51 protein-coding genes and 2 tRNA genes (1 of these 53 only partly in view) are annotated in these 57,426 nt (G+C 67.1%); 33 read left to right on the top strand and 20 right to left on the bottom strand.

From position 1 onward, the window contains the following. Nucleotides 1-397: the end of a maleylpyruvate isomerase family mycothiol-dependent enzyme gene (locus JWN03_RS25045; RefSeq protein WP_297619771.1), read on the top strand. 422 nt of this gene lie to the left of the window's left edge; 397 of the gene's 819 nt are visible here — the last part of the coding sequence; its start codon lies beyond the left edge, outside the window; it ends in the stop codon at nt 395-397. Between the two features lie 6 nt (nt 398-403). Further along, nucleotides 404-1,042, top strand: coding sequence for a Type 1 glutamine amidotransferase-like domain-containing protein (locus tag JWN03_RS25040; protein WP_297619768.1), 639 nt, complete (start codon nt 404-406; stop codon nt 1,040-1,042). Between the two features lie 56 nt (nt 1,043-1,098). Here the strand turns inward: JWN03_RS25040 and JWN03_RS25035 are convergent, their stop codons facing one another. Continuing rightward, nucleotides 1,099-2,532: an MFS transporter gene (locus JWN03_RS25035; protein WP_297619765.1), complete on the bottom strand. Its 1,434-nt coding sequence runs from the start codon at nt 2,530-2,532 to the stop codon at nt 1,099-1,101. A 61-nt stretch (nt 2,533-2,593) separates the two neighbouring features. On the opposite strand from JWN03_RS25035, the gene JWN03_RS25030 reads away from it, so the two are divergent. Beyond that, on the top strand, nt 2,594-3,154 hold the full coding sequence (locus JWN03_RS25030; protein WP_297619762.1) for a MarR family winged helix-turn-helix transcriptional regulator: 561 nt from the start codon (nt 2,594-2,596) through the stop codon (nt 3,152-3,154). Here the strand turns inward: JWN03_RS25030 and JWN03_RS25025 are convergent. Both JWN03_RS25025 and JWN03_RS25020 read right to left on the bottom strand, forming a co-directional pair. Beyond that, nucleotides 3,116-4,501 carry an MFS transporter gene (locus tag JWN03_RS25025; protein ID WP_297619759.1) on the bottom strand — a complete coding sequence of 462 codons (1,386 nt, stop codon included), beginning with the start codon at nt 4,499-4,501 and terminating at the stop codon, nt 3,116-3,118. The genes JWN03_RS25030 and JWN03_RS25025 overlap by 39 nt on opposite strands. Nucleotides 4,502-4,640: 139 nt before the next feature. Next, a complete protein-coding gene (locus JWN03_RS25020; protein ID WP_297619756.1) occupies nt 4,641-5,498 on the bottom strand; it encodes an NAD(P)H-binding protein in 858 nt (285 codons plus the stop codon). A 73-nt stretch (nt 5,499-5,571) separates the two neighbouring features. On the opposite strand from JWN03_RS25020, the gene JWN03_RS25015 reads away from it, so the two are divergent. Then, nucleotides 5,572-6,528 carry an AraC family transcriptional regulator gene (locus JWN03_RS25015; protein WP_297619752.1) on the top strand — a complete coding sequence of 319 codons (957 nt, stop codon included), beginning with the start codon at nt 5,572-5,574 and terminating at the stop codon, nt 6,526-6,528. Between the two features lie 177 nt (nt 6,529-6,705). Continuing rightward, the gene (locus tag JWN03_RS25010; protein WP_297619749.1) at nt 6,706-7,152 is read left to right on the top strand and encodes an acyl-CoA thioesterase; all 447 of its coding nucleotides are present in this window, start codon (nt 6,706-6,708) and stop codon (nt 7,150-7,152) included. Nucleotides 7,153-7,729: 577 nt separating this feature from the next. Here JWN03_RS25010 and JWN03_RS25005 read toward each other — a convergent pair. The 3 genes from JWN03_RS25005 to pdhA are packed head-to-tail and all read right to left on the bottom strand — an operon-like array spanning nt 7,730 to nt 11,124. Then, nucleotides 7,730-9,016: a dihydrolipoamide acetyltransferase family protein gene (locus JWN03_RS25005; protein ID WP_297619783.1), complete on the bottom strand. Its 1,287-nt coding sequence runs from the start codon at nt 9,014-9,016 to the stop codon at nt 7,730-7,732. 48 nt (nt 9,017-9,064) lie between these two features. Beyond that, complete coding sequence (locus tag JWN03_RS25000; RefSeq protein WP_297619747.1) at nt 9,065-10,048, bottom strand: alpha-ketoacid dehydrogenase subunit beta; 984 nt, start codon at nt 10,046-10,048, stop codon at nt 9,065-9,067. Then, nucleotides 10,045-11,124 (bottom strand): pyruvate dehydrogenase (acetyl-transferring) E1 component subunit alpha, encoded by a 1,080-nt coding sequence (pdhA, locus tag JWN03_RS24995; protein ID WP_297619744.1) that lies wholly within the window; start codon nt 11,122-11,124, stop codon nt 10,045-10,047. The genes JWN03_RS25000 and pdhA overlap by 4 nt, the downstream gene beginning before the upstream one ends. A 180-nt stretch (nt 11,125-11,304) precedes the next feature. Between pdhA and JWN03_RS24990 the strand changes: the two genes are divergently transcribed. The 3 genes from JWN03_RS24990 (at nt 11,305) to JWN03_RS24980 (ending at nt 14,200) form a co-directional block, all read left to right on the top strand. Then, nucleotides 11,305-11,814, top strand: a complete 510-nt coding sequence (locus tag JWN03_RS24990) for an Lrp/AsnC family transcriptional regulator (protein WP_297619741.1) — start codon at nt 11,305-11,307, stop codon at nt 11,812-11,814. Nucleotides 11,815-11,884: 70 nt separating this feature from the next. Beyond that, entirely contained in the window at nt 11,885-13,318 is a 1,434-nt protein-coding gene (locus JWN03_RS24985; RefSeq protein ID WP_441343052.1) for a benzoate/H(+) symporter BenE family transporter, read from the top strand. 48 nt (nt 13,319-13,366) lie between these two features. After that, nucleotides 13,367-14,200, top strand: coding sequence for a sulfurtransferase (locus JWN03_RS24980; RefSeq protein WP_297619737.1), 834 nt, complete (start codon nt 13,367-13,369; stop codon nt 14,198-14,200). A gap of 181 nt (nt 14,201-14,381) precedes the next feature. Here JWN03_RS24980 and JWN03_RS24975 read toward each other — a convergent pair whose 3' ends face one another. Then, nucleotides 14,382-15,059 (bottom strand): HNH endonuclease family protein, encoded by a 678-nt coding sequence (locus JWN03_RS24975; protein WP_297619734.1) that lies wholly within the window; start codon nt 15,057-15,059, stop codon nt 14,382-14,384. Between the two features lie 195 nt (nt 15,060-15,254). Beyond that, nucleotides 15,255-15,617: a hypothetical protein gene (locus tag JWN03_RS24970; protein ID WP_297619732.1), complete on the bottom strand. Its 363-nt coding sequence runs from the start codon at nt 15,615-15,617 to the stop codon at nt 15,255-15,257. A gap of 286 nt (nt 15,618-15,903) precedes the next feature. Between JWN03_RS24970 and JWN03_RS24965 the strand changes: the two genes are divergently transcribed. From JWN03_RS24965 to JWN03_RS24940, 6 genes are all read left to right on the top strand, one after another. Further along, nucleotides 15,904-19,053 carry a DEAD/DEAH box helicase gene (locus tag JWN03_RS24965; RefSeq protein WP_297619730.1) on the top strand — a complete coding sequence of 1,050 codons (3,150 nt, stop codon included), beginning with the start codon at nt 15,904-15,906 and terminating at the stop codon, nt 19,051-19,053. Further along, nucleotides 19,050-19,823 carry an SWIM zinc finger family protein gene (locus tag JWN03_RS24960; RefSeq protein ID WP_297619728.1) on the top strand — a complete coding sequence of 258 codons (774 nt, stop codon included), beginning with the start codon at nt 19,050-19,052 and terminating at the stop codon, nt 19,821-19,823. The genes JWN03_RS24965 and JWN03_RS24960 overlap by 4 nt, the downstream gene beginning before the upstream one ends. A gap of 120 nt (nt 19,824-19,943) precedes the next feature. After that, nucleotides 19,944-20,780, top strand: a complete 837-nt coding sequence (locus tag JWN03_RS24955) for an SDR family NAD(P)-dependent oxidoreductase (RefSeq protein ID WP_297619726.1) — start codon at nt 19,944-19,946, stop codon at nt 20,778-20,780. 19 nt (nt 20,781-20,799) lie between these two features. Next, nucleotides 20,800-21,723, top strand: coding sequence for a ferritin-like domain-containing protein (locus JWN03_RS24950; protein WP_297619724.1), 924 nt, complete (start codon nt 20,800-20,802; stop codon nt 21,721-21,723). Next, the gene (locus JWN03_RS24945) at nt 21,720-22,370 is read left to right on the top strand and encodes a hypothetical protein (protein ID WP_297619722.1); all 651 of its coding nucleotides are present in this window, start codon (nt 21,720-21,722) and stop codon (nt 22,368-22,370) included. Before JWN03_RS24950 ends, JWN03_RS24945 begins: the two co-directional genes overlap by 4 nt. An 8-nt stretch (nt 22,371-22,378) precedes the next feature. After that, entirely contained in the window at nt 22,379-23,908 is a 1,530-nt protein-coding gene (locus JWN03_RS24940; RefSeq protein WP_297619781.1) for a flavin-containing monooxygenase, read from the top strand. A 3-nt stretch (nt 23,909-23,911) separates the two neighbouring features. On the opposite strand, the gene JWN03_RS24935 is transcribed toward JWN03_RS24940, so the two are convergent. The 3 genes from JWN03_RS24935 to icmF all read right to left on the bottom strand — a co-directional run bounded on the left by JWN03_RS24935 (nt 23,912) and on the right by icmF (nt 29,068). Then, nucleotides 23,912-24,973, bottom strand: a complete 1,062-nt coding sequence (locus JWN03_RS24935) for an amidohydrolase family protein (RefSeq protein ID WP_297619720.1) — start codon at nt 24,971-24,973, stop codon at nt 23,912-23,914. Nucleotides 24,974-25,265: 292 nt separating this feature from the next. After that, nucleotides 25,266-25,673: a DUF3224 domain-containing protein gene (locus JWN03_RS24930; RefSeq protein ID WP_297619718.1), complete on the bottom strand. Its 408-nt coding sequence runs from the start codon at nt 25,671-25,673 to the stop codon at nt 25,266-25,268. A 47-nt stretch (nt 25,674-25,720) separates the two neighbouring features. Further along, nucleotides 25,721-29,068 carry a fused isobutyryl-CoA mutase/GTPase IcmF gene (gene icmF / locus JWN03_RS24925; RefSeq protein ID WP_297619716.1) on the bottom strand — a complete coding sequence of 1,116 codons (3,348 nt, stop codon included), beginning with the start codon at nt 29,066-29,068 and terminating at the stop codon, nt 25,721-25,723. 146 nt (nt 29,069-29,214) lie between these two features. On the opposite strand from icmF, the gene JWN03_RS24920 reads away from it, so the two are divergent. Genes JWN03_RS24920 through JWN03_RS24900 form a run of 5 tightly spaced genes read left to right on the top strand, consistent with a single transcriptional unit; the run spans nt 29,215 to nt 34,712 of the window. Next, entirely contained in the window at nt 29,215-30,738 is a 1,524-nt protein-coding gene (locus JWN03_RS24920) for a CoA-acylating methylmalonate-semialdehyde dehydrogenase (RefSeq protein WP_297619713.1), read from the top strand. 2 nt (nt 30,739-30,740) lie between these two features. Continuing rightward, nucleotides 30,741-31,880, top strand: a complete 1,140-nt coding sequence (locus JWN03_RS24915; protein ID WP_297619709.1) for an acyl-CoA dehydrogenase family protein — start codon at nt 30,741-30,743, stop codon at nt 31,878-31,880. Further along, the gene (locus tag JWN03_RS24910) at nt 31,877-32,977 is read left to right on the top strand and encodes an enoyl-CoA hydratase/isomerase family protein (RefSeq protein WP_297619706.1); all 1,101 of its coding nucleotides are present in this window, start codon (nt 31,877-31,879) and stop codon (nt 32,975-32,977) included. The genes JWN03_RS24915 and JWN03_RS24910 overlap by 4 nt, the downstream gene beginning before the upstream one ends. 14 nt (nt 32,978-32,991) lie before the next feature. After that, on the top strand, nt 32,992-33,888 hold the full coding sequence (gene mmsB, locus JWN03_RS24905) for a 3-hydroxyisobutyrate dehydrogenase (protein WP_441343054.1): 897 nt from the start codon (nt 32,992-32,994) through the stop codon (nt 33,886-33,888). Next, nucleotides 33,885-34,712, top strand: coding sequence for an enoyl-CoA hydratase (locus JWN03_RS24900; RefSeq protein ID WP_297619702.1), 828 nt, complete (start codon nt 33,885-33,887; stop codon nt 34,710-34,712). The genes mmsB and JWN03_RS24900 overlap by 4 nt, the downstream gene beginning before the upstream one ends. Nucleotides 34,713-34,817: 105 nt before the next feature. Here the strand turns inward: JWN03_RS24900 and JWN03_RS24895 are convergent, their stop codons facing one another. Both JWN03_RS24895 and JWN03_RS24890 read right to left on the bottom strand, forming a co-directional pair. Next, the gene (locus tag JWN03_RS24895; protein ID WP_297619699.1) at nt 34,818-35,864 is read right to left on the bottom strand and encodes a hypothetical protein; all 1,047 of its coding nucleotides are present in this window, start codon (nt 35,862-35,864) and stop codon (nt 34,818-34,820) included. Nucleotides 35,865-35,940: 76 nt separating this feature from the next. Further along, complete coding sequence (locus tag JWN03_RS24890; protein WP_297619696.1) at nt 35,941-36,483, bottom strand: MarR family winged helix-turn-helix transcriptional regulator; 543 nt, start codon at nt 36,481-36,483, stop codon at nt 35,941-35,943. 90 nt (nt 36,484-36,573) lie between these two features. Here JWN03_RS24890 and JWN03_RS24885 point away from each other — a divergent pair, with 90 nt between their 5' ends. Both JWN03_RS24885 and JWN03_RS24880 read left to right on the top strand, forming a co-directional pair. Beyond that, nucleotides 36,574-37,461 (top strand): DUF3105 domain-containing protein, encoded by an 888-nt coding sequence (locus JWN03_RS24885; RefSeq protein ID WP_297619693.1) that lies wholly within the window; start codon nt 36,574-36,576, stop codon nt 37,459-37,461. 68 nt (nt 37,462-37,529) lie between these two features. Further along, nucleotides 37,530-37,603: transfer RNA gene (locus JWN03_RS24880), tRNA-Cys, on the top strand. Nucleotides 37,604-37,644: 41 nt separating this feature from the next. Here the strand turns inward: JWN03_RS24880 and JWN03_RS24875 are convergent. Both JWN03_RS24875 and JWN03_RS24870 read right to left on the bottom strand, forming a co-directional pair. Beyond that, entirely contained in the window at nt 37,645-39,048 is a 1,404-nt protein-coding gene (locus JWN03_RS24875; protein WP_297619690.1) for a metallophosphoesterase, read from the bottom strand. Nucleotides 39,049-39,055: 7 nt separating this feature from the next. Continuing rightward, complete coding sequence (locus JWN03_RS24870; protein ID WP_441343051.1) at nt 39,056-39,571, bottom strand: Rv0361 family membrane protein; 516 nt, start codon at nt 39,569-39,571, stop codon at nt 39,056-39,058. Between the two features lie 153 nt (nt 39,572-39,724). Between JWN03_RS24870 and JWN03_RS24865 the strand changes: the two genes are divergently transcribed. The 5 genes from JWN03_RS24865 (at nt 39,725) to JWN03_RS24845 (ending at nt 45,560) form a co-directional block, all read left to right on the top strand. Then, nucleotides 39,725-40,744, top strand: coding sequence for an iron ABC transporter substrate-binding protein (locus JWN03_RS24865; RefSeq protein WP_297619684.1), 1,020 nt, complete (start codon nt 39,725-39,727; stop codon nt 40,742-40,744). Beyond that, the gene (locus JWN03_RS24860; RefSeq protein WP_441343053.1) at nt 40,744-42,297 is read left to right on the top strand and encodes an ABC transporter permease; all 1,554 of its coding nucleotides are present in this window, start codon (nt 40,744-40,746) and stop codon (nt 42,295-42,297) included. Before JWN03_RS24865 ends, JWN03_RS24860 begins: the two co-directional genes overlap by 1 nt. After that, entirely contained in the window at nt 42,294-43,433 is a 1,140-nt protein-coding gene (locus tag JWN03_RS24855) for an ABC transporter ATP-binding protein (RefSeq protein ID WP_297619678.1), read from the top strand. The genes JWN03_RS24860 and JWN03_RS24855 overlap by 4 nt, the downstream gene beginning before the upstream one ends. A 91-nt stretch (nt 43,434-43,524) precedes the next feature. Further along, nucleotides 43,525-43,881, top strand: a complete 357-nt coding sequence (locus JWN03_RS24850) for a hypothetical protein (RefSeq protein WP_297619675.1) — start codon at nt 43,525-43,527, stop codon at nt 43,879-43,881. 296 nt (nt 43,882-44,177) lie between these two features. Further along, nucleotides 44,178-45,560 carry a hypothetical protein gene (locus tag JWN03_RS24845; RefSeq protein ID WP_297619672.1) on the top strand — a complete coding sequence of 461 codons (1,383 nt, stop codon included), beginning with the start codon at nt 44,178-44,180 and terminating at the stop codon, nt 45,558-45,560. Here JWN03_RS24845 and JWN03_RS24840 read toward each other — a convergent pair. Both JWN03_RS24840 and JWN03_RS24835 read right to left on the bottom strand, forming a co-directional pair. Next, nucleotides 45,515-46,777: an alpha/beta hydrolase family protein gene (locus JWN03_RS24840; RefSeq protein ID WP_297619669.1), complete on the bottom strand. Its 1,263-nt coding sequence runs from the start codon at nt 46,775-46,777 to the stop codon at nt 45,515-45,517. The genes JWN03_RS24845 and JWN03_RS24840 overlap by 46 nt on opposite strands. Nucleotides 46,778-46,853: 76 nt before the next feature. After that, nucleotides 46,854-47,240: a winged helix-turn-helix transcriptional regulator gene (locus tag JWN03_RS24835; RefSeq protein ID WP_297619666.1), complete on the bottom strand. Its 387-nt coding sequence runs from the start codon at nt 47,238-47,240 to the stop codon at nt 46,854-46,856. A gap of 84 nt (nt 47,241-47,324) precedes the next feature. Here JWN03_RS24835 and JWN03_RS24830 point away from each other — a divergent pair, with 84 nt between their 5' ends. Next, nucleotides 47,325-48,251, top strand: a complete 927-nt coding sequence (locus tag JWN03_RS24830; RefSeq protein WP_297619663.1) for a zinc-binding dehydrogenase — start codon at nt 47,325-47,327, stop codon at nt 48,249-48,251. Nucleotides 48,252-48,274: 23 nt separating this feature from the next. Next, entirely contained in the window at nt 48,275-48,688 is a 414-nt protein-coding gene (locus JWN03_RS24825; protein WP_297619660.1) for a nuclear transport factor 2 family protein, read from the top strand. A 53-nt stretch (nt 48,689-48,741) separates the two neighbouring features. Here JWN03_RS24825 and JWN03_RS24820 read toward each other — a convergent pair. The 3 genes from JWN03_RS24820 to JWN03_RS24810 all read right to left on the bottom strand — a co-directional run bounded on the left by JWN03_RS24820 (nt 48,742) and on the right by JWN03_RS24810 (nt 50,630). After that, a tRNA-Arg gene (locus JWN03_RS24820) sits at nt 48,742-48,814 on the bottom strand. 116 nt (nt 48,815-48,930) lie between these two features. Then, on the bottom strand, nt 48,931-49,671 hold the full coding sequence (locus JWN03_RS24815) for a DUF305 domain-containing protein (protein ID WP_297619657.1): 741 nt from the start codon (nt 49,669-49,671) through the stop codon (nt 48,931-48,933). Further along, on the bottom strand, nt 49,671-50,630 hold the full coding sequence (locus JWN03_RS24810; protein ID WP_297619654.1) for a DUF3105 domain-containing protein: 960 nt from the start codon (nt 50,628-50,630) through the stop codon (nt 49,671-49,673). The genes JWN03_RS24815 and JWN03_RS24810 overlap by 1 nt, the downstream gene beginning before the upstream one ends. 124 nt (nt 50,631-50,754) lie before the next feature. Between JWN03_RS24810 and argS the strand changes: the two genes are divergently transcribed. From argS to thrB, 5 genes are read left to right on the top strand one after another with little or no spacing between them, the layout of a single operon-like run. Then, nucleotides 50,755-52,413 carry an arginine--tRNA ligase gene (gene argS / locus JWN03_RS24805; protein ID WP_297619651.1) on the top strand — a complete coding sequence of 553 codons (1,659 nt, stop codon included), beginning with the start codon at nt 50,755-50,757 and terminating at the stop codon, nt 52,411-52,413. Further along, on the top strand, nt 52,414-53,835 hold the full coding sequence (gene lysA / locus JWN03_RS24800) for a diaminopimelate decarboxylase (protein ID WP_297619648.1): 1,422 nt from the start codon (nt 52,414-52,416) through the stop codon (nt 53,833-53,835). Continuing rightward, nucleotides 53,832-55,193, top strand: a complete 1,362-nt coding sequence (locus JWN03_RS24795) for a homoserine dehydrogenase (RefSeq protein WP_297619645.1) — start codon at nt 53,832-53,834, stop codon at nt 55,191-55,193. The genes lysA and JWN03_RS24795 overlap by 4 nt, the downstream gene beginning before the upstream one ends. Continuing rightward, nucleotides 55,190-56,287, top strand: a complete 1,098-nt coding sequence (thrC, locus tag JWN03_RS24790) for a threonine synthase (protein ID WP_297619642.1) — start codon at nt 55,190-55,192, stop codon at nt 56,285-56,287. The genes JWN03_RS24795 and thrC overlap by 4 nt, the downstream gene beginning before the upstream one ends. Nucleotides 56,288-56,315: 28 nt before the next feature. Beyond that, on the top strand, nt 56,316-57,269 hold the full coding sequence (gene thrB, locus JWN03_RS24785) for a homoserine kinase (protein WP_297619778.1): 954 nt from the start codon (nt 56,316-56,318) through the stop codon (nt 57,267-57,269). Nucleotides 57,270-57,426 lie beyond the last annotated feature (157 nt).

Raw genomic sequence — 57,426 nt, 5'->3', positions numbered from 1 at the left:
GTTCGACTGCTGGATGCACGGGCTCGATATCGCCGACGGACTCGGCGTGCGGATCGACGAAGGTGGGTTGCGAGCCGAAACAGCTTTCACCGAGCTGGTTTTCGGTATCGGCCGCGCGGTGGTCAAGGGCGGCGGGGCGCAGGACGGCGCGCGTATCACCTTCGAGATCACCGGGCCGGTGGTGCGGACCCTGCACATCGCGGTGGTCGGCAGCCGGGCCAACCCGGTCGAAAACCTCGACGGCCCCGCCGATGTCGTTCTCACCCTGAGCTCCGGCCTGTTCGCGCGGCTGCGCGGCGGCCGCACGAAGGCCGATGCGCACATGGGGGAATTCACCCTCGCCGGTGATATCGAGCTGGGCAATCGCCTGGTTCGCGGCCTCACGTTCACCATCTGAGACCCCGTGCGACTGTTCCTGTCCAGCTATCGTTTCGGCGCGCACACCGATCGGCTGCTCGCCCTGGTGGGGGAGCCGGGCCGGGTCGCGGTCATCGCGAATGCCTGTGATGCCTGGCCGTCGGCCTGGCAGAGCGCGGTCACCAGTGATCTTTTTCCGCTGCGCCGCTCGGGTTTCCAGCCGGAGGTGGTCGACCTGCGGGATTACATCGGCCGGACCGCCGAACTGGAGCAGACCCTGTCCGAGTATCCGATGGTGTGGGTGCGCGGCGGCAATACCTTCGTGCTGCGCGCCCAATTCGCGCGCAGCGGAGCGGATGTCGTGCTGACCCGGCTGCTCGCGGCAGACGCGCTGGTCTACGCCGGATACAGCGCCGGCGCCTGCGTCATGACACCTGACCTGCACGGTCTGGAATCGACGGATGATCCGGCCGAGGTGCGCACCGCCTGCGGTATCGAACCGCGCTGGGACGGACTGGGATTGGTGAATCGCCGCATCGTCCCGCATCTGGATTCGCCCACCGATCCGGACGGGCATTCCCGGAAGCTGGTGCGCGACTACCTCACCGCGGGAGTTCCGCACTGGGCACTGACCGACGATCACGTGGTCGTCGTCGACGGTGACCGCACCGAGGTGCTGACATAGAAAGAGCCGGTCGACGGGCATCGACCGGCTCTTTCGGATTCGATTGTGCTACCGGGCTACTCGGCTCCGTGCCGCAGGCCGTGCACCACCGCGACGATCGCGGCCAGCAGGGCGGCAATGCCGAGGATGGTGAAGGACAGCACGTAGGCGTGCAGCGTCGGCACATGACTGTGCGCGATGACCTGCGAGGTGAGGATCGACCCGGTGACCGCGCCCGCGATACTGCCGCCCGCGGTACGCACCAGCGAGTTGATGCCGGAGGCGATACCGCTCTCGCTCATCGGCACATGCATGACGGCCAGCGTGCCGAGTGCGGCGTAACCGATACCGAAGCCGGTGCCCTGCAGCACATTCGTGACCACCATCTGCCAGCCGTGCTCGTGGAACCCGGCCGTCCACAGCATGGACGCGGCGGCGAAGGCCGAGCCGATGGCGAGCGTGTAGGCCGCGCCGATGCGGGCGGCGATCTTGCCGGTGCGGAAGGAGAACAGCGTCATCAGCAGTGCGCTGGGGATGCCGTAGAGGCCGACGGCCAGCACCGAACCGGACAGGCCGTAGCCGACCTTGTCGGCCGGGGTCTGCACGAAATTGGAGACCAGCGTGAAGGATCCGAACAGTGCGGCGCCGAGCAGCAGCGAAATCAGGTTGGCGGTCAGCGATTTCGGGCCGACCAGCAGCTGTAGTCGCACCAGCGGCTGGGTCACCTTCAGCTCCACGAACACCCAGATCACGGTCAGCACGATGGCCGCGCCGAACAGGCCCAGCACGCTGGGGGAGGTCCAGTGCCAGCGCGCGCCCTCGCTGATGGCCAGCAGCAGCGTGATCAGCAGACCGGCCAGCAGCGCCGCGCCCACGTAGTCGGGGGAGCCGCCGTGCCGGACGCCGGTGTCCTTGGCGGTGAACTGAATCAGGACGGCGGCGAGCACACCGAGTGCCGCGGTGACCCAGAAGACCGGGTGCGGGTTGGTGGTGTGGTCGGCGATGACACCGGTCATGAGCATGCCGACGGTGCCGCCGACGCCCATGGTGCCGGAGACGACGCCGATGGCGGTGACCATCTTCTCCGGCGGGAAGGTATCGCGCAGAATGCCGATGGCGAGCGGGATCATGGCCGAGGCGGTGCCCTGCAGCGCGCGGCCGATGATGTAGACGCCCAGCGAGGTGGCGAACGCGCAGACCACCGAGCCGAGAATGAGCAGGCCCATGGCGATCAGCACCATGCGCTTCTTGCCGTACATATCGCCGAAGCGGGAGAGCAACGGGGTGGCGACCGCGCCACTGAGCAGGGCGGCGGTGAACAGCCACTGGATGCCCGCGGCATCGGTGCCCAGCTGCACCATCATGTGCGGCAGCAGCGGAATGACCACGGTCTGCTGCAGTGATACGACCAGTCCGGCGGCGCTGAGCGCCAGCAGGGTGAGGGCCAGATGAGTCTTCGAATGGCCGTCGGTGGGGGTTCCGGCGACCGGACCGACAGCGGTCGTAGTCATGTTTGGCAATCCTTCAGATTACTTACCAAAATTAAGTAAATGTGTCTCGTAAGATAACCACATGCCGCCGCCGGAATCCACCTCCGTCCCCCGAGTCGACTCAGCTCACATAGTCGAACTCGAAGGCGCGCTCGCCCGCGTCGCCTACCTGCTCACCCGGGTGCGCCGCCACGATCGCGCCATGATCAAGTGCGGCGTTTCCATGGATCGCGCCAGCGTGCCGCTACTGCGCGTGCTCTGCGACGACGGGGAGCCCATGCGCCTCGGCGAGCTCGCCGTCCGCCTCGATGTGGAAGCGCCACACGTGAGCCGGCAGATCCAGCGCCTCGAAAAAGCGGGGTACATCGAGCGTGTCGCCGACCCGGTCGACGGCCGCGCCCAACTCGTCCGCCCGACCGCCACCGGTCGCCAGGCCGTGGATGTCATTCGCGAGGTGCAGCGCGACTGGATGCAGGAGGCTCTGGCCGACTGGAGTACCGAGGATCTGAAGGCCCTGGCCGTGCTCAACCACCGCATGGTCGACGACTTCCTGGACCACGCCGAAACCATCGGCGACTTCGGTGCGGCCGCGCGCGAACGCCGCCTAGTGCGTGCCGACGACGCGAGCGCCCCAGGCGCATAACAGCAGCGCGATCAGCGGCACCACCATCGCGGTCGTGAGCGGCACCACCGTGGTGAGCCACCCGATGATCGCCGGCCCGGCCAGCAGCCCCACATATCCGAGCCCGAACACCCGCGACATATCCGTCGCCGAATTCGCCGACCCCAAATTCCCCGCGGCCGTGAACACCTGCGGCACCGCACCGGACAATCCGATCCCGCACAGCGCCCACCCCGCCAGCGTCAGCGGCAGCCACCCCGATATCGCGATCAACCCGAACCCGCCCGCCCCCAGCACCGTCCCCCATCGCACCACCGCCACCCGCCCGAACCGCCCACTCACCCGATCCGCCACCAACCGCCCCGCCGTCATAGTCGTAGAAAACGCCCCATAGGCCAGCGCCGCGGTCCCCACCTCCACGCCCAGCCGATCTCGCAACTGCAACGCACTCCAATCCGCCGCCACCCCCTCCGCCATCAATACCGCAAACGCAATAGCCCCCAGCACCAACACCTTCCGTGTCGTGCCCGTGGCGGCACGCCGCTCGGCCGCCAGCCCCTCGGTGCTGTGGCGCAACGCTCGTCGGTCCGGCGCAGCGGGGACCTCTGATTCGCTGCTTGCACCTGTCGCCCCGAGATTGTTGTGCTCACCGATCCGCTGTTGCCCACTCTCGGCCGGTGCGTCGTAGGTGTCGTGGGCGCCGGCTGTCGCTTGCGCGCTGAATCTCTGCTGCGGAGTGCCACTTTCAGCGGTCTGCGGGTCTCGATCCGGGGGCGTGCGGGTCGTCGGCGTGGGCTGGTGCGGGAGTAGTCGGGGCGTGCAGAGCGCTACGAGGGTGAGGCCGAGCGCGGCGGAGAGGAGGAGGGTGGTGTGGATGTTCCAGTGGGCGCGCTGGGTGGCGGCGCCGGCGAGGGAGCCGAGCAGGCCGCCCAGGGAGAAGCAGGCGTGGAAGGCCGACATGATGGGGCGGGGGTAGGCGCGCTCGATGTGGACGGCCTGGGCGTTCATCGAGACATCGAGCATGCCGTTGCCGAAGCCGAAGGCGGCCAGGGCGATTGCCAGTGTCCCAGGCGAGGTGGCCAGGCCGGGGCCGATGAGCGCCACCGACAGGATGGTCGCGGCGGTGGCGGTCAGGGTGCGACTGCCGAGCCGGTCGGCGAGCGGCCCGGCGGCCTGCATGCCGACAATGGCGCAGCCCGCCATGAGCAGGATGAGCACTCCCAGGGCGCTGTGCGACACCCCCGCCCGCTGGGTGACGGCCGGAATGTGCACGATCCAGAGCGCCGAGAGCATCCCGTTCAGGCCGAACACCGCGAACAGTGCGATACGCGCGGTTCGGATAGGAGGAGCGGGCGTCGCAGCGACCATTGGTACGACGCTACCGGCCGAGCCGGCAGCTCCCCTGCACCCACAACCTTCGCGGCCCCGTCGACGCTCCCGGCTGTGATCCGAAACTTCTGTACTGCAATCTGTTTCGTACTCCAGTGTATGCCCGGGCACCGACAGGTTAAGCCTGCGCTGTGACCGACCAGACACCGGAAACCGCCACGTCGCGGGCATACTCGGCGAAGTCCCGGGGCGCGCGGCCCAGAGCGCGGAACACCCCGTCGGAAAGCTGCGAATTGCGCCCGTCCAGCACCGTGCCGAACAGGTAGTCCAGCAGGCTCACCTCGTCGGCGGGCACACCGTAAGAGGTCAGCGCCGCAATGAAATCCGTGCGCGACAGCGGCACGAACGCGATCTCACGCCCGATCGCCTGCCCGATCTCGGCAGCCGCCTCGGCGAAGGTCAGCGCCCGCGGCCCGGTGAGTTCGTACACCTGCCCGGTATGCCCGGCACCGGTCAGGGCCGCTACCGCTACATCGGCGATGTCATCGGCATCCACGAACGGTTCGGGCACCTCTCCGGAGGGCAGTGCCACCTCGCCCGCCAGGATGTAGTCCGCGAATGCGCCCTCGCTGAAGTTCTGCGCGAAGAAGGCGCACCGCACCACGGTCCACTCCAGACCCGAATCCCGCACGATCGCTTCGCATTCCAGCGCCTCGGGCTCCCCGCGCCCGGACAGCAGCACCAGTCGCCGCACGCCCGCCTCGACGGCGAGGGCGCTGAAAGCCTTGATATCGGCGTCGGCCCCGGGCACCGCCAGATCCGGCTGATAAGCGAGGTAGACGGCGTCGATTCCGGCCAGTGCCGGTCCCCAGGTGGCGCGGTCGGTCCAGTCGAAGGGGATTGCCGCCGTGCGGGAACCCGATCGCACCGGGACGCCGAGGGCGGTCAAACGGGCCCCCACCCGGCTGCCGGTTTTACCGGTTCCGCCGAGGACCAGAACGGTGTTTTCGCTGTTCGCAAGCTCTGTGTTCGTCATGAGACAAGTACACCGAGAATCCGTGAGCGTAAACATGGTTGAGAAGCGCGCGGGCATTTGCCATCGTCTACGCATGGATGTTCTGGCCAGCCTGCTCGAAGGACCACGCGCGCGGGCGGCCTTCGTCATGCGTTCCTCGTTCGATCCGCCCTGGTCGCTGCGCATTCAGGACGAGGCGCCGCTGACCCTGGTGGCTGTGGTCCGCGGCGACGGCTGGATCGTGCCGGACCCCAAGGGCGGCAAGCCGATTCCGGCGCGGCAGGTGCACGAGGGCGATATCGCCGTCTTCCGCGGCCCCGATCACTACACCATCGCCGACGACCCGGGCACCGGCCCGCAGGCCATCATTCATCCCGGTCAGATCACCACCACCCCCGACGGCGAAGTGCTCTGCGAGACCCTGAGTCTGGGCGTCCGCAATTGGGGTACCAGCGCCGACGCGCAGACCGTGTTGATAACCGGCACCTATGAGCAGGAGTCCGCCGCCAGCCGCCGCCTGCTCCGGGCCCTCCCGCCCATCGCGGTGCTCACTCGCGGCGAAATCGATTCGCGCGTCCTGGATCTGCTCGTCGACGAGTCCGCCAAGGAGCTGCCCGCCCAGAGCGCCATGCTCGATCGCCTCCTGGATCTGCTGCTGATCGCCACCCTGCGCGCGTGGTTCGCCCGCGCCGACGCCCCCGCCTGGTACCACGCGTACAGCGATCCCCTGGTAGGCAAGGCCCTTCGCCTCATCCAGCACAACCCCGCGCACCCCTGGACCGTCGCCTCGCTGGCCGCCGAGGTGGGCGTCTCCCGCGCCGCCCTCGCCCGCCGCTTCACCGAACTCGTAGGCGAACCCCCGATGTCCTTCCTGACCGACTGGCGACTGGCCCTGGCCGCCGATCTGCTGCACGAATCGGACGCCACCCTGGAGTCCATCGCGCACCGTGTCGGCTACGGCAGCGCCTTCGCCCTCAGCACCGCCTTCAAACGCCATCACGGCATCAGCCCCCGGGACCACCGCAATACCCCCGACCAGCGCACGGCTTAGTCGAGATACCAGCCTGAGGGCAGCAGACTAAAGTTCACGCCCGAGACCATCCACCCAAAGTTCGCGGCCCGTCTCGTTCTGGACTGAGCGGAGCGGGGGAGCGAAGCGGAGGAGCGGAGGGAGGGAAGAACGAGACTTCGGGGCCGCGAACCGCCCGGAGCGAAGCGGAGGGCGAATATGACACAGCAGCAGGATTACCCGGTGCTCTGGCCGGTGCCGACGCGCTGGGCGGACAACGACCACTACGGTCACGTGAACAACGTGACGTATTACAGCTATTTCGATACCGCCGTGAACGCGTGGCTCATCCACGCGACGGGCACCGATATCCGCGACCTACCCGCCATCGGCGTGGTGGCCAAGACGTCCTGCACCTTCATCGGCTCGATCAGCTTCCCCGACCAGCTGCTGGTCGGCATCCGCATTGCCCGCCTTGGCAATTCCAGCATCAGCTACGACCTCGCCATCTTCCGCGATGCGGGCGACTCCCTCCAACTAGCCGCCACCGGCACCTTCGTCCACGTCTACGTAGACGACGAAACCCGCAAACCAGTCCCCATCCCCGACGTAATCCGCGACGCCGCAGAACTTCTCGTAGTAGCAGCCGCCGCCGAAGGCCACTGACCCCCCACCGACCGCACAGCCCATATCTCCGTCGCGCAGCCCCGATATGTGCTGCTCAACAGCGACACAGGCTGTTCCGTCGGAGTACTACACGTCGCGGGTGCGCGGGCCCGCCAGGACGCCGTTTCGACCGCACAGCCCGTGTCTCCGTCGCGCAGCCCCAATAGAGGCTGTTCCATAGGGACACGGGCTGTTCCGTCGCGTGCTACACGCGGCTGAGGAGGGTCAGCGGGTCCGCCAGGACGCCGTTTCGACCGAACAGCCCGTGTCTCCGTCGCGCAGCCCCAATGGAAGCTGTTCGACGGCGACAAGCGCTGTTTCGTCGGAGTGCTTTACGCGGCTGAGGAGGGTGAGCGGGTTCGCGAGGATGCGTATCGACGGAACAGCCCGTATCTGCGTCGCACAGCGTGGATGAGGGCTGTTCGATAGGGACGCGGGCTGTTTCGTCGGAGCGCTGCACGCGGTCGAGGGTGAGCTGGGCTGGCAGGGTGTCGTATCGACGGAACAGCCCGTGTCTGCATCGTGCAGCCCCGATAAGTGCTGTGGGGTAGTGACACGGGCTGTTCGGTGTGGGTGGTCAGACGCGGCCGAGGAGGGTTAGGGGGTCTTCCAGGAGGGCGGCGATGCTGGCGAGGAAGCGGGAGCCTTGTTCGCCGTCGATGAGGCGGTGGTCGAAGCTGAGGCCGAGGGTGGTGACCCAGCGGACTGCCAGTTCGTCGCGGTGTACCCAGGGGCGTTTGCGGATGGAGCCGAGGCAGAGGATGGCCGCTTCGCCTGGATTCACCAGTGGGACACCGGTATCCACGCCGAAGACGCCGACATTGGTGATGGTGAAGGTGCCGCCGGTGAGTTCGGCGGGGGTGGCGCCGCCGCTGCGCGCCAGTTGCGCGACATCGCTGATCTCCTGGGAGAGAGCGCGCAGGCTGTGCGAGTGCGCGTCCTTCAGGTTCGGCACCATCAGTCCGCGTTCGGTGGCGACTGCGATGCCGAGATTCACATAGTGCTTGGTGACGATCTCCTGATTCGCCTCGTCCCAGGCGGCATTGAGGTCCGGGAATTCGCTCAGCGCAACCAGTGTCGCCTTGGCGACCAGAGCCAGCGGTGTGAGCGTCAGCCCCGCGAAGGTGGGTGTCGCCCGCAGGTGATCCAGCAGCTCCATGGAACCGGTGAAATCGGTGGTCACGAAGGTGCTGGCCTGTGGAATGTGCTGGGCGCTCGCCACCATGGCCGCTGCCGTGCGCTTGCGGATTCCGGCGATGGGCGTGCGGGTTTCGCGCTCGGCGGGCACCGGGCGGGCAGTGCTCGCCACCGAACCCATGGGTGTCACCGGCGGGGCGGTGTGGATCGGAATGACATCGGCCGCACGGGCATCCGGCCGCGCGCCGTGCAGATCGTTCAGGGTGACCGCGCCTTCCGGGCCGCTTCCGGCAACGGCCGTCAGATCGACGCCGATCTCGCGGGCCAGCTTGCGCGCGCCGGGGGTGGCGGCGGGCCGGCCCATCGAGTCACCCACCGGTGCACCGCTTCTCGTCCCCGCGGCGGGGGCGGCGGCCGCCCGGGCGCGCCGCGAAACCGGTTCGCTGTCGGGCCCGTACCCCACCAGCACCGCCTGCCGTTCGGCCGGCGCCTCCGCAGCGGTCCCGATGCGAATGAGCGGTGCGCCCACCAGTACCGTATCTCCGGGCCGCGCGAGTAGCGCCAGCACGGTCCCCGCGAATGGGCTCGGCAGTGCCACCTGAGCTTTCGCGGTCTCGACCTCGGCGATGACCTGGTTCAATTCCACCGTATCGCCGACCTGCACCTGCCACGACACCAATTCGGCATCGGCCAATCCCTCACCGAGGTCGGGCAATTGAAATTCCATTACTTGCTGCTGCTGTTCCACCGAGCTTCCTCCGAAGGCATGTGACCGTTAGGCGGCGAGCGTGCGATCGACCGCGGCGAGAATGCGGTCGGGGTCGGGCAGGTGGTGCCGTTCGAGTTTAGCCGGGGGATAGGGGATGTCGAAGCCGCCGACGCGCAGTACCGGCGCTTCCAATTGGTAGAAGCAGCGTTCGGTGATGCGGGCCGCGATCTCGGCGCCGAGTCCGCCGAATACCGGCGCCTCGTGCACAATAATCAACCGACCGGTCTTCATTACCGAAGTTTCGATGGTGTCGAAATCGATCGGCGAAAGACTGCGCAGATCGATCACCTCCAGCGAATGCCCTTCGCTCGCCGCAATATCGGCGGCCGTCAATGCGGTGGCGACGGTACCGCCGTACGCGACGACGGTGGCATCTTCACCGCTGGTGCAGACCCGGGCCTGGTCCAGCGCGAGCCCGCCGTCCCGGTCGAGCTGCTCGAAATCGATGTCGGCTTTGTCCCAGTACCGCCGCTTCGGTTCGAAGAAGATGACCGGATCATCCAGCGCGACCGCCTGCCGGATCATGAGATACGCATCCGCCGGATTGCTCGGCGATACCACGCGCAGCCCCGCCGTATGTGCGAAATACGCTTCCGGAGATTCGGAGTGATGCTCCACCGATCCGATGCCACCGCCGAACGGAATACGAATGGTGATGGGCGCGACCACTTTTCCCTTGGTTCGATAGTGGATCTTCGCCACCTGGCAGACAATCTGATCGAACGCCGGATACACGAATCCGTCGAACTGGATTTCACACACCGGCCGCAGTCCGCGCAGTGCCATTCCGAAAGCCGTTCCGATGATTCCGGATTCGGCCAGCGGCGTGTCCATGACGCGGCGGTTGCCGAAATCCTTCTGCAGCGTATCGGTGACCCGGAAGACCCCACCGAGCCGGCCGATGTCCTCGCCCATCAGAATGACTTTGGGATCGTCCTCCAGAGCGCGCCGCATACCGAAATTGATCGCGCCCGCGAATGTCGTCTTCATGGCCGGACTCCCTCCAGATAGGCGGCGTACTCCCGGCGCTCCTGCTCGACGAGTCGGTGCGGAGTGGCGTAGACGTGCTCGAACAGTTCCATGGGCTCCGGATCGGGCATGGTCAGCGTGGCGCTGCGCAGCCGGGCGGCGATCTCGTCACCGCGCTGTTTCACCTGCTGCTCGAAGTCGCTGTCCCACAGCCCCTCCCGCTCCAGCAGCCGATGCAGCCGATCGATGGGATCACGCCGCTGCCACAGCTCCAGTTCGGCGGCGTCGCGATAGCGGGTGGGATCGTCGGCGGTGGTGTGCGGGCCCATCCGATAGGTGATGGCCTCGATGAACGACGGCCCGCCGCCGGAGCGGGCGCGAATGAGCGCCTGCCGGGTGACGGCCAAGACCGCGAGCGCGTCATTGCCGTCCACCTGCACCCCGGGAATGCCGTAGCCGATGGCCCGGCGCGCGATCGGGGTGGCGCTCTGCACCCGCGTCGGCGCGCTGATGGCCCATCCATTGTTCTGGCAGAAGAACACCACCGGCGCACTCCAGGAGGCCGCGAAGCCGAGCGCCTCGGAGATATCGCCCTGACTGGTCGCGCCGTCGCCGAAGTAGGCGATAGTGGCGATCTCCGCGCCCTCCAGATGGGCGGCGTAGGCGTATCCGGTGGCGTGTAGTCCTTGCGAGCCGACCACGATCGCCGGATTGGTCATCTTGTAAGCGTCTGCGTCCCAGCAGGAATGGGCGACGCCGCGCCAGAGCCGGGTCATATTCTCCGGGGGTATGCCGCGGCAGTAGGCGACAGCGGCCTCGCGGTAGGAGCAGAACACATAATCGTCGGAGTGCAGGGCGTGCGCCGAGCCGACCTGCGCCGCCTCCTGGCCGAGCAGCGGCGGCCACAATCCCAACTGGCCCTGCCGCTGCAGTGCGGTCGCCTCGGTGTCGATCCGGCGGGCCACGACCATATCGGTGTACATGGCGCGCAGTTCGTCACGGCCGACATCAGCCACCAGTGGGGCGTGCACACGATCGAATACGCGGTGGCCGTCGGGCTGGATCAGCTGCACCGGGTAGGTGTTCTTTTCGGGCATGGGTATCGCCTCCTCGAAACACCGGGTACACCGTTATCGCCGTGGGATTGTGTCCCGCGAGCAACGATGTGTGTCCTGTATCACCCAGCATCCTCCGTTAAGCGATCTGCGCAAGCATTGCGGGCGAAACTGTGCAGAATGCTCGGTCAATGGCCCGCTCGGCGTGTCATACTGCGTTTCATGTCCAGTAATGAACCCGCTGCCGGGGCGATGGACGCCACCGATGCCCGGCTGTTGCTGGAGTTGGTGGCCAACCCCCGTGCGACCGGGGTGGAACTGGCCGCGCGACTCGGCCTCTCCCGCAATACCGTCCAGGCCAGATTGGCCAGATGGGAAGCGAACGCGGTACTGGCCAGCTTCGAGCGGCGGGTGGAACCGCGGGCTCTCGGTTATCCGCTGGCAGCCTTCGTGGCCGTAGTCGTCGATCAGCACAAATTGGACGCTGTGGTGGCCGAATTGGCGCGGATTCCGGAGGTCACGGAGGTCTGCGGAATGACCGGTCCCACCGATTTGACGGCCCGCGTGGTGGCCCAGGACGCTGACGATCTCTACCGGATCGCCGGGCACATACTCAAGATTCCGGGTGTGGAACGCACCAATATGGCCCTGATCATGCGCTCGCTCGTCGGTCCGCGCACCACCCCGCTGCTCGATCGCCTCGCCGGCGGGAACAGTAACTCGGGCCAGTAGCGCGAAATTCAGTCCAGTTTCGGCAGATTGGCTGGCGACCGCGGGCCTACTGGACCGGGACCATGACCCGATGAGCACTACTACCGCCGACACTCCGGCCGCCCGGACCGCGCCCGCGGCGGGGATCGGGCAGCCCATCGGTGCCGGCATCGTCACCGCGCTGGTCGGCTTCACCAGTTCCTTCGCGGTGGTGCTCGGCGGATTGACCGCCATGGGAGCGACTGCGGCACAGGCGGCTTCGGGACTGCTCGCCGTCTGCGTCACCCAGGGCGTGGGCATGCTGCTTCTGAGCCGCCACTACCGGATGCCGATCACGCTGGCCTGGTCCACGCCGGGCGCGGCATTGCTGGCGAGCACCGGTGCGGTCGCAGGCGGCTGGCCGGCCGCGGTCGGCGCCTTCGTGGTGGCGGGCCTGCTGATCGTGCTGACCGGTTTCTGGCAGCGGCTCGGCGCGCTGATCGCGGCGATTCCGGTCGAGATCGCGCAGGCCATGCTGGCCGGCGTGCTGCTGCCGCTGTGCCTGGCGCCTATGCACGCCCTGACCGTGAGTCCGGCCGTGGTGGTTCCGGTGATCGTCACCTGGCTGGTGCTGCAGCGGTTCGCGGCGCGCTGGGCGGTGCTCGCGGCCTTCGCGGTGGCGGCGGTCGGCGCGGGCATCGATATCGCGGTCACGCACCGCCACCTGAATGTCGCCGCCATGGCGCCCCGCATCGAATGGACGGTGCCGCAGTGGAGTTGGCAGGCGCTGATCGGGGTGGCGGTACCGCTGTACATCGTCACCATGGCCGCACAGAATATTCCGGGCACCGCGGTCATGAACTCGCTCGGGTACAAGGTGCCGTGGCGGGCGGCCATGGCGGTCACCGGGCTGGGGACCGTTCTCGGTGCACCGGCGGGCGGGCACGCCATCAATCTGGCCGCCATCAGCGCGGCCCTCTCGGCCGCACCGTCCGCGCATCCGGATCCCAAACGCCGCTGGATTGCCGCCGCGACGGCAGGCGGTATGTATCTGCTGCTGGCCTTGGCGTCCGGAGCGCTGGTGACGCTGGTGGCGACCGCACCCAGGGGTGTGCTGGAAACCGTTGCGGGACTGGCTCTTATAGCCACGCTGGCGGGAGCCCTGACCTCCGCGCTCACTCCGCCCGAACACCGCTCGGCCGCCGCGCTCACCTTCCTGGTCGCCGCCTCCGGCGTCACCCTGCTGGGCATCGGCGGCGCGTTCTGGGCCCTGGTGGCCGGGCTGGTGGTCCGCTGGCTGTTGCGTCCGCTCCCCGAACAGCCGCGCGCGACGGATTCAGCGCAGCTGGGGGCGGCGGATTCGGGACGGCTGGGGTCGGCGGATTCGGGACGGCTGGGGGCGGCGGACTCGGGACGGCCGGGGGCGGCGGACTCGGGACTGCCGCGTGGGGCGGATTCGGGTTTGCCGCACTCGGCGGATTCGGCGGCCGGGACGGTGCAGCCCGAGTCAGGGAGCGCGGCTGCGGTGCGGGAGGGTGCTGCGTAGGGTGGGGAGTGTGTTCCGGCGTGGGGGTTTCTGCGAAAAGGAGTTGGCTTGAGCGCGGTGCTGATCTCGGCCGAGGAGCTGCGAGAGCTGCTCGCCACCGGGGATTCCCGGGTCCGGCTACTGGATGTGCGATGGGCGCTCGGTGATCCGGACGGACCGCAGCACTATCTGGACGGGCACATTCCCGGCGCGGTCTTCGTCGATCTGGAAACCGAACTGGCCGACCCGCCTTCGCCTGCCAAGGGCCGTCATCCCATGCCCGAGCTCGCGCACCTGCAGAAGTGTGCGCGCAGCTGGGGTCTGCGCACCGGTGACACGGTGGTCGCCTACGACGCGACCGGAGGTATGGCCGCGGCGCGCGCCTGGTGGCTGCTGCGCTGGGCCGGGGTGCCGCAGGTGCGCATCCTCGACGGCGGACTCCCGGCCTGGGAACGCGCAGGCGGCAAGGTGATTGCCGGGGAAGAGTCCGATCCCGAACCCGGCGATGTGGTCCTGACCCCCGGCGGCATGCCGGTGCTCGATGCCGATGCGACCGCTGGTTGGAACGGTGTACTGCTCGATGCCCGGGCGGGCGAACGCTATCGCGGTGAGGTCGAGCCCATCGACCCACGCGCGGGGCATATTCCAGGTGCGATCAGTGCACCGACGTCAGAAAACCTCACCGCCACAGGCACTTTCAAGCCTCTCGACGAATTGCGTTCGCGCTTCACCGGATTGGGTGACGGCCCGGTTGCCGTCTACTGCGGTTCCGGTGTGACGGCCGCCCACCAGGTCGCCGCACTCGCGGCGGCCGGTATCGACGCCGCGCTCTACCCGGGCTCCTGGTCGCAGTGGTCCAACGACCCGAAGCGCCCGGTCGCCACCGGAGCTGAGCCCGCCTGACGACTGGCTGCTGTGGATCCCGGCCAAAAGCGTGCCGGGATGACGAGGTGCGGCGTGCCGGAATGCGGAGGGCGGCGTGCCGGAATGCGGAGGGCGCTTGCTGAGATGTCGAAGGGCAGGCTGCCGGGATGACGAAAGGGCGGCGTGCCGGATGGTGGAAGGTTCGCTGCGTCGTTGATCGTTATGGGCAGGTTCGGGAGATGCGTTGCAGGGCAGTGCGGTCGGCGGCGGTGAGCGGTAGGTCGTAGTGGGTGGCGACGGTGAGGTATTTGCCGGCGTAGAAGCAGCGGTTGGCGCGGGCGGGCGGTAGCCAGTCGCCGGGGGTCTGATCGCTTTTGGCCTGGTTGGCTTTTCCGTCGACGGCGAGCAGGTTGTAGTCGATGTCATTGGCGAAACGCATGCGGCGCTCCAGGGTCCAGCTCGACGCACCCAGATCCCAGGCGGCGGCCAGTGGGAAGACATGGTCGATCTGCACGGCGCGGGCATCGACCTTGTCGAAGGTGATGCGCTGCCCCGTATAGGGATCGTCGAGGGTGCCGCCGACCACCACACAATTGCGGGTGCCGGGCCGGAAGGCGGTCGCCGAAAGTTGGCGGGCCAGCACATTATTGCGGGTATCGCAGCCGTCGTGTCCGCCCGGACCGTCGTGATCGTCGGTCCAGGCCGGCCCGAATACGCAGCCCTGCCCCGATTTACAGCCGCGCTCGTAGCCGCCGGGCCGGGTTCGCTTGGGCACCATGCGCGCACTGGCCAGCAGCTCCTCCAGATGCGCGCGGCTGGGACTGCCCGGCGCGGGCGGAACCTGGCCGGGAAGTACCGAACACCCGGACGCGGTGAGTGCGAGCAGTACGGCGCTCACCACCGCGAGCACCGCGCACCACACCGATCGGCTTCGCTGCCGGGCAGGAAGTCGATTCGGTATCAGGCGGATTCGGTGCTGCGGCCGCACCGTCCTAGATCTACCCGATCGAGCCGGCTACAGCCCGCATCGGCAACACTTCGCACCCGCCGCGCCGTCGAATCATCACCGGCGAGCGGGTGCGAAGGTGTCTGTCTAAGACCAGGCGTGCGCGAGCAGATCGTCCGCCGAAGCCTCGGTGAGCTGCGGTGGGAAGCGCATGGCCGCGATGGAGGCCGGTCGGGTGCCGTCATGGCCGATCAGCCAGGAGCCGCCGCGGTCCTCGCATTCGGCGATCTTGGCAAAGGTGGTGAGCAGGAAGGTGATGGCCTCACGGGGTTCCATGGTGCGCGCCAGTCGCTGGGATTCTCCGGGGCGGGACAGATCGAGCCACACCCCCGATTGCCCGTCCAGGCGCATCCCCACGATTTTCGTCGTGTCCACGAATGTGAATCTTCGTCGTTCCCACGGCGTCGTCGGCGTGAAGGACTGCTCTAGCACTTGGAGCAGGATCGTCATCTTCACTGCCTCCCTCGGTCTCGATATTGCCACGGCTCCGGATTGAGTCGCGGTGGATTTTCAGGGTGCGCCCCACGCGGCTGCCAAAACGCACAGCCGAGGCCGCCGTATGCGGTGACCAGGGGTTATCTCAGTATGTGCCGGATTCGGGCAGAAATAAAGACCCGGTAGGGTTCGTGATTTGTCTGATTACGAATCGAAGGTCGCACAATTCGGGCGATGCGGCCGATCGAACTTGCCGGAGCGGGCTGATCGGGCTGTCGGACCGGGCTGATTGGATAGGCGGATGCTGCACGGACTGTGGTCGCCGGGGTCGGGATTGGTGCTGTGGCACGACCCTGCCGGTGACACGGTCGATGCCGACGCCCTGCCGGACCCGCTGGGGTCGATCGTGCGGGCGGTGAAGTTCCGGCACAAGGCGAAGGTGCTGGTCGCGGGGGCGTACGGGCCGGAGGAGGTCCAGGTCCGGGTTCATGCGCTGGCCCCGGAGGCGGCGGCGTCGGTACTGCTGCAGGAACTTCCGGCGCAGGCGGTGGCCGGGGATCTGCGCTATCTGGCGCATGTGGTGCGGGGTGTGGAGCGCTGGGTGCGGGCAGGTCGCATAGTCCCGGAGGTGCGCCGTGACGACGGCGAATGGTGGGTGCGGTGGCGGCTGGTCGGCGGGCAGCGGCAGCGTGCCTGGCTGGCCGAGCTCGCGGTGGCCATGCCCGCCGCCCTCCAGGTCGGGGGGCGGCCGGCGGAACTGCTCGACAACCTCACCGCCGAACTCACCGATCCGATCGCCCGCCTGCACCTCATGCCCAAACTGCCCGCGCTGCTGAGCACGGCCGCGCAGGTGCCGATCGGCTACTCGTCGCGTGAAGGCACCGGCGCGGCAGATGACGGCATGCTCGATTTCGACACCCCATCGACCGCGGACACCGAGTTGGACCGCGCTCGATTGCGCTTGCAGTCGTTGCACGTCGCCGGAGCGGACCGGGGCGGCTCCCGGCCGCACCGGCAGCCGCCCTCACCCGAGGCTGCCGCTACCGATGGGCCACAGCCTCGTTCGCATCCGCTGCTGATCGCGCTGCTGGATGCGGAGCCGCTGGATGCGGGGTCACATCGGGTATCGGCGGTGCTCGAGGATTGGCGCACGAGTCTGACGGCTGATGAGCCGGAACTGGTGCTGCGGCTGCTGGAACCGGATTCCGAGGATGCGGTCGAAGCGGGTGCGCTGTGGCGGCTCGAGGTGTGCCTGCGCGTCGAAGGTGAAGCGCCGCAACCGGTATTGCTGCCCGGTGACCCGCATATGGTGCGGCTCGCGGGGGAGAAGTTGGCCGCCGCCAAGCTGGCGTATCCGCGGCTGCGGGATCTGCCGGGTGATGCCCGCAGTATGGATCTGTACCTGCCGACCGAAGTGGTCATGGACCTGGTCGCACACGGCGCCGGTGTACTGCAGTCCGCCGGTGTGCGACTGCTGCTGCCGCGCGCCTGGCGCATTGCCGCCCCGAGCCTGCGCCTGCAGGTGCAGAGTCCCGCCGCCACCGAATCCGCTGTCGGGCTGGACGGTTTGGTGTCCTTCCGCTGGGAGTTGGCGCTCGGCGATACAACGCTGACGCCCGCCGAAATGACGCGGCTGGTGCGGTCGAAATCGGATCTGGTGCAGTTGCGCGGTGAGTGGGTGCAGGCCGATCACCGCACCCTCGCCGTCGCCGCCGACTACGTCTCGGGCCACACCGACGGCACCGAGACGAGTGTCGGCGCGCTGTTCGCGGAGCTCGCCGCGCACCCGGCCATCGGTGTCCCGCTGGAGCAGATCTCCGCAACCGGTTGGGCCGCAGAGCTTTTCGACGGTGAGCACACGACAGCCCCCGTATCCGAGCCGATCGGCCTGAAGGCCACGCTGCGCCCCTACCAGCTGCGCGGCCTGGCCTGGCTGGCCACCATGAGCCGCCTCGGCTGCGGCGCGATCCTTGCCGACGATATGGGCCTCGGCAAGACGGTTCAGGTGCTGGCGTTACTCGTGCATGAACGCGAAACTGCCTCTGCGGCAGCATCATCGGGCGCATTCGAGGCGGTCGAAACCGCCACGATTGCGGGTGCCGGGGCGGCGGTGGACGCTGTGGCCGAAGGCGGCGGCTCGGCCGCGGGCCCCGGGGTCGGGCCGACGCTATTGGTTTGCCCGATGTCCGTGGTCGGGAACTGGCAGCGGGAGACGGAACGGTTCGCGCCGGATCTGCGGGTACTGGTGCATCACGGTCCGGGGCGGCGGTCGGGGGCGGAATTCGATGCGGCGGTGGCGGATTCGGATCTGGTGGTCACCACGTATGCGCTGCTGGCCCGGGATGTCGAGGAGTTGAAGCGGCAGCGGTGGCAGCGGGTGGCGCTGGACGAGGCGCAGCACATCAAGAATGCGGGGACCAGGCAGGCGCGGGCGGCGCGGCTGGTGCCGGCGCGGCATCGCCTGGCGCTCACCGGAACTCCGGTGGAGAACCGGCTCGAAGAGTTGCGCTCGATTATGGATTTCGCCAATCCCAAGCTGCTGGGCAAGGCCTCGGAATTCCATGCGCGATTCGCGGTGCCGATCGAGCGGGAGCGTGATGAGAATGCCGTTGCCCGGCTGCGCGCCATTACGTCGCCGTTCGTGCTGCGCCGGGTCAAAACCGATCCGGCGGTGATCTCCGATCTGCCGGACAAGATCGAAATCACCATGCGCGCCAACCTGACCGTGGAGCAGGCTGCGCTGTACCAGGCGGTGCTCGACGATATGTCGGCCAAGCTCAAATCCGCGGAGGGTATGGAGCGCAAGGGCGCGGTGCTCGCGGCGCTGACCAGGCTCAAACAGGTGTGCAATCACCCCGCGCACTATCTGAAGGATGGTTCGGCGGTGCTGAAGCGCGGCCACCACCGGTCCGGGAAATTGGCGCTGGTGGAAGACATTCTGGAATCCGTGATCGCGGATGGTGAGCGGGCGCTGCTCTTCACCCAGTTCGCCGAATTCGGTGATCTGGTGTCCCCGTACCTGTCCGAGCGTTTCGGTACGGAGGTGCCGTTCCTGCACGGCGGGGTGAGCAAGCAGCGCCGCGATGCCATGGTCACCGGATTCCAGGAGGACGAGAACGGTCCGCCGCTCATGCTGCTGTCGCTCAAGGCCGGTGGCACCGGACTCAATCTCACCGCCGCCAATCATGTGGTGCACCTGGACCGCTGGTGGAATCCGGCGGTCGAGAACCAGGCCACCGACCGCGCCTTCCGCATCGGCCAGCGCCGGGATGTCCAGGTGCGCAAGCTGGTGTGCGTGGACACCATCGAGGAGCGGGTGGACGACATGCTGAACGGCAAACGCCAACTCGCCGATCTGACCGTCGGCGCGGGCGAGAAGTGGATTACCGAACTGGGTGACGAGGAATTGCGCGAGCTGTTCGCCCTCGGTGCGGAGGCCGTCGGCGAATGAACTCGTATATCGACTTCGGTGAGTTCGGCGAGCGCCGCCCGGTCAAGGACGGCGTGTCCGCGCGCAGTCGCAGCGGCGCGGCCTTCGCCAAGACCTGGTGGGGCCGTTCGTTCCTGAGGGCCGTCGAACAGGTCGCCGACCAGGGCCGCCTCACCCGCGGTCGCTCCTACGCCCGCACCGGCCAGGTGATCAGCTACCGCATGGAGCCCGGCGCGGTCGCCGCCGAGGTGCAGGGCAGCCAGCCCCGCCCCTTCATCTCGGTGCTCGCGCTCCGCCAGCTGCGTGATGACCGCCTCGACGAACTGGTGGACCTGGTCCGCGCCACCCCCGGCATGCTCGGCGAGATCGCCGCGGGCGCCCTGCCGCACACGCTCGGCCCGCTCCTGCTCCCGAACACCGCCTCGGAACTGGACTTCTCCTGCACCTGCCCCGATCCCGGCTGGCCCTGCAAGCATGTGGCGGCGGTCTGCTACATCATTGCCGAACGCCTCGACGAGCACCCGCGAGATCTGCTCACCCTGCGCGGCATCGAGCTGGATGCGCTGATCGGCAGCGTCCAGAATGAAAGCGCCCCAGCGGCTTCCGGTGATCTCTACGGCGAGGACACCGAACTCCCGAAGCTCCCTAAGCCCGAATTCCGCCCGGCTCCAGAAGATCTCGACGCGATCCTACTCCGTCAGGCCCTCCGCATGACCGCCGAGGACGAACGCACCGCAGAAATCGGCCTCCGCCAGCTCCGCTCCCTCTACAGAGTCCTCGACGCCGACTGACGGTTTGTGCACGTGCATCGTTGACATCTCGGCACATCGCGCGCCTAATTGGTGGCAGGTGCGGCCAGTTGTGGCGGATGCCACCACTTACCGCTCGGGTGGACTGATCCGGGAGTTCTCATGCGTCTCAATCCCTTCGGCGGTTCCCGCCGCACCCAGCAGGCGGATGCCGTGGTGACCGGCGCGGGCAGCGGCATCGGCCGCGCCTTCGCGGTCGAACTCGGCCGCCGCGGCGGGCGGGTGATCTGCTCCGATATCGATGCCGAGCGGGCCCGGGAAACCGTCGAATTGGTCACCGCCGCAGGCGGAAAAGCCTTCGATACCAGCTGCGATGTGAGCAGGATCGAGCAGGTCGAGGCGCTCGCGAACACGGCCGAGCAGTGGTTCGGCAAGCCTGCCGACATTGTGGTGAACAATGCCGGAATCGGCCGCGGCGGCGAGGTCATCGGCGATGCGCCGCTGAGCGAGTGGCATCAGGTCCTGGATATCAATCTGTGGGGCGTCATCCACGGCTGCCATGTCTTCACGCCCAGACTGCGTGCGGCAGGGCACGGCGCGATCGTGAATGTCGCCTCCGCTGCGGCCTTCGGCGTCGCACCCCGCATGGCCGCCTACAACGTGAGCAAGGCGGGTGTCCTCGCCCTGTCGGAGACCCTCGCCGCCGAACTCTCCGGCACTGGTGTCGGCGTCACCGTGCTCTGCCCGACCGCCGTGAAAACCAACATCCTCGAAGGTGTTTCGGTCGGCAGCGAGGCCCTCGACGAATGGGGCGACCGCCTGCTGCGCTGGACCGGCCGCGAACCCGCCTCCATCGCCCGCACCACCCTCGATGCCGTGGACCACGGCCAGCTGTATGTGGTCCCGCAGTTCGAAGCCAAATTGATCTGGCAGTCCAAGCGACTGCTGCCCCAGCAGTACACCCGCGCCGCCGGATTACTGGAGCGTTTGGTGCGGTAAAGCACGAAGGAGCTGAACAATGGCGTTCGCGTATTCCGACATGCTCACGGTCATCAAGGATCGGCAGTGGGCCCTGGTCGATATCGACTGGGACGCACCGGGAGCCGAGTTGATCACCGCCGAGCAACGGCCGCGGCTCGCGGCCTTCATGGCCGATCTGGTGTGGATAGAACACGTCGGCGCGCGCGGCTTCGCGGCGCTGACCAAGCGTGCGCCGGAGGGTCCGCTCAAGGAGATCTACCGCTACTTCCACGCCGAGGAGCAGAAGCACGCCAATGCCGAGCTGGCGCTCATGCGGCGCTGGGACATGCTCGATGGTGATGCCATGCCGGTGCCCAACAAGAACATTCGGCTCGTCATCGAACTGCTGGACCGGCTCGGCGACGATCTGACCCTGCCCGTGCTCGGCACCGTCATCCCGTCCCTGGAGTGCGCACTCGACGGCGCACTGGTGAAATTCCTGCTCGACGAGGTGCAGGACCCGATCTGCCACGAGGTGTTCCGGCATATCAACAGCGATGAATCCCGCCATCTCGCCGTGGGTTTTCAGGTGCTGGAGCAGCTCGGCGCGGGACCGATGCGCCGCATTGCCATCGAGACCGCCGGATACGCCCTGCGCCCCAGTCTCATGCTCGGCGCCCTGCTGTACACGCCGCTGCTGTCCCGCATGTCCGCCAACATCATGGCGATGGGTCTGGACGAGCAGAAGCTGTGGAATGCCGTGCTGCGCTACGAGAAAGCGGGCGAACGCAGCCCGAGTATCCGGCGTATCCCGCTTTTCCATGTGGTGCGGCTGCACGGCCGCGCGACCATCAATCGCATTCAGCCGTTCCAGACGATCAATGACGCGCTCAACAAGGCCATCGATCGATTCCCGATCCGCGTGCTGGGCAGGCCGCCGTCGTGGTCGGAGGCCCTGACCTTCGATCCGGTGGCGAAATGACCGCCCCGATCCGGCGCGGCCATGTGCCCGGCGATGACGTGGGCTCCGCTGTTCGTGGCTCGAAAACCTATACCGGACAGCAGATTCACTGCACCCGCTGGCGTGACGACTACGACCTGTCCGATCTGCACGTCGCGGTTGTGGGCGGCGGCCCCGCCGTCGCCCGGGTGCTGCCCGCCGTCATCACGCAGGCGCGCAGAGTCACTGTGTTCCAGCATGATCCGGTGTGGGTACTGCCGGCTCCGCCCGTCCCCGGTGTGCGGCAATTACTGCGCAGCCTGCCCGAGGATCTCCTCGGCCTACTGCCTGCAGACACCGCACCGCCGCTTCCCAGCAGCACTCCCGCCGAGGAAAACGCGCCGTGGTCGCCGATCACGCCGCTGCGCCGGCTCACCCACGAGGTGCTGCGCCGGACCGCCGCCGTGAATCTCCGTGTGCAGGTGCGGGATTCCTGGCAGCGGCGGCAGTTGACCCCCGATTCCGCCGCCGGGGTCCGGCTGCACAACCACTACTACCGGGCGCTCCAGCACCCGAACTGCCTGCTCATCACCTGGCCGATCGCCCGGCTGGCGCCGCTCGGCATTCGCACCGTGGACGGTGTCGAGCATCGGGTGGACTGCATCATCTACGCGGAGGACATGCCTTGAACAGCACTGTGGTGGACCACGAGATCATTATCGTCGGGGCCGGATTCTCCGGTATCGGCACCGCGATCGCCCTGCGCAAGGCGGGATTCGACGATTTCCTGATCGTCGACGACGCCGACGGGGTGGGCGGTACCTGGCACTGGAATACCTATCCCGGTATCGGCGTGGATATTCCGTCGTTCAGCTACCAGTTCTCGTTCGAGCAGCAGCACAATTGGTCGCGGGTGTACGCACCGGGCAGCGAGCTGAAGGCCTATGCCGAACACTGCGTGAGCAAGTACGGCCTGCGCCCGCGTATTCGATTCAGCACCACCATCACTCGTGCCGACTTCGATGACACCGTGCATGTGTGGCGATTGCAGACTGCCGACGGGGACCAGCTGACCGCGCGTTTTGTCATCGGTGCGACGGGCGTGCTGACTCGGCCGAAGACGGCGGAAATCCCTGGCGTGGAACGCTTCACCGGCATCACCATGCATACAGCGCGCTGGGATCACGACCAGGATTTGCGTGGCAAGCGAGTGGGCATTATCGGTACCGGCGCGTCCGCGGTGCAGGTCATTCCGGAGATCGCACCGGAGGTGGCCGATCTTGTTGTCTTCCAGCGCACTCCGATCTGGTGCCTGCCGCGCCCCGATGCGGCCCTGCCTCCGGCGGTGCGGCAGATGCTGCGGCTCCCCGGCGGGCAGTTGCTGACTCGCTGGCTCAGCCAGGCCTTTGTCGAGGTGACCTTCCCGCTGGCCGCCCACTATTACAAGGTGCTGCCGATGGCGAAGCTCGGTGAACGCTCCGGCCTGGCGCATTTGAAGCAGCAGGTGCAGGATCCGGTGGTGCGCGAGAAGCTCACGCCCAAGTACGCGGTCGGCTGTAAGCGTCCGTCCTTTTCGAATGACTACCTGAAGACGTTCAATCGCGAGAACGTGCACCTGGATACCGACCCGATCACCGAGATCTCCGCAACGGGCGTGCGTACCGGCATTGCGCACCATGAAGTTGACGTGCTGATCATGGCGACCGGCTTCAAGGTCATGGAATCGGGCAATATGCCGACCTTCGACTTACACGGCAGCGACGGCACCCGCCTGGAGGATTGGTGGGATACGCGCAGGCTGCAGGCCTATGAAGGTGTCAGCGTGCCGGGCTTCCCCAATTTCTTCACCATTATCGGCCCCTACGGCTACAACGGTTCCTCGTACTTCGCCCTCATCGAAATGCAGACCCGGCACATTCTGCGCCTGTTGGAGCAGGCTCGCCGCCGGCATTCGACCCGCGTCGAAGTCACCGAGGAAGCCAATGCCGACTACTTCCAGGAAATGCTGGATCGCCGTGGCTCACAGGTCTTCTGGCAGGACAGCTGCGCGCTGGCCAACAGCTACTATTTCGACAAGAACGGCGATGTGCCGTTGCGCCCCATGACCACTCCCGAAGGTTTCTGGCGCGCAGGCCATTTCGACCTGGACCACTACCGCTTCGACACACTCGGCAAGCGGCCCGCGAAACCGGTGGCAGCCGGCGACCGGGTACGGAACCGCTCCTGAGTCTCAGAGATTGTCGACGTGGTAGATCCGCTGGGCGTTGACGCGGAAGACCTGTTCGAGGGCCTTCTCGTCAGCGCCGTGGTCGGTGAGTGCGGTGGCGACCGCCTCGGCCGCATTACCGATACTCGTAATCGGTTTGTCCACGGGGAAATTGGAACCCCAGATGAGGCGGTCGGCGCCGAAGACATCGAGGGCGTGCTGCAGCAGCGGTGAAATACGTTCCAGCAGTACGGGGACCGGAGTCGGTGCGCCGCGCGGCGGGACAGGGTGGCCGAGGATGGGCATCATCAGCCCGCTGACCTTGGCCACCACATTGGGATGGGTGGCAAGCGCGGTGAGGTCGTCACGCCACTGGACGAACAGCTCCCGGCGCTGACCCGGATTGTGGCCGGTGAACTTGCCGACCGGCCCGAAAATGCCTGCGGGCGTGCCGAGATGGTTCAGCACAATGGTCGCGTCCGGATAGCGCTGCGCCAGTGCGGTGACCTCGGGCAGCTGCTGCGAATACACCCAGGCCTCGAAGGAGAGCCCGCGCTCCGCGAGTGCGCCGAAGCCGTCCAGGAATTGCGGTGAGGTGAGTGCGCCCGGCGTCTTGTTGTGCGCCCGCACGCCTGGATCGGGATGCGATTCGACGCGGGTGCGAATGCCCCGGAACAGCGGTGAGGCCGACTGATGCGCATCGAGCAACTCGGCGAACCCGGGTGCCGCCGGATCGCCCGCGCCGATGATCGCGCCGAGGGCAGGCGTATCCACCCCGAACGGCAGGCTCGCCACCCAGCGGGTCTCCTCGGCCGCTGCCAGCGGACCACTGCCGGACCACTCCACCTCGATGTGCACAATCGCCTCGACCGGCACGTCACCGGCATCGGTCCGATAGTCGGCGGGCAGGTACGGGTGCACGAACGGTTCTGGGTCACCGACGAATTCGCGATCCCGCCGCGGCGCCAGCCGCTTGGCCCAGTCGATGGGCACCGGTACGCGCTGGAACAGTTTCGCCAGCCCACTGAATTCGCGCGGCGTGGTCAGCGGATCCCACTGATGGATATGCGCATCGACGACAGTCATTCCCGCAAGGTCCATCTTGTCCCTTCCGTCCGGGTCGGCCTGATGCGGATTGTTCCACGCATGGGGGCGCGGCGAGCCGGATTCGGCACCGGGCAGGAACCGGCCGTGCCGCACCCGGCGACCGCACGCGATACGAACTCGAACGTCATCCCGGCGCGTAACCCCGTCATCCCGGCATGCTTTTGGCCGGGATCCACACCCCGCCGTGCTGCGTGGACAGTGTGGATCCCGGCCAAAACGCGCCGGGATGACGGGGCGGGCCCTCCGCCGAGGTTGCAGTCGGGCGGGCTCGTCAGCCGAGTTCGTAGTCGAACTCGATGTTGTGGGTGCCGTCCGCGTCGATATTGATGTCGCCGGTGCCGGTGATTCCGGTCAGTTCCTCGGTCCCGGTGCCGGGCACGATGACGAAGAAGGCGGCGCTGCGGTCGGTGCCGGTCGTGGTGGCCGAGTGGGCGAAGTTGAATGCGCCCGAGCGGCCGTTCAGGGTGCCTTCGAAGGACTCCATGGCCAGATACGTTCCCACACCGGTGGTCTGGTCGAAGGCTGCGGTGAACAGCGTTGCCGCCCGGCCCACGATTTCACCCTCGAACAGCTTCTCCATCAGGGAGATGCCGACGGGTGCGCCGGTGGTGATCGCCGGGTCCGGGGTGACCTCGGTGGGCGTGAACGACTTGACGCTGAAAGTTCCTTTTGCCTGCACGGATCGGACTCTAACGGCCCGATCCGGCAGGCTCTTGTACAAACGCGTCAGACATTGCGGCGGTATTGGCCACCGACGGTGAAGAAGGTGTCGGTGACCTGCTGCAGGGTGCAGACGCGCGCGGCGTCCATGAGCACCTCGAAGACGTTCTCGTCGCTGCCCGCCGCCTCCGCCAGCCGGGCCAGCGCGGCCGGCGCCTCCCCGCGATGCCGCTGCGTGAACTCGCGGACCCGCCGCAATTGCGACTGCTTCTCGTCCTCGGTGCCGCGCGCCAATTCGAGCACCCGGTGTTCCTCGGCATGCGGATTGCGGAAGGTGTTCACGCCGACGATCGGCAGGCTCCCATCGTGTTTGCGGCGCTCGTACAGCATGGATTCGTCCTGGATGCGCCCGCGCTGATACCCGGTCTCCATGGCCCCGAGGACGCCACCGCGCTCACTGATGCGGTCGAATTCGCGCAGCACCGCCTCCTCCACCAGATCGGTGAGTTCATCGATGATGAAGCTGCCCTGCAGCGGATTCTCGTTCATCGCCAGCCCCCACTCGCGATTGATAATGAGCTGAATTGCCAAGGCGCGCCGCACCGATTCCTCGGTGGGTGTGGTGACGGCCTCGTCGTAGGCATTGGTGTGCAGACTGTTGCAGTTGTCGTAAACGGCAATGAGCGCCTGCAGGGTGGTGCGAATGTCGTTGAAGTTCATCTCCTGTGCGTGCAGCGACCGCCCGGAGGTCTGAATGTGGTACTTGAGCTTCTGCGACCGATCGTTGGCGCCGTACTTGTCGCGCATGGCGATCGCCCAGATGCGCCGCGCCACCCGGCCGATCACCGAATATTCGGCGTCCATGCCATTGGAGAAGAAGAAGGAGAGGTTCGGCGCGAAGTCGTCGATGTGCATACCGCGCGCCAGATACGACTCCACATAGGTGAATCCGTTCGACAGCGTGAATGCCAGCTGACTGATCGGATTCGCACCCGCCTCCGCAATGTGATAGCCGGAGATCGATACCGAGTAGAAGTTGCGAACGCTGTTGCGCACGAACCACTCCTGGATATCGGCCATCATGCGCAAGCTGAATTCGGTGGAGAAGATGCAGGTGTTCTGGCCCTGATCCTCCTTGAGGATGTCGGCCTGCACCGTCCCGCGCACGGTGGCGAGGGTCTCGGCGCGCAGCGTGGCGGCCTCCTCGGCGGTGGCCTCCCGGCCCTGCGCCGCCGAGAACTGTTCCAGTGCTTGATCTATAGCGGCATTGAGATAGAACGCCAGGATGGTAGGCGCCGGACCGTTGATGGTCATGGAGACCGAGGTGCTCGGCGCATCCAGATCGAACCCGTCGTAGAGCGCCTTCATATCGTCCAGCGTCGCAATGGAAACGCCCGAGGTGCCGACCTTGCCGTAGATATCGGGCCGCTCGGCCGGATCGTGCCCGTACAGCGTCACCGAGTCGAAGGCGGTGGAAAGCCGTTTCGCGTCAGCGTGTTCCGAGAGCACCCGGAAGCGCTTATTGGTGCGGAAGGCATCGCCCTCACCCGCGAACATGCGCGCCGGATCCTCATTGTCCCGCTTGAACGGGAACACTCCCGCGGTGAATGGGAACCGGCCCGGCAGATTCTCCGATCGCAGGAAGCGCAGCAGCTCACCGTGATCGGTGTAGCGGGGGAGCGCCACCCGCGGAATCGAACTGCCGGACAGCGTCTCCCGTCGCAAGGTGGTGCGCAGCTCCCGATCCCGCACCCGGACCACCTGCTCGGCACCCTGATACGACTCGGCGACAGCGGGCCACTGCGCCAGCAGCGCGGCATTGCCCGGAGCCAGGTGCGCCCGGGCCTGCTCCAGGAGCTCGGCCACGACGGAATGCGCACTCGCGGCGGCGTCCTCGGGTGTGTTGGCGGCGGCACCTTCGGACCGATCCGAACGTGCCGCCGCCGACCCGGTGCGGCCGCCCGGCAGTTCGGCCAGCACCTGCTCCAAACGCTGCACCCGCTGCGCCGCCGCGATCTCCCGATCGGTCTCGGAGTGGTACTCCCGCACCGTGTCGGCGATCTCGGCCAGATACCGCACCCGGGCCGGCGGAATGATCTGCGCGAACCGGGTGGAGGATCGGGTGTCCACCCGGGGCAGCACCCCGGGCGCCAGCGGCAACCCCTGATCGGCGAGCAAACCGCTCAGATGCTGATACAGCGCTGTCACACCATCATCATTGAAAGTGGCTGCGCTGGTGCCGAATACCGGCATATCTTCGGGCAGCGCGTGGAACGCCTCGCGATTGCGCACCAGCTGCCGCGACACATCCCGCAGTGCGTCCTCGGCCCCGCGCCGTTCGAACTTGTTGATGGCCACCACATCCGCGTAGTCGAGCATGTCGATCTTCTCGAGCTGTGAGGCCGCGCCGAACTCCGGCGTCATCACATACAGCGAGACATCCACATGCTCGGCGACCTCCGCATCGCCCTGCCCGATGCCCGGCGTCTCCAGGATGACCAGGTCGTATCCCGCTGCCTTGCAGGCGATCACCATGGCATCGATATTCAGCGGCAGTTCGCGCTCGCCGCGAGTGGCCAGCGACCGGAAGAACACCCGCTCCCCGTCCAGGGCGTTCATGCGAATGCGGTCGCCCAGCAGCGCACCGCCCCCGCGCCGCCGCGTCGGATCGATCGCGAGGACCGCGACGCGCAGCTTGTCCTGCTGATCGGTGCGCAGACGCCGCACGAGTTCATCTGTGAGAGAGGACTTTCCGGAGCCGCCGGTGCCGGTGATGCCCAGTACCGGCACCTGCCGCGCGCCCGCCGCCGCGGTGAGCTCCGCCAGATCCGCTGCGGGCAGCGCATCCTGTTGCAGGCAGGTGAGCGTCCGAGCCAGCGCCGCCCGATCCCCGCTCAGCACCGCCTCCAAGGGCGCGGGCGCCAGCGCCAAATCCACATCGCAGTCGCTGACCAGCCGATTGATCATGCCCGGCAAGCCCAGCCGCTGCCCGTCCTCGGGCGAGAAGATGGTCACCCCGGCGGCGGCCAGCCGCTCGATCTCCTCGGCGACGATCACCCCGCCGCCTCCGCCGAAGAGCCGCACATGCCCGGCCCCGGCCTCCTTCAGCGCAGCCGCCAGATATTCGAAGTACTCGACATGCCCACCCTGATACGAGCTGAGTGCGACGCCCTGCACGTCCTCGCTGACCGCCGCGTCCACGACCTCGCTCACGGCCCGGTTGTGCCCGAGATGAACGACCTCGGCCCCCTGGGCCTGCAGAATCCGCCGCATGATGTTGATGGCCGCGTCGTGGCCGTCGAACAGCGCCGCTGAGGTCACAAAGCGCACCGGGTTCACCGGAACGTGCAGATCGGCCATGGGTTCCTCCACCTGTGCGGCCGTACCGTTGATACCCCAATAGTAGGACGTCAAATCAAATATGACGTGAGATCTGCCACAGCAACATCTCTGGAAATACTAGGATGTCCAACTATATGGTGGCCTAGTACCGCGTGGTCTACGCGCGGAGTCGGCATCGAGCACCGGTGATGCGACGGCGACATCGAGACAGGACTGGCATGGTTCGCGAACTGACCCACTTCATCGGCGGACAGCACGTCCCCGGAACGTCCGGCAACTTCCGCGACGTCTTCAACCCGAGCACCGGACAGGTGCAGGCACGGGTGCCGCTGGCCAGTAAGGCCGAGGTCGAAGCGGTTATCGCCAATGCCGCCGAAGCTCAGCTGGTCTGGGCCGCGTACAACCCGCAGAAGCGGGCGCGCGTGCTCATGAAGTTCCTGACCCTGGTCCAGGACGAGATGGATTCGCTGGCCGCGCTGCTGTCCTCCGAGCACGGCAAGACCATCCCGGACGCCAAGGGTGATATCCAGCGCGGCCTCGAGGTCATCGAATTCGCCACCGGCATTCCGCATCTGCTCAAGGGCGAATACACCGAGAGCGCCGGTACCGGCATCGATGTGTACTCGATGCGGCAACCGCTCGGCGTCGTCGCGGCCATTACGCCCTTCAACTTCCCGGCCATGATCCCGCTGTGGAAGGCCGGCCCCGCGCTGGCCTGCGGTAATGCGTTCGTGCTCAAGCCGTCCGAGCGTGATCCGTCGGTGCCGCTGCGCCTGGCCGAGCTCTTCCTGCAGGCCGGACTGCCCGCGGGCGTCTTCAACGTCGTCAACGGCGACAAGGTGGCCGTGGACACGCTGCTGCACGACGACCGCATCAAGGCCGTCGGCTTCGTGGGCTCGACCCCGATCGCGCAGTACATCTACGAGACCGCGACCGCCAATGGCAAGCGCGCGCAGTGCTTCGGCGGGGCCAAGAACCACGCCATCGTCATGCCGGACGCCGACCTCGACGATGTGGCCGACCAGCTCGTCGGCGCGGGCTACGGTGCGGCCGGTGAGCGCTGCATGGCCATCTCGGTCGCCGTGCCCGTCGGCGAGGAGACCGCGGATCGCCTGCGCGACAAGCTCATCGAGCGTATCGCCAAGCTCAATGTCGGTCTCTCCGACGATCCGGGCGCGGACTTCGGCCCCCTCGTCGGCCAGGACGGCGTGGACCGCGTCAACGACTACGTGCAGATCGGCGTCGATGAAGGCGCGGAGCTCGTCATCGACGGCCGCGGTCTGGTCGTCGAGGGCGGCGAGGACGGATTCTTCACGGGGGCAACACTGTTCGACCGCGCCACCGCGGATATGCGCATCTACAAGGAAGAAATCTTCGGTCCGGTGCTCACCATCGTGCGCGCCAAGGACTACGAGGAGGCGCTGCGCCTGCCGAACGAGCACGAATACGGCAATGGCGTAGCCATTTTCACCCGCGACGGTGACACCGCCCGCGACTTCGCGGCGCGCGTGCAGGTCGGCATGGTCGGCATCAATGTCCCGATTCCGGTGCCGATCGCGTACCACACCTTCGGTGGTTGGAAGCGGTCCGGCTTCGGCGATCTCAATCAGCACGGCCCGGACTCGATCCGCTTTTACACCAAGACCAAGACGGTGACACAGCGCTGGCCGGCGGGAGGCAAGGAGACTGTTTCTTCGGGCCGCTCCGCGGCCAATGCGTTCGTGATCCCGACCATGGACTGATCATGTTCGTACTCGACGAAGACGAAAGGGCGATCACCGAGACCGCCCGCTCCTTTGCCGACGAGCTGCTCGCGCCCAATGCGCTGGAATGGGATGAGCGCAAGCACTTCCCGATCGATGTACTGCGCAAGGCCGGGCAGCTCGGCCTGGGCGGCATCTACGTTCGCGAGGATGTGGGCGGCTCGCAGCTGCGGCGCCTGGATGCCGTGCGCATCTTCGAGCAGCTCTCCACCGGCTGCCCGACCATTGCCGCCTATATCTCCATCCACAATATGGCGTCGTGGATGATCGACAGCTACGGCGATGACGCGCAACGCAATCGGTGGCTGCCCGGGCTGACCTCCATGGATCTGCTCGCCAGCTACGCACTCACCGAACCGGGTGTCGGCTCCGATGCGGCGGCCTTGAGCACCAAGGCCGTTCGTGACGGCGACGACTACTTGCTCACCGGCGTCAAGCAATTCATCTCCGGCGCGGGCAGCTCCGACGTGTACGTGGTGATGGCTCGCACCGGAGACAATGGCGCACGCGGGATTTCGGCATTCATCGTGCCCGCCGATACGCCGGGACTCTCGTTCGGTGCGAACGAGCGGAAGATGGGCTGGAATGCACAGCCCACCCGGGCGGTCATTCTCGACAATGCCCGGGTGCCCGCCTCGAACCTGCTGGGTGCCGAGGGCAATGGCTTCCGCATCGCTATGAACGGGCTCAATGGCGGTCGACTGAATATCGCGGCCTGCTCGCTCGGCGGCGGACAGTCGGCGCTGGACAAGACCGTCACCTATATGGCGCAGCGCAAAGCCTTCGGGGCCCGGCTGCTCGACAACACCGCGCTGCAATTCGAACTCGCGGATATGCGCACTTCTCTGGAGGCCGCCCGCACCCTGCTGTGGCGTGCGGCCGCCGCCCTGGACGCCGATGCCGACGACAAGGTCGAGCTCTGCGCCATGGCCAAACGGTTCGCCACCGATGCCGGATTCGAGGTGGCCAACAAGGCCCTGCAACTGCACGGTGGCTACGGTTACCTGGCCGAATACGGGATCGAGAAGATCGTTCGCGATCTTCGGGTGCATCAGATTCTGGAAGGCACGAACGAGATCATGCGGGTCGTCGTCGCCCGCTCTGTGGTAGGAGCAGCATGAGCGAAACAGAGAATACCGCCGAGGTTCTCCTCGAGAAGCGGGACGGGCTCGGCCTGATCACGCTGAATCGGCCACGGGCCATCAATGCGCTGAATCATCCGATGGCGCTGGCCATTCTGGACGCACTGCGCGCCTGGGCTGGCGACGACGAGGTGCGCACCGTGGTGCTCACCGGCGCGGGGGAGCGCGGGCTGTGCGCGGGCGGCGATATTGTCGCCATTCACAATGACGCCGAGCATGCGGTGGCACAGGGCGATTCGCCCTACATCGCGGCGGACTCGCCGAGTGGCCGGTTCTGGCGCGACGAGTACATCCTCAATGCGCTGATCGGCAGTTACGCCAAGCCGTATGTGGCGATTATGGACGGCATTGTCATGGGCGGCGGCGTGGGCCTCTCCGGGCACGCGAGCCACCGGGTTGTCACCGAGCGCTCCAAGGTCGGTATGCCGGAGACCGGAATCGGCTTCATTCCCGATGTGGGCGGCACCTACCTGCTCGCGCACGCGCCCGGTGAGATCGGCACCCATATCGCGCTGACCACCGCGCGGATGAGCGCCGGTGATGCCATTGCCGCCGGATTCGCCGATTCCTTCGTGCCGTCCGAGCACATTCCGGCGTTGCTGGAGGCGCTGCGCACCACCGACGCGGCTGTTGCCATCGCCAAGTTCGCCCAGCCCGCCCCGGTGTCCGAGTTTGTGGCACAGCGGGATTGGATCGACTTCTGCTACGCCGCCGAATCCGTCGAAGAGATCGTGTCGCGACTGGAATCCGACGGCCGGCCCGAGGCGGCCGCGGCCGCTGTGGATGTGCTGTCGAAATCCCCGGTGGCACTGAAGGTCACCTTGCGGTCGCTGCGCAGTGCGCGCAAAGCCGCGAGTCTCGAAGAGGTGTTGAACCGGGAGTACCGGGTGTCGACCGCCTCGCTGAACACCCACGACCTGGTGGAAGGCATTCGCGCCCAGGTCATCGACAAGGACCGCGATCCGAAGTGGCAACCGGCGACTCTCGCCGAGGTCACCGCCGCCGAGGTGGACGCCTACTTCGGCGCCCTCGGAGATCGCGAATTGGGTTTGGCCGCACCGAAGGACGAGCAGTGAGCACTTCAGCAAGCGTGAACAAGAAGGTCGGATTCCTGGGTCTCGGGCACATGGGCGGACCCATGGCCGCCAATCTGGTGAAAGCCGGGTACGAGGTCCTCGCCTTCGATCCCGTGCCTGCCGCGCAGGAGCAGGCGCGTGCGGACGGCGCCACCGTGGTCACGACACCCGTTGCGGCCGTGGCGGAGTCGGAGATCGTCATCACCATGCTGCCCAACGGCCGCATTGTGCTCGACCTCTACAACGACGTGCTCGCCGCCGCCAAGCCGGGCACGCTCTTCATCGATTGCTCGACGATCGACGTCGACGATGCCAAGTCCGCCGCAGAACTCGCTGTGGCAGCGGGACATCGGGCCCTGGACGCTCCGGTCTCCGGTGGTGTCGGCGGAGCCGTCGCGGGGACTCTCACCTTCATGGTGGGTGGCGCGGATGACGACTTCGCGGCTGCTCTCCCGATTTTGGAGGTCATGGGCGGCAAGATTGTGCACTGCGGCGGCGCGGGCGTCGGCCAGGCCGCCAAGGTGTGCAACAACATGATCCTGGGCATTTCCATGATCGGGTTGTCGGAAGCCATTGTGCTGGGCGAGAAGCTGGGCCTGACGCACGACAAGTTCTTCGATGTGGTCTCCACGGCATCTGGCCAGAGCTGGGCGCTCACCTCGTACTGCCCGGTCCCCGGCCCGGTGCCGACCAGCCCGGCCAATAACGACTACCAGCCCGGTTTCGCCACGGCGCTCATGTCCAAGGACCTGGGCCTGGCCGCGAACGCTCTGCAGAGCAATGGTGTCGACGGGCAGATCGGTTTGCTGGCCGCGCAGATCTACAACCGCTTCAACCAGGACGAAGCGGGCAAGGATTTCTCGGCTATCGTCACCGATATCCGTAAGCGATCTGGAGGAGAACAAGAATGACTGCATCGCGCAGCGATTCAGTGGGGGGTGGTGGCCGGGCGACGGGCGGGCCCGACTTCGAGACCATTCTGCTGGAGCGCAAAAGGCGGGTCGCCCTCATTACGCTGAACCGGCCGAAGGCCCTCAATGCGTTGAACTCGCAGGTTCTCACCGATATCTCGGCCGCTCTCGACGAGCTCGAGAACGACGCCGAGATCAGCGCGGTCGTGCTGACCGGCTCCGAGCGGGCCTTCGCGGCCGGCGCGGATATCAAGGAGATGCAGAGCAAGTCCTATATGGACATGTTCCTCGCCGATCACTTCGCCGGCTGGGACCGCCTGGTCGCCTTCCGCAAGCCCATCATTGCCGCGGTCGCCGGTTACGCCCTCGGCGGCGGCTGCGAACTGGCCATGATGTGCGATCTGCTGATCGCCGCCGACACCGCCAAATTCGGCCAGCCCGAAATCAAGCTCGGTGTCATCCCCGGCATGGGCGGCTCGCAGCGCCTCACCCGCGCCGTCGGCAAGGCCAAGGCCATGGACCTCATCCTCACCGGCCGCAATATGGATGCCGAAGAGGCCGAGCGCGCGGGCCTGGTCTCCCGCATCGTCCCCGCCGCCGACCTGGTCGCCACCGCCCTCGAGGTGGCCGAAACCATCGGCGCCATGTCCCTCCCGTCGGTCATGATCGCCAAGGAAGCCGTCGACCGCGCCTTCGAAACCACCCTCACCGAGGGCCTGCGCTTCGAACGCCGCGTCTTCCACTCCCTCTTCGCCACCGACGACCAGAAGGAAGGCATGGCCGCCTTCGTCGAGAAGCGCCCGGCCGACTTCACCAACAAGTAGGCGAAACCGGTTCTGCCGCAAAAGTTCTCCCATCCCGATCGGGTGGGAGAACTTTTCTATGCTGTCCCGAGGGCTGGATTTCGGCCGGCTAGGCCCCTCGACGGATCAGCTGTGTTTGGGCGGGCCGACTACCTCTACTGTCGGCGGTTTGCCGTCCGGATGGCCACCGTCGTGGTTGAAAGCCAGTGCGCCGGCGATGGTTCCGCCGAGGGTGGCGGTGACTGCTATGGCGGCGACCAGTTTTCTCCGGGACGGGGTGTCGGATGCGCTGGCGCGCAAGGCCGGGACCGGATTGAAGCGGACACTTCGGACTCGGCGGGCGGAGGGGCGTTCGGCGGCCAGGAGTACCGCGCCGCGGGTGGAGACGAATTCCGGTTCGGGATCGTAGATCAGCGGTAGGTCGAGTTGCTGTTCCAGATCGTCGCGAATGCTCTTGTTGCGGGTGCAGCCGCCCAGTAGTGCCATGGCCGTCGGGTGCACACCGGTTTCCTCGATCATCTGCCGGACGAAGGAGACGGAGTGGTGAATGCCCGCGGACACCAGATCGGCGAAATCGCTGCGGGTGATGACGGCACGGTGCCCGGAGATCGGATCGCAGACCGCGATCACCCGGTCGCTGGCCAGGGCTTCCTTGTGGCGGCGGCTGGTGGCCAGATCCACGGTCACGCCGCCGCGCACCAGCAGCCAGCGTAGGAGCGCATCGTGCCCGTCGCCGCCGAGCACGGTACTGCGTTTGCTGGCCAGAATGGCATCGGTGCGGCAGTCGATCTGCGTCAGAGTGAGACCGGAAGCGCCCAGGTCGTACAGCAGTACCGAACCCTCGGCCGGTAGCCGGCCGGTGAAACGTAGATAGCGCAGCTGTGCGACCTGCTCGTCGATCACGGTGAGGCGATTGCGCCCGGCCGTGGTGCGTACCGCCTCGGCATGCGCGGTGCAGCGGCAGGTGACGGCGATGCCGGTAATGAATTCATCACGCCGGCCTGCGGATTTACGCATCAGGCGGATGGCCTCGAAAACACCCTCCTCCATACCGCCACCGCTGCGGCGCGGCACCTTGCACCGGTCGATCGGGGGGAGATGGGGCTGGTCGGAATGGGTGAGCATGGCTCGCGCACCCGCCGCGCCAGCTGACACCCCGAGGACCAGCACCATGGCCTCAATGGTGAACCTATTCGCGCCCGAAACCAAGACTATGACGCAGGAAATTGGCTGCTTGGATGCTGGATGGTTACTGCCCGGACCAGCGGGTGGGCGAGCCACCGCTGTCGAAGTCTCCGGCGCGCTGCCGGAATTCCGCCAGTAATTGCAGCAGTAAGTGGAGTCTCTCCGGTGCCAGACCGGTGTCCGCGAACACCTGCCGGTTCAGCTGGGTGGTGGCCGCGGCCACCGATTCCCTTCCGGCGTCGGTTATTTCGATAAGAGTTGCCCGCCGGTCACTCGGATGTGGCACCCGCTTAACCAGCTGCGCCGCCTCCAGCCGGTCCACGGTATTGGTGACACTCGTCGGATGCACCTGCAATCGGGCACTGGCCACCGCCATCGGCAGCGCACCCGTTTTGCTGAAACTCAGCAGCATCAGCAGCTCGTATCGGGAAAACGTGAGGCCGGAGGGTTTCAGCGCCTCATCGACCCGCGCCATGACGATCTGCTGCGCCCGCACCAGCGAGGTGACCGCCGCCATTCCGTCGGCGACCTCGCCCCAGCCGTGCTCGGTCCACTGACGATGCGCCTCCTCGATCGGATCGAGCGGCAGGGGACGTGGCCGAGACATGCCACCGATCATCGCACGCCCCCGACCCGACTTCCGCCGCGCCGAGCCCTTTTTCGGTGTCGTAGTCTTGCCGCTATTAGGAGGCAGTACGTGACCAACCCGCTCGGCCCGAAGTTCGACCCGGCCCCACCCTCGATACAGGGCCCGTACAGCGTGCCCTTCCCGGAACGTCTACCGCGCAAGCGCAATCGGATGCCGCTGCTGGCCGGCCTGGTCGGCCTGGTGCTCACCGTCGGCACCGCGGCGGTGCTGTGGCCGTGGAGCGCCGAGGGCGACTCCGCCGCGGCGACCGCGGCGGAATTCACCCCGACCGCCCACGACCACGACCCGTCCACCCGGATCGCCGGTGTTGTGCGCAAGGATTTCCCCGCCGGAGTGCATGTGCTGGCCACCCAGCGTGTCGCCTATACGCAGTCGCCGCCCTTCGGCGGCCCGCACGACGCGTCGTGGGCGCCCTGCACCGGCGTGGTCTACAAACAGGCGATTCGCTCCGAGAACGCCGTGCATTCGCTGGAACACGGGGCGGTGTGGATCACCTACAACCCCAGCAGCCTGGACGCCGACAGCCAGACCGTATTGCGAAATCAGGTGGTGGGCAAGCCCTACATGCTCATTTCGCCGTATCCGGGCCTGGACACCCCGGTGTCCCTGCAATCCTGGGGCCACCAGCTGAAACTGAGCGATCCGCGCGATCCGCGCGTGGCTCAGTTCATCGTCGCGCTGCGCCAGAACCAGTACACCTACCCGGAGGTCGGCGCGAGCTGCGACAACCCGACCATCGACCCCAGCAGCCCGCCGGCCTTCGACGCCGGCGCACCGGGGCCCGATGCCATCCCCGAATCGCAGTCGCTCACAACGACTCCCACGGTCGCGCCGGAACCGCCGCCCGTCGCGCCGGAGCCCCCGCCCGCACCGCTGGACCCGCTGCCGCCCCCGCCGGACGGACCGCCCCCGCCGGACCCGGCCGCCATCCCCTGACCTGATAGAAATCACGCTGATTCGAACCCTGGTCACTCCTGCTCGCATCCGGCACTGTGGATCTCGATGCGGGTGTGACCGAGGGGCTAGGTAGCGGTCTGCAAAGCCGTATACGCGGGTTCGACTCCCGCCGCTCGCTCCATCCGGCTGGGTCTCCACGAATTTGTGGGGGCCCAGCCGCTTTCATGCGGTCAGACCCGAGAAGTCGCGCAGCACGACGTGATTGCGATCCGCGGTGGCGCCGAGCGTGTATTCGGGGAGCAGGCCGAAGTATTCGCTGCGGGAGCGGGCGCTCCAGCGCCGGGCTCCCGGGGTGCGGGTCTTGTAGAAATTCAGCATGTAGCCGCCCTCGTAAATGCGCAACAGGGTGTAGCCGCCGGGATATTCCTTGGCCGCGGCCACTTCCAGGAATTCGACGGGGAGCGCGAAGTCGGGGCGGGTGCGGCGATTGCGGTGGGTGTGGCCGGAATGGTGCAGGAAAACACCGGGCGCCGCGGCATAGAGGGACTGCAACTCCGCGGCATCGGGAGCATTCAGGATGAAACTCGGGCCCGCGATATTGGACCAGCCGGATTCGGCGGTAACCGGATGGTGGCTGAACACCAGGGTGGGGCGGTCCGGGTCGGCGCGCAGCAGCTCGCGGAGGTGATCGAACTGCGGGCGGTCGATGGTGCCGCCGGAGGTATCGAGTTCGGTGGTATCGAGGGCGAGCAGGCGGAGTTCGCCCACCTCGAAGTCCGCCAATTGCTGCCGGGGAGTGAAGGATTCGCCCCAGCAGTCGTAGTGGTCCAGAAACGGTGTACAGCCGGCGTAGTCGCTGCCCACGTGCGGGCGGTCGTGATTGCCGCGGCAGGCGAACCAATCCCGGCCCGGCGCGCCCCAGGCGGACAGGTGCGAGTGGACGCCGTCGACCTGAGCGGGTGTGGCCTCGGCCGTCAGATCGCCGGCCAGGATCAGATGATCGGCGGAGCGGTCTGGCCGGTGCAGATCGTCCAGCACGGCCGCCAGCATGACCTCGGGATACGGTGGCAGACCGGGATCTTGGCGTACGCCGGGCGGCAGGCCCGCGGTAATGAGACCGCTGACTTCCTCACCGTAGTGAATGTCGTTGGACAGGGCGATGGTTCGCAGCAGGCGGCCGGGCGGCGGGACCAGCGTGCTGAATTCGCCGGTCGCCTCCGGCGTATTCGGTAGCCGCGTAGCCACATTCAGCGCCGGGGCGGCCGGAACGCTGAGCGAGCGGGCCTCGAAGCGGTAGCGCCGCCCGGGTTCCAGGCCGGTCACCTCCGCGTAGTGATAGGCGGTCGGCTCCGGGTCGGCGAACACCTGTCGCAGACCTGATCCGTCCGCGGGGGCCAGCCATACCTCGCTGTCGGTGTCGACCGGCACGAAATCGCCGTTCGCGTCCGGGCCCAGCGTCGTCCAGGTGAGCACCGCCGACCGATCGGCAATGGTCACGACCTCGAGATCGGTCGTCAGCATCGAATCGGCTTGCGCGCGAGCCGAACTCGGCCGCGCCAGGGGCAGCAGTGCGGCCGCCGCGAAGGCTCCGAGTACCCGTCGCCGGGTGGGTCCGCAGCAGCTCATCGCCGGACTACTTTCCGTCGGCCGAGCAGACCTTCCATGCGCCGTCTTCCTCGCGGAGGTGTTGGGTCGTGGTGATGGTCTTGTCCTCGGCGCCGGGCACGGTCATGGTCCCGACCGAATTCGCGGTGGCACGATCGCCGGTGACGGCGATGTGATCCACGGCGACGATGCGGATATCGATCTTGCCCTCGTCGGAGGCGCTCTTCTGGGCGGCCGGGAGTGCGTCGTACTCCGCACGGTCCGCCGAGCAGGCCGCGGCGACGGCGATGGACGGGCCCTTGGCCGCGAGCGTGTCGTAGAAATCGTGGACGGACGACTCGATGCGCTGGTCGTCAGTGGGAGTTGCCTTGCCGGTCAAGGAGACTGCGGCGGCGATGCCACCACCGACCACGACAACGGCCGCCACGATCAGTCCGATAATCAGAGGCTTGCGGCCAATGTGTTTACCGGCAGAGTGCTTGCCAGATGGTTGCTGAACGTCCGGTGCAGGGCTGTACGGTTGTCCGCCGGGCGGGAGGGTCATCAAGATCCTGTCGATCGGGTCCACCACTGAATGTCCGCAGACTACGGCAAAACGGTTTCGATTCGGCGGGGTGCCGGATCTGTCCGCCGCTGGAACCGGTAGGTTGGTTAGCCAAACCTCATTGATGAGGATTGGCAGGTCGAAAGGACAGTCATGGCAGCGGTTGGATGGAAAGTGGTAACCGGCGCGATCGCGGCAATCACCGTGCTCGCGGCGACCGGATGTTCGAACTCGTCCAAGGACGACAACAACATTCTCATCTACAACGCCCAGCACGAGACCCTGACCAAGGAGTGGACGGACGCGTTCACCAAGGAGACCGGCATCAAGGTGACGGTCCGTCAGGGTGGCGACACCGACCTCGGCAATCAGATCATCGCCGAGGGCAAGAACTCGCCCGCCGATGTCTTCCTCACCGAGAACTCGCCCGCCATGGCGCTCGTCGAGAACGCCGGCCTGTTCGCCGACGTCGACTCCGGCACCCTCGCGCTGGTGCCCGAGCAGTTCCGCCCCTCCACCGGTAAGTGGGTCGGAATTGCCGCCCGCTCAACCGTTTTCGTCTACAACACGGGCAAGCTGCCCGCCGATCAGCTGCCGCACTCGCTGCTGGACCTGCAGCAGCCGCAGTGGAAGGGCCGCTGGAGCGCGGGCGCGTCCGGCGCCGACTTCCAGGCCATCGTGGCCGCCCTGCTGGCGCAGAAGGGTGAGGACGTCACCAAGGCCTGGCTCCAGGGCATGAAGGACAATGCGATCATCTCGCAGAACAACACCGCCGTCATGAAGGGCGCGAACACCGGCCAGTTCGACGGCGGCGTGATCTACCACTACTACTGGTTCCGCGATCAGGCCCTCACCAAGGAGAACAGCAACAACACCAAGCTGTTCTTCTTCAAGAACCAGGACCCGGGCGCCTTCGTCTCCACTTCCGGTGGCGGCGTGCTGAAGTCGAGCAAGAAGCAGGAGAACGCACAGAAGTTCCTGGCCTTCATCGCCTCGCAGAAGGGCCAGGAGGTGCTGCGGGACGGTGACTCCATGGAGTACCCCGTCGCCGCGAACGTCGCCGCCAATCCCGCACTGCCGCCGCTGGCTTCGCTGGACGCGCCCAAGATCGACCCGAGCAAGCTGGACGCCAAGAAGGTCACGCAGCTCATGACCGAGGCGGGCCTGCTCTAATCGTGGCCGTCCGGACCGCTGTCGCCGCCCGGGCCAATCGGTCCGGGCTCCTCATCACGATCGTCGCGCTGCTGCTGGTCGCCGCGACCTTCGTGCCGCTGGGCTACATCGTGTCCACCTTGCTGTCCAACGGAATCCACGACACCGCGCAGCTGATCTTCCGGCCCCGGGTCGGCGAATTACTGCGCAATACCGTGGATCTGGTCGTGCTCACCGTTCCCATCTGCCTGGCGCTCGGCATCGGGCTGGCTTGGATTGTGGAGCGCACCGATGTTCCGGGCACGGGCTGGTGGGGGCCGATCTTCGTAGCTCCCCTGGCTGTGCCCGCCTTCGTCAACAGTTACGGGTGGGTGAGCGCCATCCCGTCCCTGCACGGATTGTGGGCGGGCGTGCTCATCGCCACCGTGTCGTACTTCCCGCTGGTGTACCTGCCCGCCGCTGCCACCCTGCGCCGCCTGGATCCGGCGGTGGAGGAATCCGCGCGGGCGCTGGGCTCCGGGCCGGTGACGGTCTTCGTGCGAATCGTGCTGCCGCAGTTGCGATTGGCCATTCTCGGCGGCGGACTGCTCATCTCGCTGCATCTGCTGGCCGAGTACGGTGCCTTCGCCATGGTGCGGTTCGACACCTTCACCACCGCCATTTTCGAGCAGTACCAGTCGAGCTTCGCCGGAGCTGCGGGCAATGCCCTGGCCGGTGTGCTGGTGGCGCTGTGCCTGGTGCTGCTGGCGGGTGAGGCGGCCGCGCGCGGCAATGCGCGGTACGCCCGCATCGGCAGCGGTGTACCCCGGGCCGCGACCCGGGTTCGGCTGGGCGTCAACAAGATTCCGGTCTTCCTGCTGCTGACGGCCGCGCTGGCGGCCACGCTCGGGGTACCGCTGTGGTGCATCGTGCGCTGGCTGCGCATCGGTGGTTCGAAGGTCTGGGATATGGCCGATATCGGCCAATCCCTCGGGCAGACCATCGGATTGGCTGCCGTCGCCGCCGTCATCACCACGGTGTGCGCCTTCCCGGTGGCCTGGATCGCGGTGCGCTCCACCTCGCGGTTCGCGCGAATCATCGAGGGCGCCAACTACATCACCAGCTCGCTGCCCGGCATCGTCATCGCGCTGGCGCTGGTGACCGTGAGCATTCGCTGGCTGCCCGCGCTCTATCAGACGGCCGCCACCGTGCTGGCCGCCTACACGCTCATGTTCCTGCCGCGCGCCCTGGTCGGCGTGCGGGCCGGGCTGGCACAGGTGCCCGTCGGCCTGGAGGAGATGTCGCAGGCGCTCGGAAAGTCCGGTCCCGCCACCTTCTTCCGCATCACGCTGCGGCTGACCGCGCCCGCTGCGGCCTCGGCGGCGGCCATGGTGTTCGTGGCGGTGGCCACCGAACTGACCGCCACCCTGCTACTGGCCCCCAACGGCACTCGCACCCTGGCCATGCGCTTCTGGTCGCTGTCCGGCGAACTGGACTACGCGGCGGCCGCACCCTATGCGCTGATCATGATCATCGCCTCGATACCGGTCACGTATCTGCTGTTCACTCAATCCAGGAAGGCGGCCGGAGTATGAGTCGTCTTGTCGTCGACAATGTTTCGAAGACCTTCGGGCCCACTCGGGTGCTGGACGGCATCCGCCTCGAGGTGCCCGACGGCAGCTCTACCGCCGTGGTCGGCTCCTCCGGTTGCGGCAAGACCACGCTGCTGCGGGTCATCGCCGGCTTCGAGAACCCGAATGCCGGATCGGTCACCGTCGGATCGGAAGTTGTCACGCGAGAGGGTTTCTCGCTTCCGGCGCACCGCCGCAAGATCGGTTATGTGGCGCAGGACGGCGCGCTGTTCCCGCATCTCACCGTCGGGCAGAACATCGCGTACGGCCTCAATGGCGGGATGGCCGACCGCCGCCGCCATAAGGAGCAGGTGCGTGAACTGCTCGAGATGGTCTCGCTGGACCCCTCCTACGCCGCCCGCCGCCCGCACCAGCTCTCCGGCGGTCAGCAGCAACGCGTCGCACTGGCCCGCGCCATGGCCCGCAAACCCGATCTCATGCTGCTGGACGAGCCGTTCAGCGCCCTCGATACCGGATTGCGCGCCGCCACCCGCCAAGCCGTCGCCGACGCCCTGCGCGGCGCGGGTATGACCAGCATTCTGGTGACCCACGATCAGGAGGAGGCGCTGTCCTTCGCCGATCAGGTGGCCGTCATGTGCACCGGTCGCTTCACCCAGGTCGGCACGCCCGAACAGGTGTACGCCGCGCCCGCCGATCTCTTCACCGCCGGATTCCTCGGCGATACCGTGCTGCTCGACGCCACCCTGCGCGGCGCGTTCGCCGAGACCGCACTGGGCCGCATCCCGGTGCAGGCCGATGCCCCCGCGGGCGCGGCGACGGTCATGATGCGACCGGAACAGCTTGTCGCCCAGGTGGTCTCGCAGGGTGACCCCGGCTGCGCGACCGTGCACGGCGTCGAATTCCGCGGCGCGGACGTCATGCTGACCCTGGGCCTGGACGGCCGCGCCGAACCCATCCAGGTACGCCGAGTCAGCGTCGCAGCACCGACCGTCGGCGACCGGGTGGATCTCGAAGTGCTCGGCGCGGCAGTGGCATTCACCGCCGCGCAGTGTGCGGCGGTCGCCGAGCTGAACAGTGGCACCACCCGCGCGGGATGTGCTGTCCGCCGCGTGACGACCGCTCGGGTGGCAACAATGTGACAGCGCCCGAGTGTGCTGACTCCGATACCGGGTGCGAGCACCTATATTGGCCCGGAGGCGAATTCGCCTCAGCTCGACCCGAAGGAGTCCCGTGCGTCGCTTGCTGTTCGTCACGTCCGTTGTAGGCGCAGCCCTCGCCGTATCCCCGCTCGCGGCCGCGCAGCCGCCGGCCGGTGACTCCGCGGTGAAGGTGCAGGCCGTCTACGGTCCGGAACAGTTCGCGCTCGCGGGGGTCAAGACCGATATTGCGCCCTGCGCGGGCGGCACGGCCCTGCCGTCCGTCACCACCGGCAATGACGGCACCGTCACCTCGGCCGTTCCGAGTGGCTGCTACCGGATCCAGGTCGCCACCCCCACCGGTTGCGCGCTCGACGGTGACGCCGCCCAGCAGGTGGACACGGTTCCCGGCCCCGCCCCGCTCGCCACCTTCCGGTTCCGCTGCGCCTGAGGAACGGTTCCACTGCCGCTTGACACCCGGCCTCGTTGACACCCGGCCTCGTTGACACCTGGCCTCGTTGTCCGAAGCCCGGACCGCTGCCTGATACGCGGTTTCACTGCGCCCGATCTGTCCGAATTCCGCCCGCACCGCCTACCTCGCCCGGCTGAAACCGCTGGTCGAGTGGGGTGGCGTAAATCACTGGCCCTGACCGGTATGCCTACTTGCTGTTAACCTCGGAACGAGTTAGCTGCTCGTACTGCTGTAACGCGTTGAGCGTCGCATCACCGGTGAAAGGGTGAGACGAGATGGGCGCGAAGTTCGCGTTGGTGCATCCGATAGGTGTGGCCTCCATGCCTGATGTCCGCCGGTTCGACCGGATAATTCAGCCCGCGTCCGCCTTTCTGGGCGCGGTAGTCGCCGGACTGTTGCTGATGGCTCCCCTGGACCTCGGCTGGTCGAACGAAGGGCCCCTCGAACTCGATTTGCTGGTGCTGAACATGCCGCGGGCCGCGGCCGCCGGCGCCATGTTCGCGGTGATCGCGGCCGCACTGGCGGTGGCGCTGGGCCGCCGCACCGCCTGGATCGTCTCCTTCGGCAGCGCCGCGGTGCTGGTGGCGGACCACCTCTGGAATCTGAACAATGCGCTGACCGGAACACTCATCACGGTCAATTACATCGACTCGATCTTCGGCGGCATCCTGCTCGGCGCGCTCGCCGTCGCGGTCTTCGGTAAACCGCTCGCGACGGCCGCCTATCTCATCGGCGCGCTCTCCAGCATCATGATCGGCGATCTCACCTCGCTCCCCAGCCCGGGCGGCCAGAGCCGCACCCTCATCGAATGGGCCTCCACCGGAACCCCGCCGATCTGGCTCGTCCTCGCGACCACCGTGGCACTGGGCGCGGCCGTCCTCATGCAGCGTGCCGAACCGGTCGCGGAGGACGCCGAGGACGAGAGTGCCGATCTGCCGATCGGCCCGATCCTGGCGGCACTGCTGCTGGTGGTGGCAACCTCGGTCGCCACCGAATGGTTTGTCCGGCATGCCGGAACACCCGCGCAGGCGGCGATCGCCCTATCGATCATCGTGGGCGCGGCCGTGCTCGCGGCGCTGCTGCTGCCGGGACGAGACGGCGCGGTGGTGCTGCTGGTGGTCGCGGTGACCAATGCGGGCAGTGCGATCATCGCCGTTCCCCGCCCGGACTGGAGTGCGCCCATCCCGTTCATCGCGGTCGCGATCGGCTACCTCGCCGGACGGCGCTGGTCCGTCCCGTGGGCCGGATTCGCCGGTACCGCAGTGCTTTCCGTATTCGCGGCGCTCACCGAGAGCACCGGGCGCGCCGACTCGGTGATTCCGATAATCGGCATCGTCGGTCTCGGACTGCTCATGGGGTACTGCTTTGCCGGGCCGAGTGCGCAGGGTGCGCCGAGTACGGTGGTCGCGCTGGCGGCGCTGGTGGTGCCGTGCCTGGTCGTCGCCTTGCGCGGCAGTAGTTTCGGACGCGTGGCCTATTCGCCGCGCTGGTATCGCGACCCGACGAGCGTGACCTCGGCCGGTCCGGGCTGGGCCGCCCTCGCTGTCACGCTGGGCTGCGCGGCGGGAGTGCTACTGCTGTACCGGATGCGGCCCGTGCGGACTGCTCCGGCTCACCTGCCGAATCGGGCATTGACCCAGTTGAGCGCATCCGCATAGGACGCCGCCAGCACACCGCGGTGATCGACGCCCGGATAGGTGCGGTACTGCACCGGCTGATCGGTGGCCCGCTGCTGCACCACCATGGCATCGGTGGCCAGTGGCGGCACGGTGGTATCGGCGCGGCCCTGCAGCACCAGTAGCGGCAGTGCGAAAGCCAGTGTGCTGGGATCGTTTTCATTGAGCACGCGGGTGAGTGCGCTGATATCGCCGGTGGGGGAGAAGACCTCGTCGGGCTTCAGATCACCCCACTGGCCCGGCTCCCGCAATTGGCCGATGCAGCCGACGTCGGCCAGCGACAACAGGGAAGCCGTTGCGGGAGTGAGGAATCGGCCCGGATCCACATCCGCGACGGTCTGCGCACCGCGAATGATCAACGGCAGGAACGAGGTCACGCCGCCGGTGATCGGACCCAGCGCCTTCGCCGCACCGGCCGTCGTCGCCGCCTGGGACGCCTGCAAACCCACACCCTGATGCGAGGCGGGCGCCAGTGCCACGGCGCCGAGCAATTGCAGTTCCGGCGCCCACTGCTGCGCCTGGGCATCGGTGAAAATCGCGGCCTGACCACCCTGGGAATGGCCCATGGCCACCCAGCGCGTGCCGATATCCGGCTCGATTTCCCTTGCCGCCCTGGCCATATCGGTGACGGCGCGCTGTTCGGCGGCGCCGATCAGATAGCCGTGCGGACCGGGCGTGCCCAGGCCCTGGTAGTCGGTCTGTGCCACCGCGTATCCGGCCGCGATCCATTGCGCCTGCACGTCCCGGACCAGGGAGGTGTAGTCGTGTGCGGGAAAGTCGGCCGAGGTATCACGGGAGGGGGCGCAGCCGTCGGCCACGCCGGTGGTGCCGTGCGCCCACGAGATGAGCGGCCAGCCGCCGGGCGGAGGCGTGCCCTCCGGGACGGCCACGGTGCCGGAGACCGCGACCGGAGCGCCCTGCATATCGACAGATCGATACAGCACCAGGTAGTTTCGCGCACCCGCCAGACCGGGGTCGCCGATGAGCGGGCGGAGCTGGATCACCGAACCGTGCGGACCGGGGACCCGATCATCGGGCGGGGTGTAGAAGGAGGCGGCGTCGGCGACCGGGGCGACCGGTGTCGCGTGACTCGGTGCGACGGCCACGACCGTGCTCGCAAGACTCGCAAAGGCAGCGGCGGCGATCAGTCCAGGCCGCCGCCCGGGTAGTCGTGCACGTGTCGCCTCGATGTCCGACATGCCCAAAACATACCGGTCTGTTGCCACATCGACCGGCAAGGCAACGCGCCCTGTCCGGAACCAGCCCTGTCGAGGGTCAGCTTTCCCGGCCGTCGTACTCCGCACGGGCAGCGATGATTTCGCCGATATTGTCGTACGACCAGGCCCGCAGGCCCGCAATCGCGGTGGCCAGACTACGGCCCAGCGGGGTCAGCGTGTACTCGACGGTGACCGGAACCGTCGGGAACACCCGGCGCTCGACCACACCGTCCCGCTCCAGCGCCCGCAGCGTCTGGGTGAGCATCTTCTGGGTGATGCCCTGAATCCGCCTGCGCAGCTCCGAGAACCGCTGCGTGCCCGGCTCCAGCGCGAGCAGCACCAGACCCGTCCAGCGCTCACCGACGCGGTCGAACACCTGGCGGGTGGGGCAGTTGATATTGAAGACATCCCACTCGGGCGTGCCCTCTACCTCGATGGTTTCCACCAGGTACCTATACCACTATTTACTGCCTTCTTCCGAATGGGTACCTGCATTCCTAGTGTCGGTGGCAGCACACAGGAGGAAGAAATGAAGGCACTCACCGCCACCGCAGACGACCGGCTGATCACTCTCACCGAGCTCACCGACCCCGCTCCCGCCGTCGGCGAAGCCGTCATCGCGGTCGAGGCATTCTCGGTCAATCGCGGCGACTACTTCGCGCTCACCGGCGTGTATGGGACCGAGGTCGTCCCCGGTCACGTACCCGGCCAGGATGTGGCGGGCCGGATCATCGCGGCCGCCGCGGACGGCACCGGCCCGGCGGTCGGCGCCCGTGTTGTCGCACATGCGGCGGGTGGTGGCTGGGCCGAGCAGGTCGCGGTCGCCACCGACGCCATTGCGGCACTGCCGCAGCAGCTTCCGGCCGCCGCCGCCGCCACGCTCCCGCTGGCGGGGCTCACCGCCCTGCGGCTGCTGCGCCGTGCGGGTGATGTCGCCGGTAAGCGGTTGCTGGTCACCGGCGCGTCGGGCGGAGTCGGTCACCTGGTGGTCGAACTCGCCATTGCCGCCGGCGCCACCGTCACGGCGGTCGCCGCCACCCGCGAACGCGGGCAGCGACTGGCCGACTACGGCGCCGAGGTGCTCACCGATATCGAAGCCGCGACAGGACTATTCGACATCGTGCTGGAATCGGTCGGTGGTGACACCTTCGCCGCGGCGCTGCGTCACCTGGCCCCCGGCAGCACCGTGGTCTGGTTCGGCCAGGCGAGCCGGCAGCCGATCCAGCTCGACTTCTTCGACCTCTTCGGCGCGACACCCTTCACCCTGCATCACTTTCCGCACTGGGTCGCCGATACCACCGACGCCGAAGACCTCACCGAATTGGTGCGACTGGCCGCCGGCGGCATTATTCATCCGGAGCTCGGCCGCACCGCCGACTGGACCGAAACCGTCACCGTCCTCACCGATCTGGTGCACCGCCGCATCCGCGGCAATGCCGTCCTCACCCTCGCCTGATCAGATCTGATAAGGAATTCACCATGAGCACCGAACAGACCCGCACCGTCATCACCGACTACATCGAGGCACTGCGCACCGGCCAGGCCGCCGACCGCCGCGCCGAATTCTTCACCGAGGACGCCACCTGGACCCTGCACGGCGACCTGCCCGTCTCCCGCACCTGGAAGGGCCGCGACGAAATCTTCACCGGCTTCCTCACCCAGATGCTCGCCCGCTTCGACCTCACCCAGCCGGTCAGCCAGGACGTGCACACCGTCCTCGCCGACGGCGATCACGCCCTGGCCGAATGGACCACCCACGCCACCACCATCGACGGCGCCCCGTTCTCGAACCACGTGGCCATCGCCTTTCGAATCACCAACGGCCGCATAGCCGAAGGCCGCGAATACTTCGACACCGCCTACGTCGGCCGCCTGCTCTTCGGCCGCGAGTGACAGGCGAAAAGAAAAGGCCCCGACCATGAATCATGGTCGGGGCCTTTTCGCTGTGCCCTCGGCAGGAATCGAACCTGCGGCCTTCTGCTCCGGAGGCAGACGCTCTATCCCCTGAGCTACGAGGGCGGGGGTGGACCCGCTCGGACTTCTCGACTTTCCGAGTGGGCGGGGAAAGCGTATCGCATCGGGTCCGCTGCACCAAAAACTGAGGTGTACCGGGTGTTTTGCCCGGTACAGGCCGGTCAGTTCATGGGAAGTTGGGCCGCGCCCCGATCTTTGAGCATCTGCGCCATGAGCTGGGCTTCGCTCGTCTGGGTCTTCACCATGCTGTCCGCGAGGGAGCGGACGGCGTCGGTATCGGCGTGCTGGGCGGCATATTGGATCATCGGCATACCGCCCTGGTGGTGGCGGAGCATCAGCTGCAGGAACAGGGTGTCCAGGGCGGGGCCGGTGGCGGTGCGGAGCGTCGAGAGTTCCTGCTCCGTCGCCATACCGGGCATGGTCTGCGCCGGACCGCTGTTCTGGGTGGTGGGACCGTGATGCATGCCCGGCATATCCGACATGTCGGACATCCACCCCATGTATCCGTCGGGGCCGACAAACGGCTTGCCCCACAGTTGCAGCCAACCCTGCATGCGGCCGGCCTGATTCGCCTGCGTGGTGAGAATGTCGTAGGCGAGCCGGCGCACCTCGGTGTCACTGGCGCCGGCCAGCGCGATGCCGGACATCTGCACCGCCTGCGCGTGATGCACCGACATGTCTTGGCTGAAGCCGACATCCACCGTGCCGGGCGTCTCCTGCGTCTGCCGCAGCGGATTACCGACCAGAATGCCGGCCGCGAAACCGAGCAGCAGCACGCTGATCACACCGAGCACCAGCAGCGCCGGACGCTGACTGCGCCGCGTCAGCTGCACCGGCTCGGCGGTCGGTTCGGTGTCGTCGCTGAAATCCTTCGCCTCATCGGAAAGCAAGGGCGGCGGCATTACTGCGTCGGAGCCGGCTGATCCGGCACGGTCGGGGCATCGGTCGGCGCCGGAATGCTCGGCACGCCGCCCGGCAGACCGGACAGACCACCGGGGAGGCCGGACAGGCCGCCCGGGAGACCCGGAATGCCACCGCTCGGCATGGTCGGCGCGCCGCCGGCGCCGGAGAGCTCGGTCTGATCCTGCTGCAGGCCCTTACCGTCCATCGGCACCGCGTCCGGACCCACCGGCGCCGGATCGAACGGCGGCGGATTGTCGGTGCTGAAGGTCGGGTTCGCGCAATCCGCGCCGACCTCCGGGTAGGTGTTCTGATTCAGGCGCAGCGCGGTGATGAATTCGTTCACGCGCTTGTCGTCGGCCGAGTTCAGCTTCAGCTGATGGCCCCACGACTGCAGCGAAATCGGCGAATCCAGGCCGGGGTACGGCGACATCAGGGAGTACGGCTTGCCCTGCACCTTCTGCTTCAGCAGATCGATGCCGGCCTTGTCGACCTTGTCGGGGTTGTACGCGATCCAGATCGCGCCGTGCTCCAGCGAATGCACGGCATTCTCGGTGCGAATCGCCTTGGAGTACACGATGCCCGTGCACGCCGCCCACGAACCGTCGTGCGGCCCACCGAAGGGCGGTGCCTGGTCGTATGCCACGCGCTGCGTCGCGGCCACGTGCAGACCGGCCGGGTAGTCCTTCTTGACCACACCCGAGATCTGATCCGACGGATCCTTCTTCTGGGCGCTCGGCGTGTACTTGTCCGCCTCCTGCTTGTCCTGGATCTTCGGGACCAGGAATGCGGCGATTCCGCCGATCAGCGCGAGCACACACACCACCGCTGCGATCGTCATCCAGGGAATCTGGCGCTTGGTGGGAAGTCTGCCGCCGGTGCCGCCCTTACGGAACCCACCGGAAGATTTGCCTGCGGCCTTGATGGCCTTGGCCGACTTGGCACTCGTCCTACTCGGCATAGCTAGTTGTGCTCTCTTCGACGTATCGGACAATCAAACGATGCGGCCGCATCGTTTGCTGGGCGCCTGCCCGGTAGGTGCCCGCTCGCGGCGTACACCTGCTCAGACCATAGGATAGTTACTCGTGACTCCAGCTGACCTTGCAGATCTCCTTCGCGCAACCGCTGCGAAGGTACTTGTCGAACGCGGATCCGACCCTGCGGTCCTGCCCGACGAGGTCAAGGTGGAGCGTCCCCGTAACCCCGAGCACGGTGACTATGCCACGAATGTGGCCATGCAGGTAGGTAAGCGGGCAGGAATGAACCCGCGCGATTTTGCGAATCTACTCGCCGCGGCGCTCTCGCAGGCCGAAGGCATCGACGTCGCCGAAGTCGCGGGACCGGGCTTCCTGAACATCCGGCTGGCGAAGGCCGCGCAGGGTGCGATCGTCGAAAACATCCTGGCCGCGGGCGCGCGGTACGGCACCGCGGACGTGCTGCACGGCCAGAAGATCAACCTGGAATTCGTCTCCGCCAACCCGACCGGGCCGATCCACCTGGGCGGCACCCGCTGGGCCGCCGTCGGTGACGCGCTCGGCCGGATTCTGTCGGCGCAGGGCGCGGCCGTCACCCGCGAGTACTACTTCAACGATCATGGCGCGCAGATCGACCGCTTCGCGAAATCGCTGGTCGCCGCCGCCACCGGGCAGCCGACGCCGGAGGACGGCTACGCGGGTGGTTACATCACCGAGATCGCCGACACGATTGTCGCCGCGAACCCGGACGCGCTGAGCCTGCCCGCGTCCGAGCAGCACGAGCTGTTCCGCCGCGAAGGCGTCGAGCTGATGTTCGCGCAGATCAAGCAGAACCTGCACGAGTTCGGCGTGGACTTCGACGTGTACTTCAACGAGAGCTCGCTGTTCGCCTCCGGCGCCGTCGAGAAGGCCATCGAGGAGCTCAAGGACTCCGGCAAGCTGTACGAGAAGGACGGCGCCTGGTGGATCGCCAGCACCGAGTACGGCGATGACAAGGACCGGGTCGTCATCAAGAGCGACGGCAATTCGGCGTACATCGGCGGCGATATCGCCTACTTCCACAACAAGCGCGCGCGGGGATTCGACCTGTGCATCTACATGCTGGGCGCGGACCACCACGGCTACATCGGCCGGCTCAAGGCCGCCGCGGCCGCGTTCGGTGACGACCCGAACACCGTCGAGGTGCTCATCGGCCAGATGGTGAATCTGGTCAAAGACGGTGCCGCCGTGAAGATGTCGAAGCGCGCGGGCACCGTGATCACCCTCGACGACCTGGTCGAGGCCATCGGCGTGGACGCCGCCCGGTACTCGCTGGTGCGGTCCTCGGTGAACACCAGCATCGATATCGATCTGGGCCTGTGGACCAAGCAGAACAATGAAAACCCGATCTACTACGTGCAATACGCGCACGCGCGCACCTGCAACATCATCAAGAACTCGGAAGCGTTCGATTTCGCTTCGGTGCCAGTGGATTTGAGCCTGCTGACCGCCGACCGCGAGGGCGAGATCATCCGCACCCTCGGCGAATACCCGCGCGTGGTGGCCACCGCCGCGGAGATCCGTGAGCCGCACCGCGTAGTCCGCTACCTGGAGGAACTGGCCGGGGTGTACCACCCCTTCCAGTCCGACAATGAAATGCGGGTACTCCCTATGGGAGACGACCCGGTCTCCCCCCGAAATGCCGCTCGTCTCGAGCTGGTCAAAGCCACCCGTCAGGTTCTCGCCAACGGCCTCGCGCTGCTAGGCGTCTCTGCTCCGGAGCGTATGTAAATGAGTGCACATCCCGCTGGTCCCCGTCACGCGGACATCCCGCCCACTCAGAATCTTCCTGAGCGGCCGGAGAATTCGCAGCAGATGATCAACCTGCCCGCGAATGTGTGGCCGCGCAACGCCTCTCGCGATGTCGACGGCGTCGTGCAGCTTGCCGGCGTGCCGGTGCACGAGCTGGCCGCCGACTTCGGCACCCCGCTCTTCGTCATCGACGAGGACGACTTCCGTTCGCGCTGCCGCGATATGGTCCGCGCCTTCGGCGAGGGCTCGCGAGTTCACTACGCCTCCAAGGCTTTCCTGTCCGGAGAGATCGCCCGCTGGATCCGCGACGAGGGCCTGCACCTCGACGTCTGCTCCGGCGGCGAGCTCGCGGTGGCGCTGCACGCCGGCTTCCCGGCCGAGCGAATCGCGCTGCACGGCAACAATAAATCGGTGCCCGAGCTGGAAATGGCCGTCGCGGCCGGGGTCGGCCACGTGGTGCTCGACTCGCTCATCGAGATCGAACGCCTGGAAGCCATCGCCAAGACCGCTGGCCAGGTCGTCGATGTGCTGGTCCGGGTCACGGTCGGCGTGGAAGCGCACACTCACGAGTACATTTCGACCGCGCACGAGGATCAGAAGTTCGGCTTCTCCATTGCCAGCGGCGATGCCATGCAGGCCATTGCCCGGGTTTTCGAGTCCGACAATCTGAAGATGGTCGGGCTGCATTCGCACATCGGGTCGCAGATCTTCGAGATCGACGGCTTCGAAATCTCCACCCGCCGCATGCTCGGCCTGCTGCGGGAGGCTGTGGACAAGTTCGGCGTCGAGCGCGCCGCGCAGATCAATGTGCTGGATCTCGGTGGCGGCCTGGGTATTTCGTACCTGCCGCACGAGGATCCGCCGTCGCTGGACGAGTTCGCGTCCAGCCTGCGCCGCATCGTCGCCGAAGAGGCGGCCCGCGCGGGCCTGCCGGTGCCGACCATCGCGGTCGAGCCGGGCCGCGCCATCGCCGGACCGGGCACGGTCACCCTGTACGAGGTCGGCACCACCAAGGACGTGATGCTCGACGCGGGCGCACGCCGCCGCTACGTCAGTGTCGACGGCGGGATGAGCGACAATATCCGGCCCGCGCTGTACCAGGCCGAATACGACTGCCGGCTGGTGTCGCGTTCCAGCGATGCCGCACCGGTGGTCGCTCGGGTGGTCGGAAAGCATTGCGAGAGTGGGGATATCGTCATTCGCGATACCTGGCTCCCGGCCGATGTCGGCCCGGGTGACCTGGTGGCGGTGGCGGCAACCGGCGCGTACTGCTACTCGATGTCGAGCCGTTACAACCTGCTCACGCGGCCCGCTGTGGTCGCGGTGCGAGACGGCAAGGCGCGCTTGATTCTTCGCCGCGAAACGGTGGAGGACCTACTCAGCTTGGAGGTGAATGCATGACCACCACGGCGAGCCGTGAAAGCGGCACAGCAGCTAGTACCAAGAACGGCGTGTGGGGATCGGATCACCCGATCGGAATCGCGGTCCTCGGCATGGGCACGGTCGGCACCGAGGTGGTCCGCATCATTCGCGAGAACGCCGACGACCTCTGCAACCGTGTCGGCGCCCCGGTGGTGCTGCGCGGTGTCGCGGTCCGCGATCTCACCAAGGATCGTGGTCTTTCGCCCGAGCTGCTCACCACCGATGCCGAAGCCCTCGTCACCCGTGACGATGTGGACATCGTGGTCGAGGTCATGGGTGGCATTGATCCGGCCCGGAAGCTGATCAAGACCGCACTGGACGCCGGCAAGTCCGTGGTCAGCGCCAATAAGGCGCTGCTCGCCGATCACACCGGCGAACTGGCCGGCGCCGCCGAATCCCACCGTGCCGACCTGTACTTCGAGGCTGCGGTCGCGGGTGCGATCCCGGTGCTGCGCCCGCTCATCCAGTCGCTGTCCGGTGACCGGGTGAACCGGGTGGTCGGCATTGTCAACGGCACCACCAACTTCATCCTCTCGGCCATGTCCGAGACCGGCGCCGATTACGACGATGTGCTCGCCGAGGCCACCCGCCTGGGCTACGCCGAGGCCGACCCGACCGCCGACGTGGAGGGCTTCGACGCCGCCGCCAAGGCCGCGATTCTCGCGTCGGTGGCCTTCCATACCCGCGTCACCTCGGCCGATGTCTACCGCGAGGGCATCTCCAAGATCACGTCCGAGGATCTGGAGACCGCCGCCGCCGTCGGCTGCACCGTGAAGCTGCTCGCCATCTGCGAGCGTGTCACCGACGAGGGCGGCAAGGAGAGCGTCTCCGTCCGCGTCTACCCGGCCCTCATCCCGCGCAAGCACCCGCTGGCCTCGGTCAACGGCGCTTTCAATGCCGTTGTCGTGGAAGCGGAGAACGCCGGCCGCCTGATGTTCTACGGGCAGGGCGCCGGCGGCGCGCCGACGGCCTCGGCCGTGATGGGCGATCTGGTGATGGCGGCGCGCAACAAGTTCTACGGTGGCCGTGCGCCGGGCGAGTCGGTTTATGCTGAGCTGCCGATCGCCGCGGTCGGCGATACCCCCACCCGCTACCACGTGAACATGCAGGTCGCAGACCGTGCAGGTGTGCTGGAAACGGTCGCGGGCGAATTCGCCAAGCATGGGGTCAGTATCTCGACGGTCCGCCAGGAAGGCCACGACGCGGGCGCACGCCTCGTTGTGGTGACCCACCACGCGCTGGAATCGGCCCTGGCCGATACCGTGGCCGCGTTGGCCGAACTGGACTCCGTCACGTCCGTGACCAGTGTTCTGAGATTGGAAGGCACCGAGGAATGAGTACGACAGCGCGCGCCGCGGCTGCACAAGGCACCGCCACCCCGTGGCCGGGCCTGATCGCCGCGTATCGGGATCGGCTGCCGCTCGGCGCCGACTGGGAGCCCGTCACGCTGTTCGAGGGCGGCACCCCGCTGGTGGCCGCGACCCACCTGTCGGAACTGACCGGGTGCGAGGTGTACCTCAAGGTCGAGGGCGCCAACCCGACCGGTTCCTTCAAGGACCGCGGTATGACCATGGCCATGACCGAGGCCAAGGCCAGCGGTAAGAAGGCCGTGCTCTGCGCCTCCACCGGCAATACCTCGGCCTCGGCCGCCGCCTATGCCACCCGCGCGGGCCTGTCCTGCGCGGTGCTGATTCCGCAGGGCAAGATCTCCATGGGCAAGCTGGCCCAGGCGGTCATGCTGGGCGCCAAGATCATTCAGGTCGAGGGCAATTTCGACGACTGCCTGGAACTGGCGCGCAAGGTCACCGCGGAATTCCCCGAGGTCGGCCTGGTGAACTCGGTCAATCCGTTCCGCATCGAGGGCCAGAAGACCGCCGCTTTCGAAATCGTGGATGTGCTCGGCAGGGCCCCGGACGTGCACGTGCTTCCGGTCGGCAATGCCGGAAACATCACCGCGTATTGGAAGGGCTACAGCGAGTACTTCACCGACGGCATTATCAGCGCGCGTCCGCGCATGCTGGGTGTGCAGGCGGCCGGAGCGGCTCCGCTGGTGCACGGCGCGCCGGTGAAGGATCCCGAAACCATCGCCACCGCAATCCGAATCGGCGCACCCGCGTCGTGGAATCAGGCGATGGCCGCCAAGCAGGAGTCCGGCGGCGCGTTCCGGGCGGCCACCGATGAGAAGATCCTCGAGGCGTACCGCCTGGTCGCGGCCACGGAAGGCGTGTTCGTCGAGCCCGCCTCCGCGGCGTCCGTGGCCGGTCTGCTGGCCGCCCGTGCGGAGGGCTGGCTGGACGCGGGCCTGACCGTGGTCTGCACCGTGACCGGCAACGGTCTCAAGGATCCGGACAACGCCCTCGCGGGCATGCCCGACATCAAGCCCATCCAGGTCGACCCGATCGCCGTGGCGCACGCACTCGAGCTGGCCTGAATTGAATTCGCGCGACGGCCAGCAGGTCATCAGCCGGACCCTGCCCGCGGGACTCACCGTCACGGTGCGGGTTCCGGCTTCCAGCGCGAATCTGGGACCGGGTTTCGACTCTCTCGGAATCGCTTTGGGACTGTACGACGAGATCACGGTGTCCACCACGGACTCCGGGCTCACCATCCGGGTGGAGGGCGAAGGGGCCGACGATGTGCCCTGGGGCCCTTCACATCTGGTGGTCCGTGCCATCGAACGCGGCCTGCAGGCCGCGGGCGTCTGGGCGGACGGCCTGGACGTGGTGTGCCGCAACGTTATTCCCCATTCGCGCGGTATGGGCTCTTCGGCTTCGGCAGTGGTCGGCGGCCTGGCCGCCGGCCGCGGCCTGGCCGCGAAATTCGATGCGGGACTGGCGTACGGCGATGACGTCATGGTGCAGCTCTCCTCGGAATTCGAAGGTCATCCAGACAATGCCTCCGCCAGTGTGCTGGGCGGAATCGTGGTGTCCTGGACCGAAACCGACCATTCGGCCGTCGTGAACGGCGCTACGGACCACAACCCGCGCGTGTACCGCGCGGTCCGTGTGGTTCCGCATCCGTCGCTGCGCCCGGTGGTGCTGATTCCGGAAGAGCATTCGTCCACCGCGCATACGCGGGGACTGCTACCCGCGACGGTGCCGCACGTCGACGCGGCGTTCAATGCGAGCCGGGCCGCGCTGGCCGTCGTCGCCCTGACGCAGCGCCCTGACCTGCTGCTCCCCGCCACCGCGGATCGGCTACACCAGGGCTATCGGGCCTCGGCGCTACCGCTCACCACCAAGTGGATCGACCGGCTGCGCGAAGCCGGAATCGCCGCCACCGTGTCCGGCGCCGGACCCACCGTATTGGCCCTCGGGACCAGCGAATTCCCTGCGGAACTGCACGAACTCGCGCTCGCCGACGGCCTGCGCGTGCTCGAGCCGGGCATCGCCGACGGCGTCTCGGTCGATTGACAGCGCGCCTGCCTTGCCGATGTAAAGGCCGGGAGCTATCCTGAGCGAGTCCGTACATCGTGCGCGTCAGACGCCGGTGCTTCATCAGGGCAAATCGCTCCAGAGGCTCCTTGCTCAGGCTCGAGGCTTGAGGCTCGAAACTTGGGGGTAGCCAGTT

The organism is Nocardia sp. (assembly GCF_025465275.1).
Classification (GTDB): Bacteria; Actinomycetota; Actinomycetes; order Mycobacteriales; family Mycobacteriaceae; genus Nocardia.
This window is presented reverse-complemented; position numbering and strand designations above follow the sequence as displayed.

Bases quoted from the DNA above. Each gene is read 5' to 3' on its own strand.
- thrC (WP_297619642.1), top strand. From the start codon at position 55,190: ATGAGTACGACAGCGCGCGCCGCGGCTGCACAAGGCACCGCCACCCCG.
- JWN03_RS24915 (WP_297619709.1), top strand. From the start codon at position 30,741: ATGTTCGTACTCGACGAAGACGAAAGGGCGATCACCGAGACCGCCCGC.
- JWN03_RS24965 (WP_297619730.1), top strand. From the start codon at position 15,904: ATGCTGCACGGACTGTGGTCGCCGGGGTCGGGATTGGTGCTGTGGCAC.
- JWN03_RS24865 (WP_297619684.1), top strand. From the start codon at position 39,725: ATGGCAGCGGTTGGATGGAAAGTGGTAACCGGCGCGATCGCGGCAATC.
- JWN03_RS24895 (WP_297619699.1), bottom strand. From the start codon at position 35,864: ATGGTGCTGGTCCTCGGGGTGTCAGCTGGCGCGGCGGGTGCGCGAGCC.
- JWN03_RS25020 (WP_297619756.1), bottom strand. From the start codon at position 5,498: ATGACGAACACAGAGCTTGCGAACAGCGAAAACACCGTTCTGGTCCTC.
- JWN03_RS25010 (WP_297619749.1), top strand. From the start codon at position 6,706: ATGACACAGCAGCAGGATTACCCGGTGCTCTGGCCGGTGCCGACGCGC.
- JWN03_RS24910 (WP_297619706.1), top strand. From the start codon at position 31,877: ATGAGCGAAACAGAGAATACCGCCGAGGTTCTCCTCGAGAAGCGGGAC.
- JWN03_RS24870 (WP_441343051.1), bottom strand. From the start codon at position 39,571: ATGACCCTCCCGCCCGGCGGACAACCGTACAGCCCTGCACCGGACGTT.
- JWN03_RS24795 (WP_297619645.1), top strand. From the start codon at position 53,832: ATGACCACCACGGCGAGCCGTGAAAGCGGCACAGCAGCTAGTACCAAG.
- JWN03_RS24900 (WP_297619702.1), top strand. From the start codon at position 33,885: ATGACTGCATCGCGCAGCGATTCAGTGGGGGGTGGTGGCCGGGCGACG.
- JWN03_RS24950 (WP_297619724.1), top strand. From the start codon at position 20,800: ATGGCGTTCGCGTATTCCGACATGCTCACGGTCATCAAGGATCGGCAG.
- JWN03_RS25000 (WP_297619747.1), bottom strand. From the start codon at position 10,048: ATGAAGACGACATTCGCGGGCGCGATCAATTTCGGTATGCGGCGCGCT.
- JWN03_RS24935 (WP_297619720.1), bottom strand. From the start codon at position 24,973: ATGACTGTCGTCGATGCGCATATCCATCAGTGGGATCCGCTGACCACG.
- JWN03_RS24945 (WP_297619722.1), top strand. From the start codon at position 21,720: ATGACCGCCCCGATCCGGCGCGGCCATGTGCCCGGCGATGACGTGGGC.
- JWN03_RS25005 (WP_297619783.1), bottom strand. From the start codon at position 9,016: ATGGAATTTCAATTGCCCGACCTCGGTGAGGGATTGGCCGATGCCGAA.
- JWN03_RS24840 (WP_297619669.1), bottom strand. From the start codon at position 46,777: ATGTCGGACATCGAGGCGACACGTGCACGACTACCCGGGCGGCGGCCT.
- JWN03_RS24955 (WP_297619726.1), top strand. From the start codon at position 19,944: ATGCGTCTCAATCCCTTCGGCGGTTCCCGCCGCACCCAGCAGGCGGAT.
- JWN03_RS25030 (WP_297619762.1), top strand. From the start codon at position 2,594: ATGCCGCCGCCGGAATCCACCTCCGTCCCCCGAGTCGACTCAGCTCAC.
- JWN03_RS24810 (WP_297619654.1), bottom strand. From the start codon at position 50,630: ATGCCGAGTAGGACGAGTGCCAAGTCGGCCAAGGCCATCAAGGCCGCA.
- JWN03_RS24825 (WP_297619660.1), top strand. From the start codon at position 48,275: ATGAGCACCGAACAGACCCGCACCGTCATCACCGACTACATCGAGGCA.
- pdhA (WP_297619744.1), bottom strand. From the start codon at position 11,124: ATGCCCGAAAAGAACACCTACCCGGTGCAGCTGATCCAGCCCGACGGC.
- JWN03_RS25025 (WP_297619759.1), bottom strand. From the start codon at position 4,501: ATGGTCGCTGCGACGCCCGCTCCTCCTATCCGAACCGCGCGTATCGCA.
- JWN03_RS24845 (WP_297619672.1), top strand. From the start codon at position 44,178: ATGGGCGCGAAGTTCGCGTTGGTGCATCCGATAGGTGTGGCCTCCATG.
- lysA (WP_297619648.1), top strand. From the start codon at position 52,414: ATGAGTGCACATCCCGCTGGTCCCCGTCACGCGGACATCCCGCCCACT.
- JWN03_RS24990 (WP_297619741.1), top strand. From the start codon at position 11,305: ATGTCCAGTAATGAACCCGCTGCCGGGGCGATGGACGCCACCGATGCC.
- JWN03_RS25035 (WP_297619765.1), bottom strand. From the start codon at position 2,532: ATGACTACGACCGCTGTCGGTCCGGTCGCCGGAACCCCCACCGACGGC.
- JWN03_RS24960 (WP_297619728.1), top strand. From the start codon at position 19,050: ATGAACTCGTATATCGACTTCGGTGAGTTCGGCGAGCGCCGCCCGGTC.
- JWN03_RS24890 (WP_297619696.1), bottom strand. From the start codon at position 36,483: ATGTCTCGGCCACGTCCCCTGCCGCTCGATCCGATCGAGGAGGCGCAT.
- JWN03_RS24875 (WP_297619690.1), bottom strand. From the start codon at position 39,048: ATGAGCTGCTGCGGACCCACCCGGCGACGGGTACTCGGAGCCTTCGCG.
- JWN03_RS24920 (WP_297619713.1), top strand. From the start codon at position 29,215: ATGGTTCGCGAACTGACCCACTTCATCGGCGGACAGCACGTCCCCGGA.
- JWN03_RS24830 (WP_297619663.1), top strand. From the start codon at position 47,325: ATGAAGGCACTCACCGCCACCGCAGACGACCGGCTGATCACTCTCACC.
- JWN03_RS24855 (WP_297619678.1), top strand. From the start codon at position 42,294: ATGAGTCGTCTTGTCGTCGACAATGTTTCGAAGACCTTCGGGCCCACT.
- JWN03_RS24815 (WP_297619657.1), bottom strand. From the start codon at position 49,671: ATGCCGCCGCCCTTGCTTTCCGATGAGGCGAAGGATTTCAGCGACGAC.
- JWN03_RS24985 (WP_441343052.1), top strand. From the start codon at position 11,885: ATGAGCACTACTACCGCCGACACTCCGGCCGCCCGGACCGCGCCCGCG.
- JWN03_RS24970 (WP_297619732.1), bottom strand. From the start codon at position 15,617: ATGACGATCCTGCTCCAAGTGCTAGAGCAGTCCTTCACGCCGACGACG.
- JWN03_RS25015 (WP_297619752.1), top strand. From the start codon at position 5,572: ATGGATGTTCTGGCCAGCCTGCTCGAAGGACCACGCGCGCGGGCGGCC.